A 51,222-nucleotide genomic window follows, 5' to 3' on the forward strand; every position below is an offset into this window, starting at 1 on the left:
GATACGGAATTTCCCCACGACGCACAAAATCCCTGGCGACACCGGAATTCCGGTGTCGCCAGGGATTTTGCGTGTCGCTCGGCTAAATGCGCGTCAGTTGGGGATCGGGACCGGCACCACGCCTAGCGGCTCGAGCTTTGCGGCGCCGCCGTCGGGAGCTGAGAGGACCCAGATGCCCTTCTCGTGGACCGCCACGGAGTGCTCCCACTGGCATGAGCGCTTGCCGTCGGTGGTGACCACGGTCCAGTCGTCCTCGAGGACCGCCGTTTCGATGCCGCCGCGCACCAGCATCGGTTCGATTGCCAGGCACAGCCCGGGACGGATCTTCGGGCCGCGGTGGCTGGTGCGGTAGTTCAGCACGTCGGGGGCCATGTGCATCTCGGAGCCGATGCCGTGGCCCACATAGTCCTCGAGGATGCCCAGCGGCTTGCCCGGCACCGAGGAAACGTAGTCGTCGATGGCCGCGCCGATGTCGCCGACGAACTTGCCTTTGGCCAGGCCCGCGATGCCGTGCCACATCGCGGCCTCGGTGACGTCCGAGAGCCGCTGGTCCTCGGGATCAGCGGTTCCCACGATGACAGTCCGGGCCGAGTCGGAGTGCCAGCCGTTGACGATCGCACCGCCGTCGATGGAAATGATGTCCCCATCCTGCAGGACCTTCTCCCCCGGGATGCCGTGAACCACTTCCTCGTTGACGGACGTGCAGATGCTGGCAGGGAACCCGTGGTAGCCCAGGAAGTTGGACTTGGCGCCGGCCTCCAGCAGCACTGCCGCGAAGACCTCGTCGAGCTGCCGGGTGGTGACGCCCGGGGCTGCGGCGGCCACGGCGGCATCGAGCGCACGGCTCAGGACGAGCCCGGCCTCATGCATGGTGCGCATCTGGGCGTTGGTCTTGTATTCAATCCGTGGCTGGCCGAATGCCATCAGCGGTGTTTCCTCTCAGTGTGCCCCTGCCCGGCTGGCCGCTTTCCTGCGGTCCAGGGTGCGGGGATAAAAGCCGGAGGCCCCTCCCCATGGTCCGGGAGGAGCCTCGCAGCGTTGGAACTAATGTCAGGCGGCCTGAGCTGACTTGATGGCCTGCATGACGCGGTCGGTAACCTCGTCGATCTGGCCGATGCCGTCCACCTGGGTCAGGATGCCGCGTTCGGCATACTTGGCCACAACAGCCTCGGTCTGCTCGTGGTACAGGTCAAGGCGGTGGCGGATGACGGCTTCGTTGTCGTCACTGCGGCCGGTTTCCTTCGCACGGCCCAGCAGGCGGTGCACGAGTTCCTCGTCATCGGCCGTGAGCTGCAGGACAACGTCCAGCTTCTGGTCGCCGTCGGCCAGGATCTGGTCCAGGTAGTCAACCTGGGCGGTGGTGCGCGGGTACCCGTCCAGGAGGAAGCCGTCTTCGACGTCACCCTCGCTGAGCCGGTCGCGCACCATCTTGTTGGTCACGCTGTCCGGAACGAAATCCCCGTTGTCCATGTACTTCTTGGCCTCGACGCCGAGCGGCGTCTCGCCCTTAACGTTGGCACGGAAGATGTCGCCGGTGGAGATCGCAACGACGCCGAGACGGTCGGAGATGCGTTCCGCCTGCGTTCCCTTGCCCGAACCCGGGGGTCCGATAATCAACATTCTGGTCATCGCAATAGCCCTTCGTAGTGACGCTGCTGTAGCTGCGCGTCAATTTGCTTGACGGTTTCCAGGCCAACGCCCACCATGATCAGGATCGAGGTGCCACCGAACGGGAAGTTCTGGTTTGCGTTGATCAGCACGAGCGCCACCAGCGGGATCAGTGCCACGAAGCCAAGGTAGATGGCGCCGGGCAGCGTGATGCGCGACAGGACGTACTGCAGGTAATCCGCGGTCGGCTTGCCGGCACGGATACCCGGAATGAAGCCGCCGTATTTCTTCATGTTGTCGCTGACCTCTTCAGGGTTGAAGGTGATCGCGACATAGAAGTAGGTAAAGAACACAATCATGGCGAAGTACAGCGCCATGTAGATGGGGTGGTCCCCGCGGGTCAGGTTGTTGTTGATCCATTCAACCCACGGCTGGATCGACTCCCCCGCCTTCGGCTGGTTGAACTGGGAGATCAGCGCCGGCAGGTAGAGCATCGAGGAAGCGAAGATGACGGGAATGACGCCGGCCATGTTCACCTTGATGGGAATGTACGTGCTGGTGCCGCCCACGGTCCGGCGCCCGATCATGCGCTTGGCGTACTGCACCGGGATGCGGCGCTGGGACTGCTCCACGAAGACAACCAGGGCAACCGTCAGCAGGCCGATCGCGAGCACGATGAAGAACGTCCCCGGGCCCTGCGCGGACCAGATGGCGCCAAGCGAGGTGGGGAAGCCGGCAGCGATGGCCGTGAAGATCAGCAGGGACATGCCGTTGCCGACGCCCTTCTCGGTCACGAGTTCACCCATCCACATGATGAGGCCGGTGCCGGCCGTCAGCGTGATGATGATGAGGATGGTGGTGATGACGCTCTGGTCCGGGATGATCGGCAGGTTGCAGCCGGGCAGCAGCTGGCCGGAGCGCGCCAGCGACACCAGCGTCGTGGCGTTCAGCAGGCCCAGTGCGATGGTCAGGTAGCGCGTGTACTGCGTGAGCTTGGACTGCCCGGAGGCACCCTCCTCATACAGCTGCTGGAAACGCGGGATGACCACGCGCAGCAGCTGCACGATGATGCTCGCCGTGATGTACGGCATGATTCCCAGGGCGAAGATGGAGACCTGCAGCAATGCACCGCCGCTGAAAAGATTGACGAGCTGGTAGATCCCGCCCTGGGTCTGCCCGTTCGACAAGCATTGCTGGACATTCTGGTAGCTCACACCGGGCGAGGGGATAAAAGCTCCCAAGCGGAAGATTGTGATGATTCCCAGCGTGAACAACAACTTGCGTCGCAGATCAGGCGTTCGAAACGCCCGGCCGAATGCGCTTAGCAAGCGTCCTCCTCAGTAGTTAATAAGTCTGGTGATGCAGGTCGATAAACCCAACAACCGAGTCTAACCGGTGTTTGCGGCATGCGAACAATCCTGAAGACCCAATAGGTATGAAAAAACTCCCGGCACAGGGGCCTCGGCCCCCGTGCCGGGAGTTTGCGCAGCAGGCTATCGCCCACCGGCTCCGGGAGTAAATCCCTTAGAGCGCGGTGGTGGAGCCGCCGGCTGCAGCGATCTTCTCAGAAGCGCTGGCTGAGAAAGCGTGGGCGGTGACGTCAACCTTGACGGTGATGTCGCCGGTGCCAAGCACCTTCACGGGCTGGTTCTTGCGAACGGCACCCTTTGCAACCAGGTCCTCCACGGTGACAGTGCCACCTTCCGGGAACAGCTCGTTGAGCTTTTCCAGGTTCACAACCTGGAACTCAACCCGGAACGGGTTCTTGAAGCCGCGCAGCTTCGGCAGGCGCATGTGCAGCGGCAGCTGGCCGCCGGCAAAGCCAGCCTTCACCTGGTAGCGGGCCTTCGTACCCTTGGTACCGCGACCGGCGGTCTTACCCTTGGAAGCCTCACCACGACCAACACGGGTCTTGGCGGTCTTGGCACCGGCGGCGGGACGCAGGTGGTGAACCTTCAGAGCGCTCTGCTTCTCAGCAGCGGTCTCGGCGGTGTTCTTCTCTGCCATTACTTCGCCTCCTCAACATTCACGAGGTGCGGAACCGTGTTGAGCATTCCTACGGTCACGGCGTCGGCGGTGCGGACAACGGTGTGTCCGATCCGCTTCAGGCCGAGGGACCGCAGGGTGTCGCGCTGGTTCTGCTTGGCGCCAATGACGCCCTTGATCTGGGTGATCTCCAACTTGGCGTCGGAGGGAGTCAGGTTCTTCGCCATGACTTAGACACCTGCCTTCTGGTTCATCAGCGAACGCACCAGGGCGGCCGGAGCAACCTCGTCCAGCGGCAGGTTGCGGCGTGCTGCCACAGCTGCGGGCTCTTCGAGGCGCTTCAGTGCATCAACGGTCGCGTGAACGATGTTGATGGCGTTGGAGGAACCGAGCGACTTGGAGAGGATGTCGTGGATGCCCACGCACTCCAGTACTGCACGGACCGGACCACCGGCGATAACACCGGTACCGGCGGAAGCCGGACGCAGCATTACGACACCAGCGGCCGCTTCACCCTGAACGCGGTGCGGGATGGTGTTGCCAACGCGGGGAACGCGGAAGAAGGACTTCTTGGCCTCTTCAACGCCCTTGGCGATAGCAGCGGGAACTTCCTTGGCCTTGCCGTAGCCGACGCCGACCAGACCGTTGCCGTCACCAACGACGACGAGTGCGGTGAAGCTGAAGCGACGACCACCCTTGACGACCTTGGAAACGCGGTTGATGGTAACAACGCGCTCTACGAACTGGTTCTTCTCGGCTTCACGTCCGCCGTCGCGGCCGCCACGGCCACCGCGGTCGCCGCGGCCCTGGCCACGGTCGCCACGCTCGCCGCGACGGGCGCCACCACGGCGGTCCTCGGTGGCGGGGGCAGTGGTCTCAGCAGCTGCGGCTTCGGTCGCCTTCTCTTCTGCAGACACAGTGTCCTTTTCCTTGTTTGCTTCGGTCACAGTGACAGCCCACCTTCGCGTGCACCGTCAGCGACGGCGGCGATCCGGCCGTGGTACTTGTTACCACCACGGTCGAAGACAACAGCTTCGACGCCGGCAGCCTTGGCACGCTCGGCAACGAGCTCGCCAACGCGCTTGGCCTTGGCAGTCTTGTCACCGTCGAATGCACGAAGGTCAGCTTCCAGAGTGGACGCGCTTGCTACGGTCTGGCCAATGGTGTCGTCGACAACCTGGACAAATACGTGGCGTGCGGAACGGTTGACGACCAGGCGAGGACGTACAGCCGTACCGGAGATGCGCTTGCGGATACGAAGCTGGCGGCGGCTGCGCGAAGCAGACTTGCTCTTGTTCGTACGCTTCTTGTTAATGGCGATGGCCATGGTTACTTACCAGCCTTTCCGACCTTGCGGCGGATGACTTCGCCGGCGTAGCGGATGCCCTTGCCCTTGTACGGGTCAGGCTTGCGCAGCTTGCGAATGTTGGCAGCAACCTCGCCGACCTGCTGCTTGTTGATGCCTGAGACAGAGAGCTTGGTCGGTCCCTCTACTGCAAAGGTGATGCCGGCCGGAGCCGAAACGCTGACCGGGTGGCTGTAGCCGAGAGCGAACTCAAGGTCAGATCCCTTGGCCTGAACGCGGTAACCGGTACCGACGATTTCAAGCTTCTTCTCGTAGCCTGCGGTGACGCCCTGGATCATGTTGGCGATCAGGGTGCGGGTCAGGCCGTGGAGCGAACGGGAGGCGCGCTCGTCGTTCGGGCGGGTAACGGTCAGGGTGTTGTCTTCCAGGGCAACCTCGATCGGGCTGGCCACAGTGTGGCTCAGTTCGCCCTTGGAACCCTTGACGCTGACGACAGAGCCGTCAACCTTGACCTCAACGCCGGCAGGAACGGTGATGGGGAGACGTCCAATACGTGACATTATTCTCTTCCTTTCCCGTTACCAGACGTATGCGAGGACTTCGCCGCCCACGCCCTTCTTGCCGGCCTGCTTGTCAGTCAGGAGGCCGGAAGAGGTGGACAGGATTGCGATACCCAGGCCACCCAGCACGTGAGGCAGGTTGGTGGACTTCGCGTAAACGCGGAGACCCGGCTTGGAAATGCGACGGACACCCGCGATTGAACGCTCGCGGTTCGGACCGAACTTGAGCTCGAGGGTCAGCTTCTTGCCGACTTCAGCGTCCTCTTCCTTCCAGCCGGCGATGAAACCTTCGGCCTTGAGGATGTCAGCAACGCGAGCCTTCAGCTTGCTGTAAGGCATAGACACGGAGTCGTGGTATGCCGAGTTTGCGTTACGCAGGCGCGTAAGCATATCTGCGACAGGATCTGTCATAGTCATTTGGGCACTTGCCCTTCCTCGTAACGGTTTCCGCCGTTCTGCTCCCGGGGGAACACAGCGGCCGGACCTTTTACGTAGTTAATTAAGCTTCGGTCTTGAACGGGAAACCAAGCGCCTTGAGCAGCGCGCGGCCTTCGTCGTCGGTCTTGGCGGTGGTCACAACCGTGATGTCCATACCGCGGGTGCGGTCGATGGAGTCCTGGTCGATCTCGTGGAACATAACCTGCTCGGTCAGACCGAAGGTGTAGTTGCCGTTGCCATCGAACTGCTTGCCGCTGAGGCCGCGGAAGTCGCGGATACGGGGCAGAGCCAGCGTGACCAGACGGTCCACGAATTCCCACATGCGGTCGCCACGCAGGGTTGCGTGTGCACCAATCGGCATGCCTTCGCGCAGCTTGAACTGGGCGATGGACTTGCGGGCCTTGGTGACCTGCGGCTTCTGGCCGGTGATCAGGGTGAGGTCGCGGACAGCGCCGTCGATCAGCTTGGAGTCCTTGGCGGCATCTCCAACACCCATGTTCACAACAACCTTGACCAGACGGGGAACCTGGTTCACGTTCTCGTACTTGAATTCATCCTGCAGGGCAGACTTGATGGATTCGGCGTACTTGGTCTTCAGACGAGGAACGATCTTCGTTGCCGGAGTCTCGAGAGTCTCAGTCATTAGATGTCCTTCCCGGAGCTCTTGGCCACGCGGATGCGGACGGTCTTCTTAACGCCGTCCTTCTCTACGGTCTCGAGGCGGAAACCAACGCGGGTCGGCTTCTTGGTGGACGGGTCAACCAGAGCCACGTTGGAAACGTGGATCGGGGCCTCGACAACCTCGATGCCGCCGGTCTTGGTGCCGCGCTGCGACTGACCGACCTTGGTGTGCTTGGTAACGCGGTTGATACCCTCAACCAGCACGCGGTTGGTGTCCGGGAACACGCGCAGGACCTTGCCCTGCTTGCCACGGTCGCCGCCGCGCTCAGCCTTGGCGCCAGTGATGACCTGTACCAGGTCACCCTTCTTGATCTTAGCCATGGACTAGAGCACCTCCGGAGCCAGAGAAACGATCTTCATGAACTTCTTGTCACGGAGTTCACGACCAACCGGTCCGAAGATACGGGTACCGCGGGGGTCACCGTCGTTCTTCAGGATGACGGCTGCGTTCTCGTCAAACTTGATGTAGGAACCATCCGCACGGCGGCGTTCCTTCTTGGTACGGACGATGACAGCCTTGACGACGTCGCCCTTCTTTACGTTGCCGCCCGGGATTGCATCCTTGACGGTGGCGACGATGACGTCGCCGATGCCTGCGTAGCGACGGCCGGATCCACCGAGAACGCGAATGGTAAGGATTTCCTTAGCACCCGTGTTGTCGGCGACCTTCAGTCGCGACTCCTGCTGAATCACTATTTACTCCTTGCGTCGCGCCGGTTCTCAGACCGAAAATCCTGCTACGGAATGAGCCTTGCGGAACGGTTGATCGGGGTGTCTCTGGACCTGACTGGATTTTGCCAGACCAGGCCTAAACGCCCGTGCCACAAACAGTTGCTTCCCAAGCCCGTGAAGGCGCAAGGGGGCACTATGCCGTGGCACGATTGTTTACGAGGTTTGCTGTCGGCACACAAAAGGCGCCATACAAACTCAAAATCTTAGCACAGTTTGGGCCAGGCTCCATATCACCAGTCAGCCCTCGCCCGCAACGTACGACGGCGACCGGTACTGCCGGCGCGCGTCCCGCCGTCGGCCTCTTCCCGCTTAGTAGGCCGCTCCCCCACGTAACGCGGAAACCCCCGCTCCCAAAGGGAGCGGGGGTTTCCATTGCAGCCAGGCTGCGGGGTGTTACTTGGCCTTTTCGAGGATTTCCACGAGCCGCCAGTTCTTGGTGGCGGACAGCGGCCGGGTCTCGGCGATGACAACCAGGTCGCCGATGCCGGCGGTGTTCTGCTCGTCGTGTGCCTTGACCTTGGAGGTGCGGCGGATGACCTTGCCGTACAGGGCGTGCTTCACGCGGTCTTCAACCTGGACAACGATGGTCTTGTCCATCTTGTCAGAGACCACGTAGCCGCGACGCGTCTTACGGTAACCGCGCTGCTCAGCCGTAGCTGCCGTAGCAGTTTCCGTCACGTTCTCGTCCTTTTCACTCACTTGGCGTCCTCCTCGGTCTCAGCCTCGGCAGGCTTTTCAGCCTTCTTCGCTGCAGACTTCTTGGACTTCTTTTCTTCCTTGGCTTCCACAACCGGTGCGGCAACCTCGGCACGAATGCCCAGCTCGCGCTCACGGAGAACGGTGTAGATGCGTGCGATGTCCTTCTTTACCGCGCGCAGACGACCGTGGTTCTCCAGCTGTCCGGTGGCGGACTGGAAACGCAGGTTGAACAGCTCTTCCTTGGACTTGCGGAGTTCTTCAACGAGACGCTCGTTGTCGAAACCGTCCAGCTGTGCGGGTGCGAGATCCTTCGACCCTACTGCCATTTCTATTCACCACCTTCGCGACGCACAATGCGTGCCTTCAACGGCAGCTTGTGGATTGCCAGGCGCAGGGCCTCGCGAGCTACCTCTTCATTGACACCGGAGAGTTCGAAGAGAACCCGGCCCGGCTTGACGTTGGCGACCCACCATTCCGGCGAACCCTTACCGGAACCCATGCGGGTTTCGGCAGGCTTCTTGGTCAGCGGACGGTCCGGGTAGATGTTGATCCAGACCTTACCGCCACGCTTGATGTGGCGGGTCATCGCGATACGGGCAGATTCGATCTGGCGGTTCGTGACGTATGCCGGGCTCAGGGCCTGGATACCGAACTCGCCGAACGAAACCTTGGTGCCGCCCGTAGCAGCGCCGGAACGACCCGGGTGGTGCTGCTTACGGTGCTTGACTCGACGTGGGATAAGCATTTAAGCCTGTCCTCCTTCTGCTGCCTGTGCCGGTGCGGCTTCAGCTGCAGGAGCTTCGGCTGCCGGACGTTCGGTGCGACGGCGGCGGTCACCGCGGTCAGCGCCACCCGGGCGGCCCGGACGGTCGCCGGAGCGGCCGCGGGACGGGGCAGCAGCTGCCTGCTGAGCCAGTTCCTTGGACGTGACGTCGCCCTTGTAGATCCAGACCTTCACGCCGATGCGGCCGAAGGTGGTCTTGGCTTCGTAGAAGCCGTAGTCGATGTTCGCGCGGAGGGTGTGCAGGGGCACACGGCCTTCGCGGTAGAACTCCGAGCGGGACATTTCAGCGCCACCGAGACGGCCGGAGCACGCGATACGGATGCCCTTGGCACCGGCACGCTGTGCGGACTGCATGGCCTTCTTCATTGCGCGGCGGAAAGCCACGCGGGAGGTCAGCTGCTCGGCAACACCCTGGGCAACAAGCTGGGCTTCCATCTCGGGGTTCTTGACCTCGAGGATGTTCAGCTGGACCTGCTTGCCGGTGAGCTTTTCGAGCTCGCCGCGGATGCGGTCGGCCTCGGCGCCGCGGCGGCCGATGACGATGCCCGGACGTGCCGTGTGGATGTCCACGCGGACGCGGTCGCGGGTGCGCTCGATCTCGACCTTGGCGATGCCGGCGCGCTCCATGCCCGTGGACATGAGCTGGCGGATGCGGATGTCTTCGCGAACGAAGTCCTTGTACCGCTGGCCGGACTTGGTGCTGTCAGCGAACCAGTGCGATACGTGATCGGTGGTGACGCCGAGTCGGAACCCGTGCGGGTTTACTTTCTGTCCCACTTAGCGAGCCTCCTCTTTCTCCGGGGTAGCGACTACCACGGTGATGTGGCTGGTGCGCTTCTTGATCTGAAATGCACGACCCTGGGCACGCGGCTGGAACCGCTTCATGGTCGGGCCTTCATCAACAAACGCTTCGCTGATGATGAGGTCACCTTCGTCAAACGCAACACCGTCGCGGTCCGCGAGGACCCGGGCGTTGGAGATTGCCGACTGAACTACCTTGAATACCGGCTCCGAAGCTGCCTGCGGGGCAAACTTCAGAATTGCCAGAGCCTCGTTCGCTTGCTTCCCACGAACAAGGTTGACGACGCGCCGGGCCTTCATAGGCGTTACGCGGATGTGGCGCGCAATTGCCTTGGCTTCCATTGCTTTCCTTCTCTCGTCTTTGACGTAAGTGCAGGCGCCTAGCGGCGCTTGCCCTTACGGTCGTCCTTGACATGGCCGCGGAATGTCCGCGTGGGAGCGAATTCGCCGAGCTTGTGCCCGACCATCGACTCGGTGACAAACACCGGGATGTGCTTGCGTCCGTCGTGCACGGCGATCGTGTGCCCGAGCATGTCGGGGATGATCATCGAGCGGCGGGACCAGGTCTTGATGACGTTCTTGGTGCCCTTTTCGTTTTCCCTTGCGACCTTCACAAAGAGGTGCTGGTCAACGAAAGGACCTTTTTTCAGGCTGCGTGGCATGTGTCCAGGCTCCTATCGCTTGTTCTTGCCAGTACGACGGCGACGAACAATAAGCTTGTCGCTCTCTTTGTTGGGGCGGCGGGTGCGGCCTTCAGGCTTACCGTTCGGGTTGACCGGGTGGCGACCACCGGAGGTCTTACCTTCACCACCACCGTGCGGGTGGTCAACCGGGTTCATGGCAACACCACGGACGGTCGGGCGAACGCCCTTCCACCGCATACGGCCGGCCTTACCCCAGTTGATGTTCGACTGCTCGGCGTTGCCGACCTCGCCGATCGTTGCGCGGCAGCGCACGTCAACGTTGCGGATTTCACCGGAGGGCAGACGCAGCTGGGCGAAACGGCCTTCCTTGGCGACGAGCTGAACAGAAGCACCGGCGGAGCGGGCCATCTTGGCACCGCCGCCCGGGCGCAGCTCAACCGCGTGGATAACAGTACCCACGGGGATGTTGCGCAGGGGCAGGTTGTTGCCAGGCTTGATGTCAGCGTTGGCGCCGGCTTCCACGAAGTCGCCCTGGGAGAGCTTGTTCGGGGCGATGATGTAGCGCTTGGTGCCATCAACGTAGTGCAGGAGGGCGATGCGAGCCGTGCGGTTCGGATCGTACTCGATTTCGGCAACGCGGGCGTTGACGCCGTCCTTGTCGTGGCGACGGAAGTCGATCAGACGGTACTGGCGCTTGTGTCCGCCACCCTTGTGACGGGTGGTGATCTTACCGGTGTTGTTACGGCCGCCCTTCTTGGGCAGCGGACGTACCAACGACTTTTCCGGCGTCGACCGCGTGATTTCGGTGAAGTCAGCTACGCTCGAGCCGCGACGGCCCGGCGTAGTCGGCTTGTACTTACGGATTCCCATAATTTATTTCCTCGTTAAAGTGGTCTCCGCTACGCGAGCGGACCGCCGAAGATGTCGATAGTGCCTTCTTTGAGGGTCACAATGGCACGCTTGGTGTTCTTGCGGGTGCCCCATCCGAATTTGGTGCGCTTGCGCTTACCGGCACGGTTGATGGTGTTGATCGATTCGACCTTGACGGAGAAGATCTTCTCCACGGCCAGCTTGATCTCGGTCTTGTTCGACCGGGGGTCCACCAGGAAGGTGTACTTGCCCTCGTCGATCAGGCCGTAGCTCTTTTCCGAAACGACGGGTGCAAGCACGACGTCGCGCGGGTCCTTGATGGTGGCTGCGCTCACTTGGCATCCTCCTGGTTCTTTGCAGCCTTGTCAGCAACGAATGCTTCGTAGGCAGCCTGAGTGAAGACTACGTCGTCGGAAATGAGGACGTCGTAGGTGTTCAGCTGGTCCACGTACAGGACGTGAACTTCCGCGAGGTTGCGCACGGACAGTGCAGCAACGTCGTTGGCGCGCTCGATGACGACCAGCAGGTTCTTGCGCTCGGAAACTCCGCGCAGGGTTGCCAGTGCTGCCTTGGAGGACGGCTTGTCGCCGGCAACCAGTTCAGACACGACGTGGACGCGGCCGTTGCGGGCGCGGTCAGAGAGAGCGCCGCGCAGTGCAGCAGCAATCATCTTCTTGGGGGTCCGCTGGGCGTAGTCACGCGGGGTGGGCCCGTGGACGATGCCACCGCCGGTCATGTGCGGAGCACGGATGGAACCCTGACGGGCGCGGCCGGTGCCCTTCTGCTTGAACGGCTTGCGGCCTGCACCGGAAACCTCGGCGCGGGTCTTGGTCTTGTGGGTACCCTGGCGAGCAGCAGCGAGCTGGGCAACGACGACCTGGTGCAGCAGCGGCACGTTGGTCTGAACGTCGAAGATCTCTGCAGGCAGGTCAACCTTGACAGTGTTAGCCATTGAACTAGGCTCCCTTCACGGCGGTGCGTACGAATACGACCTGGCCGCGGGCACCCGGAACGGCGCCCTTGATCAGGAGCAGCGACTTCTCGACGTCAACCGCGTGAACGGTGAGGTTCAGCGTGGTGTGACGAACGGCGCCCATGCGGCCGGCCATTCTCATGCCCTTGAAGACGCGGCTCGGGGTGGATGCGCCACCGATTGAACCGGGCTTACGGTGGTTCTTGTGGGCACCGTGGGAGGCGCCAACACCGGAGAAGCCGTGACGCTTCATAACACCGGCGAAGCCCTTACCCTTGGTGGTGCCGATGACGTCGATCTTCTGGCCGGCTTCGAAGAGCTCAACAGAAAGCTCCTGGCCCAGCTCGTAAGAGTCAGCATCTGCGGTGCGCAGTTCGACGACGTGGCGGCGAGGCGTGACGCCTGCCTTTTCAAAGTGACCAGCCAGCGGCTTGGTGACCTTGCGGGGATCGATCTGGCCGTAGCCGATCTGAACGGCGACGTAGCCATCGGTCTCTGCGTTGCGCAGCTGGGTGATGACGTTGGAGTCAGCCTGGACAACAGTGACGGGGATGAGCTTGTTGTTCTCGTCCCAGACCTGGGTCATGCCGAGCTTCGTGCCCAGCAGGCCCTTTACGTTACGGGTTGCGGTCATAGTCTCTCAGCACCTCCCTACAGCTTGATTTCGATGTTCACGTCGGCCGGCAGGTCGAGACGCATGAGCGAGTCAACAGCCTTGGGCGTGGGGTCGATGATGTCGATCAGACGCTTGTGCGTGCGCATTTCAAAGTGCTCGCGGCTGTCCTTGTACTTGTGCGGAGAGCGGATAACGCAGTACACGTTCTTCTCCGTGGGCAGCGGCACCGGGCCGACTACCGTTGCGCCTGCGCGCGTGACCGTCTCAACGATCTTCCGGGCTGAAACGTCAATGACCTCGTGGTCGTATGACTTCAGCCGGATGCGGATTTTTTGTCCCGCCATGTCGCCTGACTCTCTTTCAGTAAGTGCTGCTCTGTTTACTTGCGTGTTGTATGGCTGCCGAAGCATTTGAGGTCGTAACCACCACCCGCCGCACAAGCTGAATCCGGATGAATCCGGGTTCCTCAACCTGCCGGCGCACCCGACCCCCGCGGTCGGGCGTGTCGCGCTGTGCAGAACGCACAAGCCCGCAGTTCCTCAAGGGGGATTGGGTTATGTTTGGGCTTCAGCCTGGACCCTGGCACCCGGCATTATCCGGATCGGGACGCGAAGAAGCGCTTGAACAACTCATCTAGTATGCCGGAAATTGTGCGAGGATGCGAATCGGGCCCTCGCGGCCCTCCTGCCCCGCCCTCCCAGCGGTCCACCGCGCCCATTGCCGCCCGCCTTTGGCGGTTGGATGATGGGTGAATGGCCGTGCAGAATGCCGCCACCGGAAACGAGGCCGGCGGCCCCGCAGTCAACGACGACGCAGTCCGGGAGCTTGCCGGGCGCCTGCGGCCGGACTTCACCCTGGGCGTTGCCGCGGCCGCCTTCCAGATCGAGGGCGCGCTCGCGGCGGACGGCCGCGGCCCGTCGGGGTGGGATGCCTTTGCGGCCAAGCCGGGCAGCATCCGTGACGGGAATTCGCCGGCGGTGGCCTGTGACCACTATAACCGTGTGCCGGAGGACGTTGCCCTCATGCGCGAGCTCGGCATCGACTCATACCGGTTCTCGATCGCGTGGCCGCGGGTCCAGCCGGAGGGCCGCGGCTCAGCCAACCCACGCGGCCTGGACTTCTACGACCGGCTGGTGGACCTGCTGCTGGCGGCCGGCATCTCCCCCATGGCCACGCTCTACCACTGGGACACTCCCCTGCCTTTGGAGCATGCCGGCGGCTGGATGAACCGGGCCACCGCGGAACGTTTCGCGGAGTACGCGGCGGCCGCCGGACACCGGCTCGGCGATAGGGTGGCGCAGTGGGTCACGCTCAACGAGCCCGTCTCCGTCACCCTGAACGGCTACGCCCTCGGTGTCCATGCACCCGGCCGCGACCTGCTGTTCAACGCACTGCCCTCGGTCCATCACCAGCTGCTCGGCCACGGGCTCGCGGTCCAGGCCCTCCGGGCCGCCGGGGTCACCGGGTCCATTGGCGTCACCAACCTGCACTCCCCCGTCCGCCCCGCCACGCGGCGGCTGGCCGACAGGCTGCTGGCCAGGGTCTTCGACCTTGTCCTCAACCGGATTTATGCAGACCCCATCCTGTTGGGCCGTTACCCGGATCCCCCGCTTGCTGCGCGCCCGTGGTTCAGGTTTTTGTCCCGGACGTCCGACGACGACCTCCGCCTGATCAGCCAGCCCATCGACTTCTACGGGGTGAACTACTACTACCCTGTCCGGGTGGCCGCGGGACAGGGGCCGCCAAGTACGCCAACCGGCAACGCGGAAGCCATGTCCCGGCTACCATTCCACCTGGCCGCTTTCCCGGAATATTCCACCACCGGGTTCGGCTGGCCGGTGGCGCCGGAACATCTGGGCATTCTGCTGCGCGAACTCAAGGACAGGTACGGGCCAGCCCTGCCGCCGGTGTACATCACCGAGAGCGGCGCAAGCTTTCCTGAGCCCGAACACGTGGCCGGACCCCTCGCGGACTCGCGGCGGATCGCGTACCTGGCAGACCATCTAGGCCAGGCGGTCAGCTCAACGGCGCCCGGCGGCATCGCGCACGACGTGGATCTGCTGGGCTACTTCGTCTGGACGTTCATGGACAACTTCGAGTGGGCCGCCGGGTATTCACAGCGCTTCGGCCTGGTGCATGTGGACTTCGAAACGCTCAAGCGGACGCCGAAGAAGTCGTTCTACTGGCTGCAGGCAATCTGCCGGGCGCGAACCGGCGCAGCCTAAATAGCAGGAGGCGCGTTTACTGGTTCTTGTTGGCGCGGTTGATGCGCTTGGCGCGCTCAATCTCGTGGCGGAAGTTCTTCTTCACCCAAAAAACGCCCACCACAACGGCGACAACCACCAGCAGGAAAATAAGCCAACCCATGATGCTCCCTCTTAGCCACGAACCGTTCGTGAGCCCTCACCTTATCAGGGGCGGCCCGCTGCCCGCAGTGCGGATGCACTGATACAAAAACAGCCCCGCTGCCAGAAGCAGCGGGGCTGTTTTCGAAGATCAGGCTGTTAGGCCTGCGATCAGCAAGAGTTACTTGATGATCTTGGTGACACGTCCCGAACCAACGGTGCGGCCGCCTTCACGGATAGCGAAGCCGAGGCCCTCTTCCATAGCGATCGGCTGGATCAGCGCAACGGTCATCTCGGTGTTGTCACCGGGCATAACCATTTCGGTGCCTTCCGGCAGGGTGATAACGCCGGTCACGTCCGTGGTACGGAAGTAGAACTGCGGGCGGTAGTTCGAGTAGAACGGATTGTGACGTCCGCCTTCGTCCTTGGACAGGATGTAGACGTTGGCCTCGAAGTCGGTGTGCGGGGTGATGGAACCCGGCTTGACGACAACCTGGCCACGCTCGACGTCGTCGCGCTTCAGACCGCGGAGCAGCAGGCCACAGTTCTCGCCGGCCCATGCTTCGTCGAGCTGCTTGTGGAACATCTCGATACCGGTAACGGTGGTCTTCTGGACCGGGCGGATACCGACGATCTCGACCTCGGAGTTGATGGCGAGGGTACCGCGCTCGGCGCGGCCCGTCACAACGGTGCCACGGCCGGTGATGGTGAAGACGTCTTCGATCGGCATCAGGAACGGCTTGTCGCGGTCACGTACGGGGTCCGGAACGGACTCGTCGACAGCAGCCATCAGGTCCTCAACGGACTTGACCCACTCCGGGTCGCCTTCCAGGGCCTTCAGGCCGGAAACGCGGATAACCGGGGCGTCGTCGCCGTCGAAGCCCTGCGAGCTCAGGAGCTCACGAACTTCCATTTCGACGAGGTCGAGGAGTTCCTCGTCCTCAACCATGTCTGCCTTGTTCAGCGCGACCAGCAGGTAGGGAACACCAACCTGGCGGGCGAGCAGAACGTGCTCGCGGGTCTGAGCCATCGGGCCGTCAGTAGCGGCAACCACGAGGATTGCGCCGTCCATCTGGGCAGCACCGGTGATCATGTTCTTGATGTAGTCAGCGTGACCCGGAGCGTCTACGTGTGCGTAGTGGCGCTTCTCGGTCTGGTACTCAACGTGGGAGATGTTGATGGTAATGCCGCGCTGACGCTCTTCCGGAGCAGAGTCGATCGACGCGAAGTCACGCTTCTCGTTGAGAGTCGGGTACTTGTCGTACAGCACCTTGGAAATGGCGGCCGTCAACGTCGTCTTACCGTGGTCAACGTGACCGATGGTACCGATGTTAACGTGCGGCTTAGTCCGCTCGAACTTTGCCTTTGCCACAGGTTCCTCCTAGAACGTTTTTCAAATGGCTTACCTTCGACCGCGCTTATCGCGGCAGAAACTCCAGTAAGTCTATCTGGGGGCTTTGGATTGATGAAATTGCAGATTCAGGAACTAATACTAGTGCCTAGAGCCTGTTCGTGCTGATGGCCGGAACCCGGCCGGAACCAATGTCCCGGCCATCCGCACTGGGTGTGTTCCGCAGGGGAAACCCACCCGGTTTTTCGCAGCTTGTCGCGTGGACAGTCCTGGGGACTACTCGCCGCGGGACTTCTGGATGATCTCGTCGGCAACTGCCTTCGGGACCTCGGCGTAGCTGTTGAACGTCATGGAGTAAACAGCGCGGCCCTGGGTCTTGGAGCGCAGGTCACCGATGTAGCCGAACATGCCGGACAGCGGGACGTGCGCGCGGACAACCTTGACACCTGCTGCGTCTTCCATGGACTGCATCTGGCCACGGCGGGAGTTGAGGTCACCGATAACGTCACCCATGTATTCCTCAGGGGTGCGGACCTCGACATCCATCAGCGGTTCGAGCAGAACAGGGTTCGCCTTGCGTGCGGCTTCCTTGAAAGCCATCCGGCCGGCGATCTTGAAGGCCATTTCCGAGGAGTCAACATCGTGGTACGCGCCGTCAATCAGCGTTGCCTTGATGCCGACAACCGGGTAACCAGCCAGGACGCCGTCGTTCAGCGCATCCTGGATACCGGCGTCAACCGACGGGATGTACTCGCGCGGAACGCGGCCACCGGTGACCTTGTTCTCGAACTCGTACAGCTCGCCTTCCGCGGTGTCCAGCGGTTCGATGGCGATCTGGACCTTTGCGAACTGGCCAGAACCACCGGTCTGCTTCTTGTGCGTGTAGTCGTGGCGCTCCACGGCACGCTTGATGGTTTCGCGGTAGGCAACCTGCGGCTTGCCAACGTTGGCCTCGACCTTGAATTCGCGGCGCATGCGGTCCACCAGGATGTCCAGGTGGAGCTCGCCCATGCCGGCGATGATGGTCTGGCCGGTGTCTTCGTTGAGGGAGACCTGGAAGGTCGGGTCCTCAGCGGAGAGCTTCTGGATGGCCGTGGAGAGCTTCTCCTGGTCACCCTTGGTGTTCGGCTCGATGGCAACAGAGATCACGGGCTCCGGGAAGCTCATGGACTCGAGCACGATCTGGTTGCTGGCGTCACACAGGGTGTCGCCGGTGGTGGTGTCCTTCAGACCGATGGCTGCGTAGATGTGGCCGGCGGTGGCTGCCTCGACGGGCATTTCCTTGTTGGCGTGCATCTGGAACAGCTTGCCGATGCGCTCCTTCTTGCCCTTGGTGGAGTTGACCACCTGGGCGCCGGATTCCACGTGACCGGAGTACACGCGGACGAAGGTGAGCTGGCCGAAGAACGGGTGGGCCGCAATCTTGAACGCGAGAGCGGAGAAGGGCTCTTCGGCGGACGGCTTGCGGGTCAGTTCCTTCTCTTCGTCCTTCGGGTCGTGACCGATCATCGGAGGAACGTCGAGCGGGTTCGGCAGGTAGTCGACGACGGCGTCAAGCATCGGCTGGACACCGCGGTTCTTGAAGGCGGAGCCACAGAAGACCGGGTACAGCTCGGAGTTGATGGTCATCTTGCGGATGCCGGCCTTGAGCTCGTCGATGCTGAGCTCTTCGCCTTCGAGGTACTTCTCCATGAGTTCCTCGGAGGACTCGGCAACGGTCTCCACGAGGGCGGCACGGTATTCCTCGGCCTTGGCCTGGAGGTCAGCCGGGATCTCCTGGATCTCGTACTTGGCACCCATGGTCACGTCACCCTTGGCATCGCCGGGCCACACCAGAGCGCGCATGTAGAGCAGGTCCACGACGCCGATGAAGTCGTTCTCGGCACCGATGGGCAGCTGCATGACCAGCGGCTTGGCACCCAGGCGGCTGATGATGGTGTCTACGGTGAAGTAGAAGTCAGCGCCGAGCTTGTCCATCTTGTTGACGAAGCAGATACGCGGAACGTTGTACTTGTCAGCCTGGCGCCAAACGGTCTCAGACTGCGGCTCAACGCCTTCCTTGCCATCGAAGACGGCAACGGCACCGTCGAGGACGCGCAGGGAGCGCTCAACCTCAACCGTGAAGTCCACGTGGCCGGGGGTGTCGATGATGTTGATCTGGTTGTTTTCCCAGAAGCAGGTCACGGCGGCAGACGTGATGGTGATGCCGCGTTCCTTTTCCTGTTCCATCCAGTCAGTGGTCGAAGCGCCGTCGTGCGTTTCGCCAATCTTGTGGTTCACACCTGTGTAGAACAGGATGCGCTCGGTGGTGGTGGTCTTGCCGGCATCAATGTGGGCCATGATGCCGATGTTGCGGACCTTACTAAGGTCTGTAAGCACGTCCTGTGCCACGGTGTCTCCCTTTCGGATGGACTACGCGTTCGCCGCCGGCTCGGTTGAGCCGGCGGCGTACGGGAAGTTTTACCAGCGGTAGTGGGCGAAGGCCTTGTTGGACTCGGCCATCTTGTGGGTGTCTTCGCGACGCTTCACAGCGGCACCGAGACCGTTCGAGGCATCCAGGATTTCGTTCTGGAGGCGCTCGGTCATCGTCTTTTCGCGGCGGGCCTTGGAGTAGCCGACCAGCCAACGCAGGGCGAGGGCGGTGGAGCGACCCGGCTTAACCTCAACCGGAACCTGGTAGGTGGCGCCACCGACACGGCGGGAGCGGACCTCGAGGGAAGGCTTGACGTTGTCCATGGCCTTCTTGAGGGCTGCAACGGGGTCGCCGCCGGACTTGGCGCGAGCACCTTCGAGGGCACCGTAAACAATGCGCTCGGCGGTGGACTTCTTGCCGTCAACCAGCACCTTGTTGATCAGCTGGGTAACCAGCGGGGAGCCGTAGACGGGATCTGATACGAGCGGCCGCTTGGGGGCCGGACCCTTGCGAGGCATATTACTTCTTCTCCATCTTTGCGCCGTAGCGGCTGCGTGCCTGCTTACGGTTCTTGACACCCTGGGTATCGAGGGCACCGCGGACGATCTTGTAGCGGACACCGGGGAGGTCCTTCACACGACCACCACGAACGAGCACAATGGAGTGCTCCTGGAGGTTGTGGCCAACACCGGGGATGTAGGCGGTAACTTCAATGCCACCGTTGAGGCGCACACGTGCAACCTTACGCAGAGCCGAGTTCGGCTTCTTCGGGGTGGTGGTGTAAACGCGGGTGCAAACACCGCGGCGCATCGGGCTGCCCTTAAGCGCGGGAGCCTTGGTCTTGGAGACCTTCGGCGTGCGGCCCTTGCGGACCAGCTGGTTAATCGTAGGCACTTTCGTGTTCTCCGTTGGTTTGATCTCTGCCCCCGCGCCAGGCATAGGCCTGTGTGTGCGTGAAAGCTTTGGCGTTGTCCTTGCGGCCTAGGCGGGAAACCAGATGGGCGTGCAAAAGTGCGGCATTCGTTGCGCACGTTGCCCGCAACCCGGAAACAGGCTCCACCCAGCACCATGAGAACAAAACCAAAATGATGCTGCGGCGGCCTTCATCCACTGCCACACAGAACAATTACACAAAGTCTAGCATGGCTTGATCTAGAGCCTTAATCGGGTGTAGGGCGCAAGGGTCCGGGATGCAACGGGGAAGGACCCCGCACTGAGTAAGTGCGGGGTCCTTCATTTGTCTGGCGACTACTGGTCAGCGGAAGTCGTTGCCCAGGTCGTAGTCATCCAGCGGGATAGCGTGGAACTCAGGAGCCCCGTCGCCGCCCAGCGTGTCGTAGGAGAAGTCGCTGAACGCGCTCGGGCCGGTGAACAGGTTGGCCTTTGCTTCTTCAGTCGGCTCCACCGTGATCTCCGTGTAGCGCGGGAGGCCCGTGCCGGCGGGGATCAGCTTACCGATGATGACGTTCTCCTTGAGGCCGAGCAGCGGGTCGCTCTTGCCTTCCATGGCCGCCTGCGTGAGGACGCGGGTGGTCTCCTGGAAGGAAGCGGCCGACAGCCAGGACTCGGTGGCCAGCGACGCCTTGGTGATACCCATGAGCTCGGGACGTCCGGAAGCCGGAGTCTTGCCCTCGGATACAACACGGCGGTTGGCGTCCTCGAACCGGGCGCGCTCTGCCAGCTCACCGGGGAGCAGGTCGGAGTCGCCGGATTCGATGACCGTGACGCGGCGCAGCATCTGGCGGACGATGACTTCCACGTGCTTGTCGTGGATGCCAATGCCCTGGCTGCGGTACACGCCCTGCACTTCGTCCACGAGGAACTTCTGAGCGGCACGCGGACCCATGATGCGCAGGACCTGCTTAGGGTCGACCGGACCGTTGATGAGCTTCTGGCCCACCGACACGTGCTGGCCGTCCTCGATCAGCAGGCGCGACCGGCGCAAGACGGGGTAGGCGATCTCTTCGGAACCGTCGTCCGGAGTGATCACCAGGCGCATCTGGCGCTCGGATTCCTCGATGGTGACGCGGCCGGCTGCTTCCGCAATCGGCGCCACACCCTTCGGGGTACGGGCTTCGAAGAGCTCCTGGATACGGGGCAGACCCTGGGTGATGTCGTCGCCACCGCTGGCGGAAACAGCACCACCGGTGTGGAACGTACGCATGGTCAGCTGCGTACCGGGTTCACCGATGGACTGTGCAGCGATGATGCCCACAGCTTCACCGATGTCCACGGTCTTGCCGGTGGCCAGCGAACGGCCGTAGCACAGGGCACAGGTTCCGACGCTGGACTCACAGGTGAGCACGGAGCGGACCTTGACCTCGGTGATGCCGGCTGCGAACAGCTCAGCGATCACGACGTCACCGCAGTCGGTGCCGGCCGGAGCCAGGACATTGCCCTTGGAGTCGACGACGTCCACGGCCAGCGTACGGGCGTAGGCGCTGTTCTCGACGTTCTCGTCCAGGGTCAGCTCGCCGTTGGCGTCAACCACGGCGATCGGCGTGACAAGGCCGCGCTCGGTGCCGCAGTCCTCTTCACGGACGATGACGTCCTGCGAAACGTCCACCAGACGACGGGTCAGGTAACCCGAGTTGGCGGTACGCAGGGCGGTATCGGCCAGACCCTTACGTGCACCGTGCGTCGCGATGAAGTATTCCAGCACCGACAGGCCCTCACGGTAGGAGGACTTGATCGGACGCGGGATGATTTCACCCTTCGGGTTGGCCACCAGGCCACGGATACCCGCGATCTGGCGGACCTGCATCCAGTTACCACGTGCACCGGAGGACACCATGCGGTTGATGGTGTTCATCGGGGACAGGCTGTCGCGCATGACCTGGGCGATTTCGTTGGTCGCCTTGTTCCAGATCTCGATCAGTTCCTGGCGGCGCTCGTCGTCGTCGATCAGGCCCTTGTCGTACTGGCCCTGGATCTTGGCGGCGCGCTCCTCGTAACCGGCAAGGATGGCCGGCTTGGCGTCCGGAACCTCGATGTCGGAGATGGCGACGGTGACGCCCGAGCGGGTGGCCCAGTAGAAACCGGCGTCCTTCAGGTTGTCCAGCGTTGCGGCGGTGACAACCTTCGGGTAGCGCTCCGCGAGGTCGTTGACGATGCGGGACAGCTCGCCCTTGTCGGCAACAGCCTCAACCCACGGGTAGTCCTCGGGCAGGGTCTCGTTGAAGAGGACCTGGCCCAGGGAGGTGTCCACCAGTGCGGGCTGACCCGGCTCCCAGCCTTCCGGAGCTTCCCAGCCGGCGTAAGGAACGAAGCCCTCGAGACGGATCTTGACCTGGGAGTTCAGGTGCAGTTCGTGTGCGTCGAACGCCATGATGGCCTCGGACACCGAGCCGAAGACGCGTCCTTCACCAGCTGATCCGACACGCTTGGTGGTCAGGTGGTAGAGGCCGATGATCATATCCTGCGAAGGCAGGGTGACCGGGCGGCCGTCGGACGGCTTCAGGATGTTGTTGGAGGACAGCATCAGGATGCGGGCCTCAGCCTGGGCTTCGGGGCTCAGCGGCAGGTGGACTGCCATCTGGTCGCCGTCGAAGTCAGCGTTGAACGCGCCACAAACCAGCGGGTGGAGCTGGATGGCCTTGCCTTCAACAAGCTGCGGCTCGAATGCCTGGATACCGAGGCGGTGCAGGGTAGGTGCACGGTTGAGCAGCACCGGGTGTTCGGTGATGATCTCTTCGAGCACGTCCCAGACCTGCGGACGGTAACGCTCCACCATGCGCTTGGCCGACTTGATGTTCTGGGCGTGGTTGAGGTCAACCAGGCGCTTCATCACGAACGGCTTGAAGAGCTCCAGGGCCATCTGCTTGGGCAGGCCGCACTGGTGCAGCTTCAGCTGCGGGCCGACGACGATGACCGAACGGCCCGAGTAGTCGACGCGCTTGCCGAGCAGGTTCTGGCGGAAACGGCCCTGCTTGCCCTTGAGCATGTCGCTCAGGGACTTCAGCGGACGGTTGCCCGGACCCGTGACCGGACGGCCGCGGCGGCCGTTGTCGAAGAGGCTGTCAACAGCTTCCTGAAGCATGCGCTTCTCGTTGTTGACGATGATCTCCGGAGCACCCAGGTCAAGCAGTCGCTTGAGCCGGTTGTTGCGGTTGATCACGCGGCGGTAGAGGTCGTTGAGGTCGGAGGTCGCGAAGCGGCCACCGTCGAGCTGGACCATCGGGCGCAGTTCCGGCGGGATCACCGGGACGGCGTCCAGCACCATGCCGAGCGGGCTGTTGTTGGTGGTCAGGAACGCGTTGACCACCTTCAGGCGCTTCAGGGCGCGGGTCTTGCGCTGGCCCTTGCCGTTGGCGATGACGTCGCGCAGGTTGTCGGACTCGGCCTGCATGTCGAAGTTCTCAAGGCGCTTCTTGATGGCTTCGGCACCCATGGAGCCTTCGAAGTACATGCCGTAGCGGTCACGCAGTTCGCGGTACAGGCCCTCGTCACCTTCGAGGTCGGCGACCTTGAGGTTCTTGAAGCGGTCCCAGACCTGCTCGAGGCGCTCGATCTCGGCGTCGGCGCGCTTGCGGACGTTCGCCATCTGGCGGTCAGCGGAGTCGCGTGCCTTCTTCTTGTCGGCAGCCTTGGCACCCTCACCCTCAAGACGGGCAAGCTCGTTCTCGAGGTCGCGGGCGATCGCGGCGATGTCGGAGTCGCGGTTGTCGATCAGCTGCTTCTTCTCGACGTCGTGCTCAACCTGCAGGTTGGGCAGTTCCGCGTGGCGGTTCTCTTCGTCAACGCTGGTGATCATGTAGGCAGCGAAGTAGATGACCTTTTCGAGGTCCTTCGGAGCCAGGTCAAGGAGGTAGCCCAGGCGGGACGGAACACCCTTGAAGTACCAGATGTGGGTTACGGGAGCAGCCAGTTCGATGTGGCCCATGCGCTCACGGCGTACCTTGGCGCGGGTGACTTCAACGCCACACCGCTCACAGATGATGCCCTTGAAGCGCACGCGCTTGTACTTGCCGCAGTAGCATTCCCAGTCACGGGACGGGCCGAAGATCTTCTCGCAGAAGAGGCCGTCCTTCTCGGGCTTGAGCGTGCGGTAGTTGATGGTTTCCGGCTTCTTAACCTCGCCGTATGACCAGCCGCGGATGTCTTCCGCGGTGGCGAGGCCGATCTGCATGAGGCCGAAGGAGGATTCGCTGGACATATGGTCCCTGTTCTCTCTTGTTCTCTAAATTCTGAAGTCTTGGTTGCGGGGTGAGAAGAAGGTGAGGCCCAGGGAAAGGACAGTGCGGCGGGGCCGTGTCCTTTCCCTGGTCGTAATCCTTAGACCTCTTCTACGGAGCTGGGCTCTGCACGAGACAGATCGATGCCCAGTTCTTCCGCAGCCGTGAAGACTGCGTCATCAGAGTCACGCATTTCAATCGTGGTTCCGTCGGTGGAAAGAACTTCCACGTTCAGGCACAGCGACTGCATTTCCTTGATCAACACCTTGAAGGATTCGGGAACGCCCGGCTCGGGGATGTTCTCGCCCTTGACGATCGCCTCGTAGACCTTCACGCGGCCGTGGATGTCATCGGACTTGATCGTGAGCAGTTCCTGGAGCGTGTAGGCGGCGCCGTAGGCTTCGAGCGCCCACACTTCCATTTCACCGAAGCGCTGGCCACCGAACTGTGCCTTACCACCCAGCGGCTGCTGCGTGATCATGGAGTACGGGCCGGTGGAGCGGGCGTGGATCTTGTCGTCCACCAGGTGGTGGAGCTTCAGGATGTACATGTAGCCGACCGAGATCGGGTCCGGGAACGGCTCGCCGGAGCGGCCGTCGAACAGGCGCGTCTTGCCCGAGGAGTCGATCAGGCGGTCACCGTCGCGGGTCACGTTGGTGGAGTCCAGCAGCCCGGTGATTTCCTCTTCGCGGGCGCCGTCGAACACCGGCGTTGCAACAGTGGTCTGGCCACTCTCGCGCGGCAGGTTCGGCAGCTGCTTGGCCCACTCCGGCTCGCCTTCGATCTTCCAGCCCGTCTTGGCAACCCAGCCGAGGTGCGTTTCCAGCACCTGGCCGACGTTCATACGGCCCGGAACACCCAGCGGGTTCAGGACGATGTCCACCGGGGTACCGTCGGCAAGGAAGGGCATGTCCTCGACCGGGAGGATCTTGGAGATAACACCCTTGTTGCCGTGGCGGCCTGCGAGCTTGTCGCCGTCGGTGATCTTGCGCTTGGCAGCCACGTAGACGCGGACCAGCTGGTTGACGCCGGGGGGCAGCTCGTCGTCGTTGTCGCGGTCGAAGACGCGCACGCCGATGACCGTGCCGGACTCGCCGTGCGGAACCTTCAGGGAGGTGTCACGGACTTCGCGGGACTTCTCACCGAAGATGGCGCGGAGCAGGCGCTCTTCCGGGGTCAGTTCGGTTTCACCCTTCGGGGTGACCTTTCCGACCAGGATGTCGCCGGCTTCAACCTCGGCACCGATGTGGATGATGCCACGCTCGTCCAGGCCGGCCAGGACTTCCTCGGACACGTTGGGGATGTCACGGGTGATTTCCTCGGCACCGAGCTTGGTGTCGCGGGCATCGATCTCGTGCTCCTCGATGTGGATGGAGGAAAGGACGTCCTCTGCCACGATGCGCTGGGACAGGATGATGGCATCCTCGAAGTTGTGGCCTTCCCATGACATGAATGCCACGAGGAGGTTCTTACCGAGGGCGAGCTCGCCCTGGTCCGTTGCCGGGCCGTCGGCGATGATGCCGCCAACTTCCAGGCGCTGGCCTTCGTTCACCAGAACGCGGTGGTTGTAGCAGTTGCCCTGGTTGGAGCGGGCGAACTTGTTGATGCGGTAGTTGGTCTCCGTGCCGTCGTCGTTGAGCATGACAACGAGTTCGGCGGAAACCTCGGTGACCACACCGGGCTTCTTCGCGATGACAACGTCACCGGCGTCGACGGCGGCGGCACGTTCCATGCCGGTACCCACGAACGGGGCCTCGGAACGGACCAGCGGCACAGCCTGGCGCTGCATGTTGGCACCCATGAGTGCGCGGTTGGCGTCGTCGTGCTCGAGGAACGGAATCAGGGCGGTTGCCACGGACACCATCTGGCGCGGGGAAACGTCCATGAACTGGACATCCTCAGCGGGAACGAGCACGGGCTCGCCTCCACCACCACGGGCACGGACCAGGACGGTCTCTTCAGCGAAGCGCTTGTTCTCGTCGAGCGGGGCGTTGGCCTGGGCGATCAGGACCTCTGCCTCGTCGTCGGCCGTCAGGTACTGGACGTCGTCGGAAACGACGCCGTCCTTGACCAGGCGGTACGGCGTCTCGATGAAGCCGAACGGGTTGATGCGGCCGTAGGACGCCAGCGAACCGATCAGACCAATGTTCGGGCCTTCAGGGGTTTCGATGGGGCACATACGTCCGTAGTGGGACGGGTGGACGTCCCGGACTTCCATGCCGGCGCGGTCACGGGACAGACCGCCCGGGCCCAGCGCGGACAGGCGGCGCTTGTGGGTCAGACCCGAGAGCGGGTTGTTCTGGTCCATGAACTGGGACAGCTGGGAGGTTCCGAAGAACTCCTTGATGGCTGCCACCACGGGACGGATGTTGATCAGGGTCTGCGGCGTGATGGCCTCGACGTCCTGCGTGGTCATGCGTTCGCGGACGACGCGCTCCATGCGGGACAGGCCGGTGCGGACCTGGTTCTCGATGAGCTCGCCGACGGCGCGGATGCGGCGGTTGCCGAAGTGGTCGATGTCGTCGATCTCGACGCGCAGCTCGTGGTCTTCGCCGTCGCGCTTGCCCATGATGGTCTTCTCGCCGGCGTGCAGCGCGACGAGGAACTTGATCATGGCGACGATGTCTTCAACGTGCAGGACCGAAGCTTCCTTGTCGCCAAGGGAGCGGTCGATGCCAAGCTTGCGGTTGATCTTGTAGCGGCCAACCTTGGCCAGATCGTAGCGCTTGGAGTTGAAGTACAGGTTGTCCAGCAGGGACTGGGCAGCCTCGACTGTGGGCGGCTCGCCCGGACGCAGCTTGCGGTAGATGTCCAGCAGGGCGTCTTCGCGGGTTTCGGTGGCGTCCTTCTCCAGCGTGGCACGCATGGAGTCGTACTGGCCGAACTCCTCAAGGATCTGGCCTTCGGTCCAGCCGAGGGCCTTCAGCAGCACCGTGACCGACTGCTTGCGCTTGCGGTCGAGGCGTACGCCGACCTGGTCGCGCTTGTCGATCTCGAGCTCGAACCAGGCGCCGCGGGACGGAATGATCTTTGCGGTAAAGATGTCCTTGTCGCTGGTCTTGTCGGCGGCACGCTCGAAGTAAGCGCCCGGGGAACGGACCAGCTGGGAAACGACGACACGCTCGGTGCCGTTGACGACGAAGGTGCCCTTCTCGGTCATCAGCGGGAAGTCACCCATGAACACGGTCTGCTGCTTGATTTCGCCCGTGTTGTTGTTCATGAATTCGGCCTTGACGTACAGCGGTGCCGAGTACGTGGCGTCCCGGTCCTTGCACTCAGCCATGGTGTACTTGGGGTCAGCGAACTCCGGATCGGAGAAGCTCAGGGACATGGTGCCCTGGAAGTCCTCAATCGGGGAGATCTCTTCGAAGATGTCGGAAAGACCGGAGGTGGTGGCGACGCTCAGGTCGCCTTCTTCGACAGCCTTCGCAACGCGGGCCTGCCAGCGTTCATTTCCGACCAGCCAGTCGAAGCTGTCCGTCTGCAGGGCAAGCAGATTCGGAACGTCAAGAGGTTCGTGAATCTTTGCGAATGAGAGCCGGCGAGTCGCACCGTCGGTGCTTTCGGCATTGATAGCGGTAGCGTTGTTTTCATTAGAGGTGCTCGAGGCGACCAAGAGGGATCCTTCCACAGACCTTCAGGCGTTTTCAGATCTCCCCCGCTTTTCACCCTGCGAAGTGACTCCGCAGTGCGACCATCCGGTTCCGCTATATGACCCGGAACCTGGTTCCGCCCATGCTGGTGACGTTGTTCACGGCACATTGATGGAACGGCTAACAGGCTAAGCCCACCGCTATATGAAGGCTGAAGGTAAACAGGGAAGACGCAAATATCTACGATACGGCAAAACCATACGCGTGTCTACCCCACTTGTCAGCAGAATGCAAGCACTGTTGCTGCGGGCACCTATCCGGAATGCCTTCCGCCTTCCCAGCGTTGAATGGATAGGTGACCGGGCTCACGATACCCTTAGGCCAACCATCGACCAAAGAACGGAAGAAAATTACCATGACTAATTCCGCGGACAACGGCGATGTTGTCATCCTGTCCGGCGCGCGCACCCCGCAGGGCCGGCTGAACGGGCAACTGGCGAGCTTCACCGCCGTCGAACTCGGGGCGCACGCCATCAAGGCGGCCATCGCGGCAAGTGGACTGGAAGCTGACCAGGTGGACGCCGTCATCATGGGGCAGGTCCTGCAGGCGGGAGCGGGCCAGAACCCTGCGCGCCAGAGCGCCATCGGCGCCGGCATCGGCTGGAACGTCCCCACGGTGACCATCAACAAGGTCTGCCTTTCCGGGCTGACCGCAGTCATCGACGCGGCGCGGCTTATCCGCGCCGGCGACGCTACCGTCGTCGTCGCCGGTGGCCAGGAATCCATGACGCGGGCACCCCACGTCCTCCCCGGCTCGCGCCAGGGCTGGAACTACGGCACCGTCCAGGCCCTGGATGTGGCGGCCCACGACGGCCTCACCGACGCCTTCGACGGCCAGTCCATGGGCCTGTCCACCGAGTCCAAGAACCTGACGCTCGGCATCGACCGGACCGCCCAGGACAACGTGGCCGCGCACTCCCACCAGCGTGCGGCGATCGCCTCGAAGAACGGCGTTTTCGACGACGAGATCTCACCGATCAGCGTCAAGCAGCGCAAGGGCGATCCGCTGGTGGTTTCCACCGATGAGGGCGTCCGGCCCGATGCCACTGTCGAGTCCCTCGCCGGCCTGCGCGCCGCCTTCGTCACCGACGGCACCATCACGGCAGGCAACTCCTCTCCCCTGTCCGACGGCGCCTCCGCACTGGTGCTGACCTCCCGCAAGTTCGCGGAGGAGAACGGCCTGGAGTACCTGGCGGTCGTGGGCAAGCCGGGGCAGGTGGCCGGACCGGACAATTCCCTGCACTCCCAGCCCTCCAACGCCATCCTGAAAGCCCTGGAGCGGGCCGGCTGGAGCACCGCTGACCTGGACTTCATCGAGATCAACGAGGCTTTCGGTTCGGTGGCGGTGCAGTCCCTGAAGGATCTGGACTACCCGCTGGAACAGACCAACATCCACGGCGGCGCCATCGCGCTGGGCCACCCGATCGGCGCCTCCGGTGCGCGGCTGGCCCTCCACGCGGCACATGAGCTGAAGCGGCGCGGAAAGGGCAAGGCGGCCGTTTCCCTCTGCGGAGGCGGCGGCCAGGGCGAGGCCCTGCTGCTGTACCGCGACTGATGGCGGGCGACGGCGGCAGCGGCAGGGAGCGTTTCCTTGCCGATGCCGCCGCGCGCGGGCTGGACGTCCAGCTCGTGGAGCGGCTGGCTGCCCACAGCCTCGAGGAGGCCGCCGCGATCCTTGGCATCAGCCCGGCGGACATCGTGAAGTCCCTCGTGGTGAAGCACAAGGACGGCAGCTTCCTCTTCGCCCTCATCCCCGGCGACCGGCAGATCTCCTGGCCCAAGCTGCGCAGCCTGGTGGGGGTCAACAAGCTCTCACTCCCGGCTGCGGACGTGGCCCTGGAAGCCACCGGCTATGAGCGCGGCACCATCACGCCGCTGGGCAGCACCACCGCCTGGCCGGTTTACGCGGACCGGACCATTGCCGGCAAGCGGATCTCCATGGGCGCGGGCCAGCACGGCTACAGCGCCTTCGTGGACGCCGACGCCCTGGTCTCGGCCCTCGGCGCGGTGCTGGCAGACATCAGCGAACCCAACTGACCCGCACCCTGTGGGCGTGGGCCCCGCCCTGCTGTTAAAAGCAGGAATCCCCGCCCACCGGAGTGGACGGGGATTCCCGGACAAGCAGTGTTACTTGAGGGTAACGGTGGCGCCAGCTTCTTCCAGCTGAGCCTTTGCCTTCTCGGCGGCTTCCTTGTTGGCGCCTTCGAGAACAGCCTTGGGGGCGCTGTCAACCAGGTCCTTGGCTTCCTTGAGGCCGAGGGAGGTGATGGCGCGAACTTCCTTGATCACTGCGATCTTCTTGTCGCCAGCAGATTCGAGGATGACGTCGAAGTCGGTCTTCTCTTCAGCTTCTTCTGCAGCGCCACCGGCAGCGGGGCCAGCAACAGCAACAGCAGCAGCGGTAACTTCGAAGGTCTCTTCGAAGAGCTTGACGAACTCGGAGAGCTCGATGATGGTCAGTTCCTTGAAAGCTTCAATGAGCTCTTCGTTGGTGAGCTTCGCCATGGTTGGCGTCCTTCCTATAAAGGCGGCCGGGGGCTGAATGCCCTCCGTTCCACCGGAGTCTTTTGGGGAGAGAGATTAGTTCTCTTCGGCAGCGGCTTCGGCCGGAGCCTCAGCTGCTTCAGCTTCTGCAGCGGGAGCTTCTTCAGCGGCGGGAGCAGCGGCTTCAGCCGGAGCACCGTTCTCTTCTTCAAGCTTGAGGCGCAGTGCGTCGATGATGCGTGCAGCAGCGGCGGCAGGTGCCTTGAGGACGCCTGCAACCTTGGCGAGCTGCAGCTCGCGGGACTCGAGTGCTGCCAGGGCAGCAACTTCGCTGGCGTTCAGTGCCTTGCCCTCGAAGTAACCGGTCTTGATGACCAGCTGCTTGTTGGCCTTGGCAAAATCCGTCAGGCTCTTGGCAGCTGCAACTGCGTCACCCTTGATGAACGCGATTGCAGTGGGGCCGGCGAGCTGGCCGTCGAATGCTTCGACACCAGCTTCCTTGGCTGCAATGGCGGTCAGGGTGTTCTTGACGACCGCGAACTTGGTGTCCTGGCCGAGAGAAACACGCAGCTGCTTGAGCTGTGCAACGGTGAGCCCACGGTATTCGGTCAGGACAGCGGCGTTCGATTCCTTGAAATCGTTAGTGATCTCAGCTACTGCTGAAACCTTGGTAGGCGTTGCCATAACCCTCCTTCCGGGGATAGTGCCGGTATTCCGGGTCCCCGCTCAGGTGAGCTAAAACTAAAAACGCCCCGCGCAGATGCACGGGGCTTGGCTCAACGCAGTCCAGGACGGCGGAGCTTTGCTTCGTTCACCTGCGCCGGCCGCCCTATGTTCAGGGTCCTTCGTCCGGAAACCCACTGGCTCTTCCGCACACAACTGCAGAGTTGAGCTGAGCTCGAAAGAGTGGGAATCCAACAACCGACGGTCTTTGGTAGTTCAAGCTTACGGGAGGGCGATCCGGATAACCAAATCGGCCCCGCTCCGGCCCGGTCCCCTAGCTCCGGCTGGGTCCCCGGTCCGGGAGTTCCTTCTGCCAGATCCCGGTGACTCCCGCCGTCGTGAAGCCGAGCTGGCGGTTGACCGTGAGCAGATACCGGTTTTCCGGGGCGTTCCACGTATAGATCACCCGCGCCGTGGGGAACTGCTCGGTGAGGCGCTCCATGTTGGCCACCTTGATGAGCAGGCCCAGCTTATTGCCGCGGTGTGCCTGCAGCACCACGGTGTCGTCCTGGAAGACGACGTCCTGCCGCTGCGCCAGGACGCTGATGGTGGTCAGCCCCACCAGCGTTTCGGAGGCGATGTGTTCGACGGCGGTCACCACCGTGCGCCGCCCCTGCGAGATGGTGACTTCCTCGGCTTCCCGGAGGATCCGGGCGTCGAAGATCATGTCGCCGTCGTCCGCGGGCCCGGCGTCGCCGCCCGCCTGGTTTTCGAGGGCCGCCACTGATTCCAGCCACCGTTCCGGGCAACGGTCCGTCCAGTGGTGCAGGCGGTAGCGGCCGTTGTTGGCTTCCTGGGCCTCTGCCTCAAGTTCCGCCACGAGTTTGCTGTCCAGCGGCAGTGTGCACGAGCTGAACTGCTCGATGTGCTGCAGTGTGTAGCCGGTGCGCTGGGCGAAGTCCACCTCACGGCTGCCCAGCGGCACATAGCCCTGACCGGATCCGGGCACCAGCTGCTCCGGTGCGAATTCGTGCAGGGAGGCACCGGGGTGGTTGGTGTCCACCAGGATCATGGTGCGGCCTTCCTCCCGGGCGAAGTGCTCGGCGGCCTCCAGCAGTTGCCGGCCGACGCCCTGGCGCTGGTATTCGGGAAGGATGTCCAGGGTGAACTCGGCAAGGTCAAGATTGTCGGCGAGGGGAAGCGCGATGTCCACGGCACCGACGATGTCGCCGTCGACCTTTGCCACGAGGATGACCTGGCGCTCATACGGGTCGTCCAGTTCGAGCAGCTTCTCCAGCGGCGTGTAGGCGAGGTCGTCGCTGCCCCAGGTGTCCATCCGGACCTTGCGCCCGACCTCCACCGCGGCGAGGAAGTCCGCCGCATCGGGCGAGTCCACGGAGTCCGGAATCAGCAGCCGCTCGATCCGCACCTTTATTGCCATCTTCCCCAGCCGTTTCCGCCGCTTGCCATGAAGGCTGCGGGCTTGAGTCCACGCGGTGTATCCGCCGCCAGCATATGCCGGTTAGCGCCGGCGCTGCCACTCACCGTCGTACCCTGCAGGACGGAATCCCAGGGCCACGTTGATCGCGAGCATATGGTCGTTCTCCGCCGCGTTAAAGGTCAGGACGCGTTCCACTTCCGGATGGTCCTCCTGCAGGCGGCGGAGGTTGAGCACCTTGACCAGCATGCCCAGCCGGTTCCCGCGGTGCGACTTGGCCACCAGGGTGTCGTCCTGTTCCGCCAGCCACGGTTTTTCGCCCGAGTGCTGAAGCACCGAGTAGGCTGCCAGCTCGCCGCTCAGCCTGTGCCGGGCCACGGCCACCAGCGACTCCAGGCCGGTCCGCTTCCACTCGTGCTCGACATGCCGGACGCGCGCGGCGTCCCACACCTCGGCGTCGTAGTGCAGCGCCCCGGCAGGGGTGTCCGTGCTCATCCTGGACATGAGCACCGCCATCTGCTCCACGTATTCATCGGGGCAGCGGTCGGTCCAGCCAAGGATCTCGTACTGGTCGCCGGCAATACCGGCCGCCTCCCCTTCCAGGGCGTCCAGGAGACCTTCCGACGGCGGCATGTCCAGTGCGCTGAAACGCGTCACCTGCTCCAGTGTGTAACCGGCCGCAACGGCAAACCGGACTCCGCGGTCGGCGGCCGGCACAGCGCCGGTGCCCGTCCCGGGCTTCAGGATCCCGGGGCCGTCAAGGTCGAACACCGGCGCGTGCTCGGTGAAGGACTGCAGGGTGTTTCGCCCGTCGTCCGCCGCGAGCTCCTCGGCATGGCGCAGGAGGGTGCGGCCGATGCCGCGACCGCCGAATTCCTTGAGGACGTCCACCCGCAGGAACGCGTCCTGCAGGTTCTCTTTCTGCGGAAGCCTGATCCATGACCTCGCCACCATGCGCCCGTCCAGCCGAACGAAGAAGAGCCGGAGCTTCTCATAGTCGTCATCGCGCCACGATTCGAGCCGGGCTTTGCGGGGCGCGGCGCGGTCCAGGTTGCCCCACAGCTCCAGCGCCAAGGCATCGCTGAGGTCGCTGAACTCGAGGAAATCGGCGGCATCGCGAGCATCGAGTGACGCAGGCAGGACCAGCGGCTCGATCCGGTAGGCGGGCGTCGTCACCGGATCAGCCTAGCCGCACCGTCCGGGGTACAACAGAGCCCGCGCCTCCGGTCGGAAGCAGGGCGCCTGGCTGGAGTTCCGGCGTCGCACTTCCCCCACCCCCCGCAGGGGCCGCCGCAAACGCCAAAAGGACCGGCCGGCAGATGCCGGACGGTCCTTTGGTGCTGGCCGGAGATCCGACCATGAGTTCGTGAGACTTACGCCTCGGTCAGAACCCGGGTGACGTTGGGGTCAACGGAGATGCCGGGACCGAAGGTGGTGGCAACCGTTGCCTTCTGGATGTAGCGGCCCTTGGAAGCGGACGGCTTCAGGCGGAGCACCTCTTCGAGGGCGGCGGCGTAGTTCTCGGCCAGCTTGACGGCGTCGAAGGAAACCTTGCCAATGATGAAGTGCAGGTTGGAGTGCTTGTCGACGCGGAAGTCGATCTTGCCGCCCTTGATGTCGTTGACAGCCTTGGTGACATCGGGGGTGACGGTGCCGGTCTTCGGGTTCGGCATCAGGTTACGCGGACCCAGGACCTTACCGAGGCGGCCAACCTTGCCCATGAGGTCAGGGGTGGCAACGGCTGCGTCGAAGTCGGTCCAGCCGCCGGCGATCTTCTCGATCAGGTCGTCGGAACCAACGAAGTCGGCGCCGGCAGCGATTGCTGCTTCGGCCTTCTCGCCCGTCGCGAACACGAGGACGCGGGCGGTCTTGCCGGTGCCGTGGGGCAGGTTGACCGTGCCGCGGACCATCTGGTCAGCCTTGCGGGGGTCAACGCCCAGCCGGAAGGCAACCTCAACGGTGGCGTCGAACTTGGACGGGTTGATGTCCTTGGCGAGCGTCACTGCCTCGAACGGCGCGTAGAGCTTCTCCGCGTCGATCTTGGCTGCGGCTGCCTCGTATGCTTTGCTGCGCTTTGCCATGCTGCTTATTTCTCCTTGTGCAGTTGTGGTCTGCGGACCGCGCTGGGCCCTGCCACAGCCAGCGTTCCGGCTGCTTGAGCCTTGCCGGATTGCTGACATTACGGTTTGTGCCGATTGTTCGGCAAATGGTGCCGGTATCCCGGCCGTGCTGTCCGGCGTCGTGCCCGGTTGCCCGGGACCGCCGCCGCATCAGCGGGGGAATTAACCCTCGACGGTGATGCCCATGGAGCGGGCGGTGCCGGCGATGATCTTCGCTGCGCCTTCGAGGCTGGTGGCGTTGAGGTCTTCCATCTTGGTGGAGGCGATCTCGTTGACCTGGGCCTGGGTCAGCTTGGCAACCTTGACGGTGTGCGGGGTCGAGGAACCCTTGGCAACGCCTGCAGCCTTCTTGATGAGCTCTGCAGCCGGCGGGGTCTTGGTGATGAACGTGAACGAACGGTCTTCGTAAACGGTGATTTCAACAGGAATAACGTTGCCGCGCTGGGCTTCCGTCGCAGCGTTGTACGCCTTGCAGAATTCCATGATGTTGACACCGTGCTGGCCAAGCGCAGGACCGATCGGCGGGGCCGGGTTAGCGGCACCTGCCTGGATCTGCAGCTTGATGAGGCCGGTGACCTTCTTCTTGGGAGCCAATGTAGGGTCCTTCTCTCAAATGCGTCCTGGGACACAGGAGCGTGCCTCAGGTGGTTGACCGCCATGGCGAGGCGGTCGGCCGTTCCGGACCAGCTAAAGCGGGCCGCTCCGGAACGAAATCTGTGGTGATCAGTTAGATCTTGGTGACCTGGTTGAAGGCCAGCGTGACCGGGGTCTCGCGTTCGAAGATGGACACCAGCACCACGAGGGTCTGGGAGTCCACCTTGATCTCGGAGATCGTTGCCGGAAGGGTCTCGAACGGGCCTTCCTTGACGATGACCGACTCGCCGACCTCGAAGTCGACGTTCACCGGGGCAGAAGGCTGCTTGGCCGGCTTGCCCTTCTCCGCCTGCTCCTCTTCGAAGACCGGGGCGAGCATGGAGAAGACCTCGTCGAGGCGCAGCGGCACGGGGTTGTGGGCGTTGCCCACAAAGCCGGTGACACCCGGGGTGTGGCGGACGGCACCCCAGGAGGCGTCGGTCAGGTCCATGCGGACCAGGACGTAGCCGGGGATGCGGACACGGTTGATGATCTTGCGCTGAGCGTTCTTGATCTCAACGACTTCCTCCATCGGAACCTGGATCTCGAAGATGTAATCTTCCATGTCCAGGGTCTGGATGCGGGTCTCCAGGTTGGCCTTGACGCGGTTTTCGTAACCGGCGTAGGAGTGGATGACGTACCAGTCACCCTCCTGGCGGCGCAGCTTGGACTTGAACTCTTCCGCGGGGTCGGTGGCCTTGGCGGCAGCAGCGGCCAGGACGTCAGTCCCTTCGGCGCCTTCCTCGGCGTCCTCCCCGGTCACGTCGTCGGCGTCAGCGTCGGTCTCGGCGTCTGCCTCATCCTCGTAATCGGCGTCAGCCTCGTCGTCGGCGTCGAAATCGGCGTCGCCTTCGGAATCGGGCGCAGCAGACTCAACCTCGGAGCCCTCGGCGGCTTCAGCCGCAGGGTTCTGGGTTTCATCCAGCTCAGTCTCAGTTACCTCGAGCTCCTGCTCAGACACTTGGTCTCCTGCTTCCTCATTGCTAATTGCCTACTTAAATGGCTCAATTCCGCACACCCCGCAGCTCCTTGCCGATTCCGGCCGGGAGCCCACGCAGTCTGCGGACCGATCGCCTTAGCGGTCTGCGGCGCCTGTACCGCCGAAGACCCAGCTCACCGCCGTGCCGAACGCCAGGTCCAGCAGAGTGACGACCACCATCATGATGACTACGAAGACGAGCACCACGAGCGTGTAATTGATCAGTTCCTTGCGGGTGGGGGCGACGACCTTCTTCAGTTCGCCGATGACCTGGCGGATGAAGAGTGCGATGCGAGCGAAGAAGCCGGCCTTGGCGGCCTTCTTGGCAGGGCGGCCCTTGGAGCTGCTTGCAGCTGTTTCGGTCACCTGTTCCTCACTCATCCTCGCAAGTCGGATTACCCGGCTCTGAACTGAACCTTTGTTGCTGCGCTTGCTCCGGCTTTTCGCCGGAACAGCCTGCGCAGGGCAGACAGGACTCGAACCTGCAACCTGCGGTTTTGGAGACCGCTGCGCTACCAATTGCGCCACTACCCTATGGATCGAAAACCGATGCAGGCCGCACTTCCCCAAGGCCATCTGGGGCGCACGTCATCATCCGTGTTTTCAACACCGGAGAACCAGTCTACGCAACAACTGCGCTTACGTCGAACCGGACTCATTTCGGATCTTTTTCGGCTTCCGGATCCGTGCTCCACCGCAGTCACAAATCCGTGTTCCACCTCGAACGATCCGGTGAACAGCATAGAGTAGATTCCGTCGAATTCCACCATTCAGCTCTCCAGCTGCAAGCGAAGAACGGACCTGCCATGTCTGCCGCCCGCGTTTCCCAACGCATTTCCGCCATTGCCGAATCCGCCACCCTGGCTGTCGATGCCAAGGCCAAGGCGCTGAAGGCGGCCGGCCGGCCGGTGATTGGCTTCGGCGCAGGCGAGCCGGACTTTCCCACCCCGGACTACATCGTCCAGGCCGCCATCGAGGCCGCCAGCCAGCCGAAGTACCACCGCTACTCCCCCGCCGGCGGCCTGCCCGAGCTGAAGAAGGCCATCGCCGAGAAGACGTTCCGGGACTCCGGGTACAGGGTTGACGCTTCCCAGGTGCTGGTCACCAACGGCGGCAAGCAGGCGGTCTACAACACGTTCGCCACCCTCGTGGATCCGGGCGACGAAGTGATCGTCCCCACGCCGTTCTGGACCACCTACCCGGAGGCCATCCGCCTGGCCGGCGGCGTCCCCGTGGAGGTCTTCGCGGGCCCGGAGCAGGACTACCTGGTCACGGTGGAGCAGCTCGAAGCAGCCGTCACGGACCGCACCAAGATCCTGCTGTTCGTCTCGCCGTCGAACCCCACCGGCTCGGTCTACTCCCCCGAGCAGGTTGCTGAAATCGGAAAGTGGGCCGCGGCCAAGGGCCTGTGGGTGGTCACCGACGAGATCTACGAGCACCTGACCTACGACGGCGTGCCCTTCACTTCCATCGCCACCGCCGCCCCCGAACTGGGCGACAAGGTTGTGATCCTCAACGGTGTCGCCAAGACCTACGCGATGACCGGCTGGCGGGTGGGCTGGATGATCGGCCCCGCCGACGTCATCAAGGCCGCCACCAACCTCCAGTCGCACGCCACGTCCAACGTGTCCAACATCCCGCAGATTGCCGCGCTGGCCGCCGTCTCCGGGCCGCTGACCGCGGTAGACGAGATGAAGGTCGCTTTTGACCGCCGCCGGAAGGCCATCGTGGACGGGCTCAACGCGATTGAGGGCGTTGAATGCCCGACGCCGAAGGGCGCCTTCTACGTGTACGCGGACGTCCGCGGGCTGCTGGGTAAGGAATTCCCGACGGCAAACGGTCCGGTCCGGCCCGAAACTTCCGCTGCGCTGGCCGCGCTGATCCTCGACGAGGTGGAGGTCGCAGTGGTTCCCGGTGAGGCCTTTGGCCCGTCCGGCTACCTGCGACTCTCGTACGCCCTGGGTGACGAGGACCTCGCCACCGGCGTCGGCCGCCTGCAGGACTTCCTCGGCAAGGCCCAGTAGCCGGCACACACCGATCCTTCCTCAGCTTTTGCAGGAAACGCCCGGATCCTTCCTCACATCCTGCAGGAAATTCCCAAACGCTTCCGCACCAAAAAAATTATGGTGCGGGAGCGTTTGCGTTTGCGCGGCAGGATGTGAGGACGCGTTGCGGGAAAGACGGCAGAACGTGAGGACGCGTTGCGGGAAAGGCGGCAGGATGTGAGGACGCGTCGGGGCTATGCGGGTGGGGTTGGCGTTAGAGGAGGCGGCGTTCGGCGGCCCACTTGGTCAGTTCGTGCCGGCTTGAGAGCTGCAGCTTCCGAAGCACCGCCGAGACATGGGTTTCCACGGTTTTGATCGAGATGAAGAGCTCCTTGGCCACCTCCTTGTAGCTGTAGCCGCGGGCGATCAGCCGCATCACCTCGAGTTCACGGGCCGAGAGCTTGTCCAGTTCGTCGTCGGCGATGTCCGCCGGAGCGGTGCCAAACGCATCCAGGACAAATCCTGCCAGGCGCGGCGAGAACACGGCGTCCCCGCCGGCCACCCGGAACACGGCATCGGTGATTTCCGCACCCGAGATGGTCTTGGTGACATAGCCGCGTGCCCCGGCACGGATCACGGCCACCACGTCTTCGGCGGCATCGGACACGCTCAGTGCGAGGAAGCGGGTGGTTCCCAGGAGCGCCGCGGAACCCGCAATGACTTCCCGCCCTCCCCCGCCGCGGCCGCCGGGCAGGTGCACGTCCAGCAGCACGACGTCGGGCCGTTCTGACGCGATGACATCGATGGCCTGTTCGACGGTGCCGGCCTCACCGACCACCACCACGCTGGGGTCGAGGTCGGCTTTGAGGCCGGACCTGAAGATCGCGTGGTCGTCCACGATCACCACGCGTACCGTTCGTCCCGCCGTGCCTGCCGCCGTGCCTGTTCCGGCCGGTGTACTCATGACTTCCCTTCCCCGTTCTCCGCGGCATCGGCAGGCAGCCTGAGCCGCACCTCCGTGCCGTCCGGTCCGCTGTTGATTGTGGCGTTGCCGCCGTGCCGTTTCATCCGGCCAATGATCGATTCGCGCACGCCCAGCCTGTCGTGCGGAACGTTGTGCAGCTCGAAGCCCGGTCCCCGGTCCTTGACGAAGACTTCCGCGCCGCCGCCGGACACCTCCAGGTAGACGGAGACGGGACCGCCGCCGTGGCGGGCGGCGTTCAGCATGGCTTCGCGGCTGGCCTGGACCAGCGCCTCGTGGCGTTCGGTCATTTCCGTGTCGCCCACCGTCACGACGTCAACGGCGTGGCCGAGGCCGTCCTCGACCTCCGCGGCGGCGGCCTTGATCCGGTCCGAGAGCTGGCCGGCGTCGCGGGCGGAGTCCTTGAAGAGCCAGCCCCGCAACTCGCGCTCCTGCGCCCGGGCCAGCCGGACGACGTCGTGCTCGTTCCCGGCCCGGCGCTGGATCAGGGCCAGAGTCTGGAGCACGGAGTCGTGCAGGTGCGCGGCGATTTCGGCCCGCTCGGTCTCGCGCACGCGCCCGGCCCGCTCGGTTTCCAGGTCGCGCCAGAACTTCAGGCCCCACGGCAGCAGCACCAGCGCCACGCCGCCCAGCACGGCCACGGAGGCGAGCAGCGCGAGCCAGGTCTGCTGCCATGACCCCGATCCGGACACCATCACCAGGACACCGGCCACCACGAGCGCGAGGCCCGCAGCCAGGCGCGCCCAGCCGCCGGCCTGGTCCGCCTTGGTCTTGTCCACGAGTCCGGCCCGCCGGGTTTCATCCAGCTGCATCCAGGCGATCGCGGCACCGCCAAGGATCGCCGCTGCCGGGATCAGCGTGCCGAGCGGCACCTCCACGCCCAGCAGCCTGGCAATCAGGATCGCGGCGACCAGCAGGAGCCCGGCGCCCAGCAGGATCTCCTTGCCGTAGCGCATGCTCCGGATCCGGAACCATGCACCTGACCCGGCACCAGCGGCCGGTTCCGCGGGCTGGGAGGCGGTGCCGGCGTCGTACTCCCCCACGTTCGGAGGAGGGACGGCCGGTGCGGGAAGACTGAGCGGTGAAGGCGCGGGGGCCTGCCCCGGCTGCAGGGATGCAGGCGGCAGGCTTACGGCGGGGGCAATGGGCGACGCCGGGCGGCGGGCATTGCGCTTGGCGTTCTCGTCCGCGGTGGGAACCATGATCCACAGCCAGGCGTAGAACGCGAGCCCCGCGCCGCCGGCGAAGGCTGCCACCACCATTCCGATCCGGACCATGCGCACCGGCCACCCGAGATGAACCGCCAGGCCGGAGCAGACACCGGCGATCACGCGGTCGCTGCTGCGGACCAGGGGAGGGCGGACAGGGGCAGTGCTCATGCATCAATCCAAACACGTTTCAGGGTTCCCGCCGCCCCGTCTGAGGGTGAACCCGGGGTAAGTCAGGGGCGGCTCAGGGTGTTCCCCAATAGAGGACTGACCAGCGCAAACGGCAGTATCGAGGGATGAACTCGCAGAACCCCAACCCCAATGAAGGACAACAGCCCGCCAGGCCGTCCGAGGCCAGCGCCGGCCAGGAACCGGAGCACGCACCTCATGCCTCCGGGGAGCCGGAGAACCCCACAGCCGAGGACAACTCCACCCCGCCGGAGAACCCCACGGAGCCGCTGTTTGCGCCGCCCGCCGGAACCCACGTTGGGCCCGCCTACGGTGCCCCCTCCTCCGGTGCCCCTTCCTCCGGTGGCGGCGACTCCGGGACCGCCCAGCCGCTGAACTTCTTCGACTGGATCCGCAGCCACGGCGTGCACCGGGGACGGGACCGCTGGATCGGCGGCGTCTCAAGCGGCATTGCGGAACGGATGGGCATCGATCCGCTGATCGTGCGCGGCATCTTCATCGTGCTGACGCTGTTCGCAGGCATCGGCGTCCTCCTGTACGGCCTCGGCTGGGCCCTGCTGCCCGAGCCCGACGGCCGGATCCACACCCAGGAGGCGGGGGCCGGGCGCTGGAGCACCGGAATGACGGGCGCCCTCATCACCTCGATCGTCGGCCTCACCGGCATGGGCGGCGGCTTCTGGGGGTGGGGCCACGACGGCTTTGGCTTCTTCTGGGCTCTGTTCTGGATCGGCGGGGTGATCTACCTCGTCTACTACCTGACCCAGCGCAACAAGAACCGCAGCGGTGCACCAATGGACAGCGCCGGCACGGGTCGGGCAGCCTATGGCTACGCAGGCTCCGGGTACACAGGCTCGGGGTACACAGGCTCCGGCAGCCCGGCGGCGACTGCGGCCGCACCCTCCTTTGCTGCCGGCAGCCACCCGCCAACCCAGCCCTACACGGTACCGCCGACGCCGGACGCCATCCCCTCCTACGGCCCCAGTGAACCCTACGGTTCCAAAGCAAGTTCCAGCGCACGCTACGGCGCCACCACCCCCACGGGCGTTCATGGCGGCGGCCTCCCGCCGCGCCGGCCCGCTCCCGTTCCTGCTCCGGTTCCGGCATCCAAGCCGAGGCCTGGCGGCCCGGGCGCACCGGCCGTAGCCGTCACCGCCGGACTGGCGCTGCTGGCCGGCGGTGCACTGAAAGCGCTCGACGCCGGCAACCTGATTGAGCTGGGCAGTTCGGCGAACGCTGTGGTCTGGGCAGCCGGTGCCGCGGTCCTGGGCCTCGGTATCCTGCTCGCCGGCCTGCGCGGCAGGACGTCGGGTGCCCTCGGGTTCTTCGCAGTGGTGGCACTGATTGTCGGCGGCATCTTCAGCGCGGTGCCCAACGGCGACCGCTTCCGCTTCCAGGACGCGGACTGGAACCCCGTCACCATCGAACAGGCCCGCCAAGGTTTCCAGATCACCGGAGGCCGCGGAACTGTGGACCTGACCGGCCTGAACCTGAACCCGCCCCTGGGCACCGACGTCGTGATTCCCCTCGACGCCACCGCAAGCAATGTGACCGTTGTCATTCCGAGCACCGTGCCGGTGGATGTCCGGGCCGACATGACCCTGGGCAACCTGAACGAGGGCACGGGCAGCCGCGGCGGCATCACCTCGCGGCAAAGCAGCTACAACTCGGACAAGCCGGGCGCCCGGCTGATCCTGCAGATCGACGGCACGGTCAGCAACGTCACTATCCAGGAAGGAAACTGACATGAGCAGTTTTGAACCGTCCCCGGAACGCAACCCTGCATCCACAAGCCCCGCATCCACCCCGTCCGCCGCGTCCGTCCCGTCCGCACCGTCCGCCGCGGACAACGACAATCCGGCCGAATCCCCGGCCCGGGTAGGCACCATCGTCTGGGGCCTGGTGGTCCTCGCCCTCGCCGTCCTGATTGTCATCTCCCAGCTCGGCATCGTGGTCCTGAACGGGACGTATGTGCTGATCGGCCTGATGATCGGGGCGGGCGCAGCACTGGTGATCGGCGGGCTTCTGTCGGCACGAAAACGTGACAACAGCACAACAAACGGGAAGTCTTGAACCATGGATAAGTTCTTCAGCATTGTCAGGGGCCTCGGCCTGAAGCGCGGACCGCAGCGCTGGCTGGGCGGCGTGTGCGGCGGAATCGCCGAGAAGCTGAACGTGGACGTGGCTTTCGTCCGGATCGGTTTCCTCATCTTTTGCCTGCTGCCCGGCCCGGCTGTCGTGTTCTACCTGGCCGCATGGGTGATCCTGCCGGACCAGAACAACTCGATCCCGCTTGAATCCTTCCTCGGAAGGCGCGGCATCGGCCGCTAGCAGGCAGCCCCGGCGGGCAACCGCCGTCGCCCACTCAGAAGGTGCCCCCGTTCCCGCCGGAACGGGGGCACAGCGCTGTCCGGGCTACTGCCGGACCCGGCGCACGGACCTCACCCCGGGTGTAACCGTTTGTGTCCTACCCCACACTCCCCACTAGAATCTCTAATTGAGCTCAGCGTGGCGCTCTGCCCGTAAACCCCTTCGAACCAGGATTTGAGCCAAGAAAATGAAAATAGGAATCCTCACCAGCGGCGGCGACTGCCCCGGACTGAATGCCGTTATCCGCGGCGCCGTCCTCAAAGGCATCGCCATCCACGGCCACGAATTCGTGGGGTTCCTCGACGGTTGGCGCGGAGTGGTTGAGGGTGACATCATCCCCATTCCGCGTACGCTTGTCCGCGGTATCGCCAAGCAGGGCGGCACCATCCTGGGCACCTCACGCACCAACCCGTTTGAGAACGGCGGCGGCCCGGACGTCATCAAAGCCCATATGGACCGGCTGGGCATCGACGCCATCATCGCCATCGGCGGCGAAGGAACCCTCGCGGCCGCCAAGCGCCTCACCGACGCCGGCCTGAAGATCGTCGGTGTCCCCAAGACCGTGGACAACGACCTCGACGCCACCGACTACACCTTCGGCTTCGACACCGCGGTGCAGATCGCCACCGAGGCCATCGACCGGCTCCGCACCACCGGCGAGTCCCACCACCGCTGCATGATCGCCGAGGTCATGGGCCGCCACGTCGGCTGGATCGCCCTGCACGCCGGCATGGCCGCAGGCGCCCACGCCATCCTCATCCCGGAGCAGAAAGTCAGCATCGAGCAGATCACCAAATGGGTGACGGAGGCCCACGACCGCGGCCGCGCACCGCTGGTGGTGGTGGCCGAGGGCTTCGTCCCGGAGCACATGGAGAGCCCGCACTCCGAGCGCGGCCTGGACACCTTCGGACGTCCCCGGCTCGGCGGCATCGCCGACCAGCTCGCCCCCGAAATCGAGGCCCGGACCGGCATCGAAACCCGCGCCACCATCCTGGGCCACATCCAGCGCGGCGGCGTCCCGTCCGCCTTCGACCGCGTCCTGGCCACCCGCCTCGGCATGGCCGCCATCGACTCCGTGACCGAGGGCCGGTGGGGCACCATGGTGTCGCTGAACGGCACCGACATTGACCACGTTGGCTTCGAAGCCGCCCTCGGCAAGCTCAAGACGGTCCCGCAGCACCGCTACGACGAGGCCGCGGTCCTCTTCGGCTGAGCCCTGAAACTCTGCCCCGCACCCGCGCGAACTGACAGATAATGCCCTGTTTTTGCTTTTTTGAGGGCATTATCTGCCAGTTCGCGCTGTCGGTAGGCTGGGATTATGAGTCTTGACCCCGGATCCGCCGCCATCATCCAGCTTGCCTGGGCGCGCCGCCTGGGGCTCGACGACGGCGCCTTCGCCCGCGCGCTGGAAACCGGCGAGCGGATCACGCGGGTTGACGAGTCCGCGCGCTCGGTGGAGTTCGTGCGCCTGTTCGGCAGCTCGGCCCTGGTGGGCCCGCAGTGGGCGCTGGACGCCGCGGCCGGCATTACCGATGAGGAGATGGCCCAGCACGTCACCCTGCTGACGATCACCCGCCGGCACGGCGGGCACGGGCAGGGCTCGGCCGCGCTCTTCTTCGCCGACGACCTGCCGCTGCTGCAGCCGGCAGAGGAGCTGACGGTGTCGCACGGCAACCCGGAGGCCATTGAACTGGAGGGACTGTGCCCGCCCGATGATGTGAACGAGGTGGGCCTGTCCGACCTCGAGAACCGCTACACCATCATTCACGACGACGAGGGGCAGCGCGTGCCGGTGGCCTGCGGCGCCTACTCAGAATGGGAAGGCATCCTCGCCCACATGGGCGTTCTCGTGGCCCCGGAATGGCGGCGCCGTGGGCTGGGATCACTCGCCGCCTCGGTGGCCGCCCACGAGGCACTGGCTGCCGGGCTGACGCTGCAGTGGCGGACCGACGTCAGCAACAAGGGCTCGCTGGCCACGGCACGCAGCCTGGGCTTTTCCACCGGCGGCATCCAGACCAGCGTGCTGCTCGGCTAGCCCCGTCAGCGGGTGGTCGCCTCCGCGTCCTGGCCGGCAGCCGGCTGCTGACCGTCCCAGCCCTGGACCGGCTTGGGCTTGGCAAAGAACACTGCCACCGCAGCGCCGAGCACAATCACCGCCGCAGGCAGCAGGATCGACTGGCCCATCGCCGTCGAGAAGCCGTCATGGAGGGCGGCTGGCAGCTGGCCGCCGAAGCCGCCCGCCTCACCCGAGCCGCCGGGAGTCCCGGCGGGCGCCGCCGGAAGTTCAGCTGTGAGCCGTGCCTGCATGAGGACCGCGATGGCGGCGCTGCCAAGGACCGCGCCGATCTGCCGCGTGGTGTTGTAGACGCCGGCGCCGGCCCCCGCCTGCCGCATCGGCAGGTTGCGCGTGGCGGTGGAGCTCAGGGGTGCCCAGATGCCTGCATTTGCGAAGCCGAGCACTGCGCTGGGAAGGAGGAACAGCCACACCGGGGTGTCCGGATGCATGAGCGCCGAATCCCAGAACAGCGCCAGGGCCATGAGCAGCAGACCGGCGGACGTGATGTATTTGGGGTTCACCCGGTCGATGATCCTGCCCACCAGAGGCGCCAGCCCGCCGGAAATCAGCGCCATCGGAGCCATCATCAGCGCGGACTGAGTAGGCGTCATGTCCCGCACGATCTGGTAGTAGAAAATGAGCGGCAGCCCGAAGGCGGTGACCGTGAATCCCACGGTGGTGATCCCGATGTTCGCCAGTGAAAAGTTGCGGTCCCTGAAAAGGGCCAGCGGGAGCAGGGGTTCGCCCTTGTTGGCCGCCTGCCAGCCAACGAAGAGGGCCAGCACCACGATGCCGCTGATGATCAGGCCCCACACGGTCACGGGCCCGGTGATGGTGCCCCAGTCGTACGTCTCGCCTTCCTGGATGCCGAACACCAGCAGGAAAAGCCCGACGGCGCTGAGCACCACGCCGGGGATGTCGAACCGGTGCGGGTGGGTGGTCAGGGACGGAACGAAGCGCCAGGCGAGGATGAAGCCCACGATTCCGATGGGCACGTTGATGAAGAAGATCCATTCCCAGCCCAGGCCGTCCACGAGGACGCCGCCCAGGATGGGACCCACGAGCGTGGCCACCCCGGCGGTGGCGCCCCACAGGCCCATCGCGGCGCCGCGCCCGTCCGGCGGGAAGATCCTGGTGATCACGGCCATGGTCTGCGGAGCCATCAGCGCCGCCCCAAGGCCCTGCAGGACGCGGGCGGCGATGAGCATTCCCACAGTGCCGGACAGGCCACAGCCCAGGGATGCCAGGGTGAACACCACCAGGCCGGCGAGGTACAGCCGCTTCGGGCCGAACCTGTCGCCGAGCCTGCCGGTGATCAGCAACGGCACCGCGTAGGCCAGCAGATAGGCGCTGGTGACCCAGATGACGGCGTTGATGTCCGTGTCCAGCCCCTCCATGATCCGCGGGTTGGCGACCGAAACGATCGTGGTGTCGATCAGGATCATGAAGAACCCGATGACGAGGGACCAGAGTGCGGGCCACGGCCTGCTGACGCTCTCCAAAGACTTAGCCCAGCAATTCCAGGATGTCGTCGCGGGCGAACATCCGGGCGGCATCACGTGCCGAGGGGGAACCGGCGTCGGGATCTGCCCCCGCGTCAACCAGTGCCCGGACGACGTCCGGGTAGCCCTTGAACACGGCACCTGCCAGTGGAGTCTGCCCACGGTCGTTGGCCGCATTGGCATCGCCGCCGTGGTGCAGGATGAGCTGCACCGTCTCCGCGTGCCCGTGGTACGCCGCGAGCATGACCAGCGAGTCACCGGCATGGTTGGTCAGCGTGGCCGGGGCGCCTGCGTTGAGGTAGCTGCGCAGCATCTCGGTGTCACCCTTGCGGGCGGCGTCCAGGAGGGTTCGCGCCAATTCAAGGGTTTCCTCATCGGGCTGCTGGGTTGCTGGCTGCTGCGTTGCAGGCTGCCCTGCAGCCCCGGCTGCGGACGCGGTGGAATCTGTCATCTGTGGGTCCCCCTCAGGAATCCTGTCTGCCTTCCGACGACCTGGCCGGCGTCGGGCGCCACGATCACTTCCTGCGCGGCTGTGTACGGTTCATCACCGTCCATAACGGTCAGTATTTCATCCGGCGCGACCGAACGCTTGATGACTGCCAGCGCGATGGGTCCCATCTCGTAGTGCTGCGCCACGGACGTCACGGTGCCCACCTTGCGCTCCCCCGCCCGGACTTCGCTGCCGGGTGCCGGCATGGTGTGCTGCGATCCGTCGAGCTGCAGGAACACGAGCCGCCGCGGCGGGTGCCCCAGGTTGTGCACGCGGGCGATGGTTTCCTGGCCCTTGTAGCAGCCCTTGGCCAGGTGCACGGCGGTGCGGAGCAGGTCCAGTTCGTGCGGAATCGTCTTGTCGTCCGTTTCGGCCCCGAGCCGCGGACGCCAGGCGGCAACGCGGAGAGCCTCGGCGGAGAGGACGCCGGCGAGCTTGCGGCCCCCCACCGTCTGCTCAAGCTCTGCCGCCGGCACGAGGTACTCGAACCAGGGCCGCTCGGCGCCTGGGTGGGTCTCCTCCGGGACCACGGCGTAGGAGTAGCCGCCGGCGCCGACGTGCGGCCAAGGGTCCTCCCACACGAGCAGTCCGGACCATTCGGGCACGGCCCTGGTGGACCCCACCACCGCCCATTCGGCGGACACGTCCGCAACCTCAACGCGGAGCATGAACTTCATCTTGGTCAGCCACTCGGCCAGGGGCGCCGCTTCGGCGGCCTCCACGATCAGCCAGGTGGTCCCGCCGTCGTCCACTACGCGCGCATCAAACTCAATCCGGCCCTGCACGCTCAGGAGCAGCAGCTCGCTGGATTCACGGGGCTGGAGGTTGGTGACCTGCTGGGAGGACAGCGTGTTGAGCCAGCTCAGGCGGTCCGGTCCGGTGACCGTCACCACGCCGCGGTGGGAAAGATCGACGACGGCGGTTCCGGCCGCCAGGGCGCGCTGCTCCCGCAGCGGTTCGCCGTAGTGGGATGCGACGCCGGCGTCGGCGCCGCCCGCTTCAACGGCGCCAGGGCGCGACAACAGAGGGCTCTTGGTAGTCATATGAAGAGGAACGTCCTTGGCTGGGAGGGTATTCCGGCCACCTAGCGGTATTCCGGGTTTTCGAAACCGAACGTGGTTCCGGCCTTCCATTCTTCCGGAAGGTTGCCGTACGCGGGAATCCCGCCGGCGTCCTTGAGGGTCCGGGCCAGATGCAGCAGGTTCCACGTCATGAAGGTGGTGTTCCGGTTGGTAAAGTCGCTCTCCGGACCGCCCGAGCCCTCATCCAGGTAGCTGGGCCCCGGCCCGACGGGGCCGATCCAGCCGGCATCGGCCTGCGGCGGGATGGTGAACCCGATGTGCTGCAGGCTGTAGAGGACGTTCATGGAACAGTGCTTGATCCCGTCCTCGTTGCCGGTGATCAGGCAGCCGCCCACCTTGGGGTAATACGCCCACTGCCCCTTCTCGTTGAGCTGGCCCGAGTGGGCGTAAAGCCGCTCGATGAGCTTCTTGGTCTGCGAGGAGTTGTCACCCAGCCAGATGGGCCCGGCCACAATTACGATGTCCGCTTCCCTGACGGCAGGGTAAAGCTCCGGCCATTCATCGGTTGCCCAGCCGTGCTCGCGCATGTCCGGATACACGCCGCTGGCGATGTCGTGGTCGACGGTCCGGATAACCCGCGTGGCCACCCCCTGCTTCTCCATGATCAGCCGGCTCACCGTGATCAGGCCCTCGGTGTTGCTCTTCTCCGGCGACCGCTTGAGCGTGCCGTTGAAGTACAGGGCTTTGAGGTCGCTGTAGTCAGCCGGGGGCTGGGAATCATCCATCGGACACTCCATCGGGTTGCTGCGGACTCAGGCTGGGAGACCTGAGGCCAAGGTAGCCGAAGAGAGCGCCGGCGAACAGAGTGTTTGGAGAGAGGGGCTGCGGTCAGGAGACCTTTTTAAGGAACGCCGACGCGTGGGCCTCGAGGCCGTTGCCTGCCTCAGTTTTCGGTTCGCCGGCCGCGCCGGTTGCCGACGGGCTGCCGGTGGCCACGTCCCACCGCCACAGCAGGTTGCCCTCGACCAGACCGAAGATCCGGGTGGCGGCGCTGTAGTCCTTGGAGTGGCTTCCGCGCATCACCATATCGGTGCTGAGCTGGATCTGGGGGCCTTTGATCTGCCCGTAGTACAGCTCCGAAATGCCGCCCGGATGGCTGATTGACACGGAGATGTCGAAGCCGCCGTCCTTGTTGCGCAGGGCTTCGACCTCGTCGGCGCTTTTCAGTACCGGAACGATGTCGCCAGGCACCAGGCCGGGGCCGCTGTCGGCCTCCAGCTGCTTGCGCTCCAGGGCCCAAAATCCGGTCTCAACAGTGAGTGGCCGGAGCTTGGTGCCGTCTTCGTCCGTCAACCAGCTTTCCGCACGGTACTGCAGGTACGGCAGACCGTTATGGGTGAAGGAGACATGCTGCAAAAAGTGCTCTGAACCTTCATCGCCGGCCCCGAGCCGGCCACGGCCCTCCCACTCGCCGATGAGCCAGGAGAGGGGAACCAGTTCGGGGGTCAGGTCTGTAGGAATTTCAATAGGCACAGCCGCTACCTCTCGAAACCGTTAAGCAGGGTTCTACTTCTGTCCCTTGAACAGGCGGTAGACAACAAAGCCGGCAAACCAGGCCATGGACAGGCTCGCGACGCCGAGCAGGACAAGGAAGAAGATTTCAAATGCAATTACGGACATGATGCCATCCTAACCCGTCAGGAGATGAGTAGTTTGTCTATGAAGTAGGCGAGCGAACCGACCGCCGCAACCGGCGCCAGGCCCATGCCAAGGGCAGCGGGGAAGTTCAGCGGAGCGCCCCGGAGCGTCACCAGCCGGCGGAAGCTGACCAGTACCGCTCCAACCACCACTCCGAAGATGGCGGCGGGCAAAACGGCGATGTCGGAGAAGACCAGTCCGGCCAGCGGGCCGGCCAGTCCAGCGAGCGTGATGCCAATGGGCGCAATAATGCGGTCCGGCCAGCGGATCAGGCTCGCGAGCAGTGCGACGGCGGCACTGATGCCGGCCACCAGCACCATCTCCTTGACACCATTGAACCTGGCCCCGGCGATCCATCCCGAGCCCAGGCAGGAAAGCAGGACGCCCACGCAGCAGCCGAGCGTGGACTCAAGCCGCTGTGCCTGGCCGGTGCCGCGGACCACCTGGACCAGGAATACGGCGGTGACGCCCAGGGCGATGAAGCCGGGCGTCCAGTTCAGGTAGCCGGGAGCGGCTGCGAAGGTGGCGGCCACAGCCGAGCCGGCCCCTGTGAGTCCGATCACCGCAGCAAGGGTCTTCTTGGCCGGGATTCCCAGGTAGTGAGGCCAGCCAATGCCGATCCCCAGGGAAAAAATCACGGCCACCGCAAGGAGGACATCCGGAGTCCGGAAGACGCTGGCCACCAGCGTCGTGAGGCCCGCCAGGCCGACGACTTCAATGCTCCAGGACTGGAGCGTCCGGCCGGCAGAGGCCGGAGCACCCACTTCCGGGGCAGGCCGTGGCGTACTCATCTCGGACTCTGCACTCAAATCGCTGCGACCTCATCCTGGCTGTGCCGTTGACGGGCAGGGCTCGGCCCCCTGACGGATTCAATCCTGCCCTATATGACCGGCATATGTCGTAAACAAGGCGCGCGGGCGGAGCCAGCCAGTGTCCGTCCGGGGCCCGTTGGGTATACTCAAACATCAGCTCAGTCGCCCGACGATGCGCGGACAGCCCCTTGGAGGAATAATGTCGCACATCCTGTTACTGACCAACAGCACCGGGTCATCGGTGGACATTCTGCCTGCCCTGGAACTTTTGAACCACCGGGTGCACATCCTCCCGGCCGAACCCACGGCACTGCTCGAGACAGACCCCTGCGACATCGTCCTCCTGGACGCGCGCAAGGATCTCGTGGGCGCCCGGTCCCTCACCCAGCTCCTGAAGGCCACCGGCCTCAGCGCCCCCCTGGTGCTGATTCTCACGGAGGGCGGCATGGCGGCGGTTTCCTCCGCCTGGTCCGTCGATGACATCGTGCTCGATTCCGCCGGCCCCGCCGAAGTGGAGGCACGGATCCGGCTCTCGGTTGCGCGTGCCGTGCCGGAGCAGGAGGAGGCCCCCTCCGAAATCCGGGCGGCCGGCGTCATTATCGACGAAGCGAGCTACACGGCACGCGTCAACGGCGCGGCACTGAACCTGACCTTCAAGGAGTTCGAACTCCTGAAGTACCTGGCACAGCATCCCGGCCGGGTATTCACCCGCCAGCAGCTCCTCACCGAAGTCTGGGGCTACGACTACTACGGCGGCACCCGAACCGTTGACGTCCACGTGCGGCGGCTTCGCGCCAAGCTGGGCGCCGACCACGAAAACCTCATCAGCACCGTGCGCAACGTGGGCTACCGCCTCACGCTCATGCGCCAGCAGGAGGACGAACTCACCGAGGCATAGGCCTCCCGGCGGGAAGAAATACCGCCTGAAATGCAGAACGGCCCGGCTCACCAGAGCCGGGC

Annotated in this window: 56 protein-coding genes and 1 tRNA gene; 10 read left to right on the forward strand and 47 right to left on the reverse strand. The window is 64.3% G+C overall.

Annotated elements, in window-relative coordinates; translation table 11 throughout:
• Nucleotides 1-93: 93 nt before the first annotated feature.
• From map to rpsJ, 23 genes are all read right to left on the reverse strand, one after another.
• Complete coding sequence (gene map / locus ACFUTU_RS15375; RefSeq protein ID WP_377965750.1) at nt 94-924, reverse strand: type I methionyl aminopeptidase; 831 nt, start codon at nt 922-924, stop codon at nt 94-96.
• Between the two features lie 126 nt (nt 925-1,050).
• The gene (locus tag ACFUTU_RS15380; protein ID WP_377965816.1) at nt 1,051-1,620 is read right to left on the reverse strand and encodes an adenylate kinase; all 570 of its coding nucleotides are present in this window, start codon (nt 1,618-1,620) and stop codon (nt 1,051-1,053) included.
• Between the two features lie 5 nt (nt 1,621-1,625).
• Nucleotides 1,626-2,936: a preprotein translocase subunit SecY gene (gene secY, locus ACFUTU_RS15385; protein WP_377965752.1), complete on the reverse strand. Its 1,311-nt coding sequence runs from the start codon at nt 2,934-2,936 to the stop codon at nt 1,626-1,628.
• Between the two features lie 196 nt (nt 2,937-3,132).
• Nucleotides 3,133-3,615 carry a 50S ribosomal protein L15 gene (rplO, locus tag ACFUTU_RS15390; RefSeq protein ID WP_377965754.1) on the reverse strand — a complete coding sequence of 161 codons (483 nt, stop codon included), beginning with the start codon at nt 3,613-3,615 and terminating at the stop codon, nt 3,133-3,135.
• The gene (gene rpmD, locus ACFUTU_RS15395) at nt 3,615-3,821 is read right to left on the reverse strand and encodes a 50S ribosomal protein L30 (protein ID WP_003803757.1); all 207 of its coding nucleotides are present in this window, start codon (nt 3,819-3,821) and stop codon (nt 3,615-3,617) included. The genes rplO and rpmD overlap by 1 nt, the downstream gene beginning before the upstream one ends.
• A 3-nt stretch (nt 3,822-3,824) precedes the next feature.
• Complete coding sequence (gene rpsE / locus ACFUTU_RS15400) at nt 3,825-4,541, reverse strand: 30S ribosomal protein S5 (RefSeq protein WP_377965756.1); 717 nt, start codon at nt 4,539-4,541, stop codon at nt 3,825-3,827.
• Nucleotides 4,538-4,921, reverse strand: a complete 384-nt coding sequence (gene rplR, locus ACFUTU_RS15405; RefSeq protein ID WP_003803763.1) for a 50S ribosomal protein L18 — start codon at nt 4,919-4,921, stop codon at nt 4,538-4,540. Before rplR ends, rpsE begins: the two co-directional genes overlap by 4 nt.
• 2 nt (nt 4,922-4,923) lie before the next feature.
• A complete protein-coding gene (rplF, locus tag ACFUTU_RS15410) occupies nt 4,924-5,460 on the reverse strand; it encodes a 50S ribosomal protein L6 (RefSeq protein ID WP_377965758.1) in 537 nt (178 codons plus the stop codon).
• Nucleotides 5,461-5,478: 18 nt separating this feature from the next.
• Complete coding sequence (gene rpsH, locus ACFUTU_RS15415) at nt 5,479-5,877, reverse strand: 30S ribosomal protein S8 (protein WP_018769139.1); 399 nt, start codon at nt 5,875-5,877, stop codon at nt 5,479-5,481.
• 82 nt (nt 5,878-5,959) lie between these two features.
• The gene (gene rplE, locus ACFUTU_RS15420) at nt 5,960-6,541 is read right to left on the reverse strand and encodes a 50S ribosomal protein L5 (RefSeq protein ID WP_377965760.1); all 582 of its coding nucleotides are present in this window, start codon (nt 6,539-6,541) and stop codon (nt 5,960-5,962) included.
• Nucleotides 6,541-6,900, reverse strand: coding sequence for a 50S ribosomal protein L24 (gene rplX, locus ACFUTU_RS15425; protein WP_377965762.1), 360 nt, complete (start codon nt 6,898-6,900; stop codon nt 6,541-6,543). The genes rplE and rplX overlap by 1 nt, the downstream gene beginning before the upstream one ends.
• A gap of 3 nt (nt 6,901-6,903) precedes the next feature.
• Complete coding sequence (gene rplN / locus ACFUTU_RS15430) at nt 6,904-7,272, reverse strand: 50S ribosomal protein L14 (protein ID WP_003803789.1); 369 nt, start codon at nt 7,270-7,272, stop codon at nt 6,904-6,906.
• 432 nt (nt 7,273-7,704) lie between these two features.
• Nucleotides 7,705-8,010, reverse strand: coding sequence for a 30S ribosomal protein S17 (rpsQ, locus tag ACFUTU_RS15435; protein WP_076801234.1), 306 nt, complete (start codon nt 8,008-8,010; stop codon nt 7,705-7,707).
• Nucleotides 8,007-8,336 (reverse strand): 50S ribosomal protein L29, encoded by a 330-nt coding sequence (gene rpmC / locus ACFUTU_RS15440; RefSeq protein WP_003803792.1) that lies wholly within the window; start codon nt 8,334-8,336, stop codon nt 8,007-8,009. Before rpmC ends, rpsQ begins: the two co-directional genes overlap by 4 nt.
• A gap of 2 nt (nt 8,337-8,338) precedes the next feature.
• Nucleotides 8,339-8,755: a 50S ribosomal protein L16 gene (gene rplP / locus ACFUTU_RS15445; RefSeq protein WP_076801229.1), complete on the reverse strand. Its 417-nt coding sequence runs from the start codon at nt 8,753-8,755 to the stop codon at nt 8,339-8,341.
• Complete coding sequence (gene rpsC, locus ACFUTU_RS15450; RefSeq protein WP_076801226.1) at nt 8,756-9,571, reverse strand: 30S ribosomal protein S3; 816 nt, start codon at nt 9,569-9,571, stop codon at nt 8,756-8,758. It abuts the gene before it with no gap.
• Nucleotides 9,572-9,937 (reverse strand): 50S ribosomal protein L22, encoded by a 366-nt coding sequence (rplV, locus tag ACFUTU_RS15455; protein ID WP_003803798.1) that lies wholly within the window; start codon nt 9,935-9,937, stop codon nt 9,572-9,574.
• A gap of 38 nt (nt 9,938-9,975) precedes the next feature.
• Nucleotides 9,976-10,257: a 30S ribosomal protein S19 gene (gene rpsS / locus ACFUTU_RS15460; RefSeq protein ID WP_003803803.1), complete on the reverse strand. Its 282-nt coding sequence runs from the start codon at nt 10,255-10,257 to the stop codon at nt 9,976-9,978.
• 12 nt (nt 10,258-10,269) lie between these two features.
• On the reverse strand, nt 10,270-11,109 hold the full coding sequence (rplB, locus tag ACFUTU_RS15465; RefSeq protein ID WP_003803804.1) for a 50S ribosomal protein L2: 840 nt from the start codon (nt 11,107-11,109) through the stop codon (nt 10,270-10,272).
• Nucleotides 11,110-11,138: 29 nt separating this feature from the next.
• Nucleotides 11,139-11,444 (reverse strand): 50S ribosomal protein L23, encoded by a 306-nt coding sequence (rplW, locus tag ACFUTU_RS15470; RefSeq protein WP_011692807.1) that lies wholly within the window; start codon nt 11,442-11,444, stop codon nt 11,139-11,141.
• Nucleotides 11,441-12,061 carry a 50S ribosomal protein L4 gene (gene rplD / locus ACFUTU_RS15475; protein WP_377965764.1) on the reverse strand — a complete coding sequence of 207 codons (621 nt, stop codon included), beginning with the start codon at nt 12,059-12,061 and terminating at the stop codon, nt 11,441-11,443. Before rplD ends, rplW begins: the two co-directional genes overlap by 4 nt.
• 4 nt (nt 12,062-12,065) lie before the next feature.
• Nucleotides 12,066-12,716: a 50S ribosomal protein L3 gene (gene rplC / locus ACFUTU_RS15480; protein WP_076801220.1), complete on the reverse strand. Its 651-nt coding sequence runs from the start codon at nt 12,714-12,716 to the stop codon at nt 12,066-12,068.
• 17 nt (nt 12,717-12,733) lie between these two features.
• A complete protein-coding gene (rpsJ, locus tag ACFUTU_RS15485) occupies nt 12,734-13,042 on the reverse strand; it encodes a 30S ribosomal protein S10 (protein ID WP_003803825.1) in 309 nt (102 codons plus the stop codon).
• A 408-nt stretch (nt 13,043-13,450) separates the two neighbouring features.
• On the opposite strand from rpsJ, the gene ACFUTU_RS15490 reads away from it, so the two are divergent.
• A complete protein-coding gene (locus tag ACFUTU_RS15490; protein ID WP_377965766.1) occupies nt 13,451-14,923 on the forward strand; it encodes a GH1 family beta-glucosidase in 1,473 nt (490 codons plus the stop codon).
• A 16-nt stretch (nt 14,924-14,939) separates the two neighbouring features.
• Here the strand turns inward: ACFUTU_RS15490 and ACFUTU_RS15495 are convergent, their stop codons facing one another.
• From ACFUTU_RS15495 to rpoB, 7 genes are all read right to left on the reverse strand, one after another.
• Entirely contained in the window at nt 14,940-15,065 is a 126-nt protein-coding gene (locus ACFUTU_RS15495; protein WP_257787652.1) for a hypothetical protein, read from the reverse strand.
• 159 nt (nt 15,066-15,224) lie between these two features.
• Nucleotides 15,225-16,415 carry an elongation factor Tu gene (gene tuf / locus ACFUTU_RS15500; RefSeq protein ID WP_076801216.1) on the reverse strand — a complete coding sequence of 397 codons (1,191 nt, stop codon included), beginning with the start codon at nt 16,413-16,415 and terminating at the stop codon, nt 15,225-15,227.
• A 255-nt stretch (nt 16,416-16,670) separates the two neighbouring features.
• Nucleotides 16,671-18,785, reverse strand: coding sequence for an elongation factor G (gene fusA / locus ACFUTU_RS15505; RefSeq protein WP_377965768.1), 2,115 nt, complete (start codon nt 18,783-18,785; stop codon nt 16,671-16,673).
• Nucleotides 18,786-18,854: 69 nt separating this feature from the next.
• Nucleotides 18,855-19,325 (reverse strand): 30S ribosomal protein S7, encoded by a 471-nt coding sequence (gene rpsG / locus ACFUTU_RS15510; RefSeq protein WP_003803829.1) that lies wholly within the window; start codon nt 19,323-19,325, stop codon nt 18,855-18,857.
• A gap of 1 nt (nt 19,326) precedes the next feature.
• Nucleotides 19,327-19,701, reverse strand: a complete 375-nt coding sequence (gene rpsL, locus ACFUTU_RS15515) for a 30S ribosomal protein S12 (protein WP_003803830.1) — start codon at nt 19,699-19,701, stop codon at nt 19,327-19,329.
• A 361-nt stretch (nt 19,702-20,062) separates the two neighbouring features.
• Nucleotides 20,063-23,962 (reverse strand): DNA-directed RNA polymerase subunit beta', encoded by a 3,900-nt coding sequence (locus ACFUTU_RS15520; RefSeq protein ID WP_377965770.1) that lies wholly within the window; start codon nt 23,960-23,962, stop codon nt 20,063-20,065.
• A gap of 119 nt (nt 23,963-24,081) precedes the next feature.
• Nucleotides 24,082-27,597: a DNA-directed RNA polymerase subunit beta gene (gene rpoB / locus ACFUTU_RS15525; RefSeq protein ID WP_076801210.1), complete on the reverse strand. Its 3,516-nt coding sequence runs from the start codon at nt 27,595-27,597 to the stop codon at nt 24,082-24,084.
• Between the two features lie 392 nt (nt 27,598-27,989).
• Between rpoB and ACFUTU_RS15530 the strand changes: the two genes are divergently transcribed.
• Together ACFUTU_RS15530 and ACFUTU_RS15535 are read left to right on the forward strand one after the other, a co-directional pair.
• Entirely contained in the window at nt 27,990-29,189 is a 1,200-nt protein-coding gene (locus ACFUTU_RS15530; protein WP_377965772.1) for an acetyl-CoA C-acetyltransferase, read from the forward strand.
• Nucleotides 29,189-29,671 carry an aminoacyl-tRNA deacylase gene (locus ACFUTU_RS15535; RefSeq protein ID WP_377965774.1) on the forward strand — a complete coding sequence of 161 codons (483 nt, stop codon included), beginning with the start codon at nt 29,189-29,191 and terminating at the stop codon, nt 29,669-29,671. Before ACFUTU_RS15530 ends, ACFUTU_RS15535 begins: the two co-directional genes overlap by 1 nt.
• A 90-nt stretch (nt 29,672-29,761) precedes the next feature.
• Here ACFUTU_RS15535 and rplL read toward each other — a convergent pair whose 3' ends face one another.
• The 9 genes from rplL to ACFUTU_RS15580 form a co-directional block, all read right to left on the reverse strand.
• Nucleotides 29,762-30,139: a 50S ribosomal protein L7/L12 gene (gene rplL, locus ACFUTU_RS15540; protein ID WP_076801204.1), complete on the reverse strand. Its 378-nt coding sequence runs from the start codon at nt 30,137-30,139 to the stop codon at nt 29,762-29,764.
• Nucleotides 30,140-30,214: 75 nt separating this feature from the next.
• Complete coding sequence (gene rplJ / locus ACFUTU_RS15545; protein ID WP_377965776.1) at nt 30,215-30,802, reverse strand: 50S ribosomal protein L10; 588 nt, start codon at nt 30,800-30,802, stop codon at nt 30,215-30,217.
• Nucleotides 30,803-31,115: 313 nt separating this feature from the next.
• Nucleotides 31,116-32,222 (reverse strand): GNAT family N-acetyltransferase, encoded by a 1,107-nt coding sequence (locus ACFUTU_RS15550; RefSeq protein ID WP_377965778.1) that lies wholly within the window; start codon nt 32,220-32,222, stop codon nt 31,116-31,118.
• A gap of 81 nt (nt 32,223-32,303) precedes the next feature.
• The gene (locus ACFUTU_RS15555) at nt 32,304-33,395 is read right to left on the reverse strand and encodes a GNAT family N-acetyltransferase (RefSeq protein WP_377965780.1); all 1,092 of its coding nucleotides are present in this window, start codon (nt 33,393-33,395) and stop codon (nt 32,304-32,306) included.
• Between the two features lie 197 nt (nt 33,396-33,592).
• The gene (gene rplA / locus ACFUTU_RS15560; RefSeq protein ID WP_377965782.1) at nt 33,593-34,300 is read right to left on the reverse strand and encodes a 50S ribosomal protein L1; all 708 of its coding nucleotides are present in this window, start codon (nt 34,298-34,300) and stop codon (nt 33,593-33,595) included.
• A gap of 201 nt (nt 34,301-34,501) precedes the next feature.
• Nucleotides 34,502-34,933, reverse strand: coding sequence for a 50S ribosomal protein L11 (rplK, locus tag ACFUTU_RS15565; RefSeq protein ID WP_018760472.1), 432 nt, complete (start codon nt 34,931-34,933; stop codon nt 34,502-34,504).
• 133 nt (nt 34,934-35,066) lie between these two features.
• Entirely contained in the window at nt 35,067-35,933 is an 867-nt protein-coding gene (gene nusG / locus ACFUTU_RS15570) for a transcription termination/antitermination protein NusG (protein WP_377965784.1), read from the reverse strand.
• A gap of 114 nt (nt 35,934-36,047) precedes the next feature.
• Nucleotides 36,048-36,317, reverse strand: coding sequence for a preprotein translocase subunit SecE (secE, locus tag ACFUTU_RS15575; RefSeq protein WP_377965786.1), 270 nt, complete (start codon nt 36,315-36,317; stop codon nt 36,048-36,050).
• Nucleotides 36,318-36,412: 95 nt separating this feature from the next.
• Nucleotides 36,413-36,485, reverse strand: a tRNA-Trp gene (locus ACFUTU_RS15580).
• A gap of 272 nt (nt 36,486-36,757) precedes the next feature.
• On the opposite strand from ACFUTU_RS15580, the gene ACFUTU_RS15585 reads away from it, so the two are divergent.
• Nucleotides 36,758-37,975 carry a pyridoxal phosphate-dependent aminotransferase gene (locus tag ACFUTU_RS15585; RefSeq protein WP_377965788.1) on the forward strand — a complete coding sequence of 406 codons (1,218 nt, stop codon included), beginning with the start codon at nt 36,758-36,760 and terminating at the stop codon, nt 37,973-37,975.
• 235 nt (nt 37,976-38,210) lie between these two features.
• Here ACFUTU_RS15585 and ACFUTU_RS15590 read toward each other — a convergent pair whose 3' ends face one another.
• Together ACFUTU_RS15590 and ACFUTU_RS15595 are read right to left on the reverse strand one after the other, a co-directional pair.
• Entirely contained in the window at nt 38,211-38,900 is a 690-nt protein-coding gene (locus ACFUTU_RS15590) for a LuxR C-terminal-related transcriptional regulator (protein ID WP_377965790.1), read from the reverse strand.
• A complete protein-coding gene (locus tag ACFUTU_RS15595) occupies nt 38,897-40,297 on the reverse strand; it encodes a PspC domain-containing protein (RefSeq protein WP_377965792.1) in 1,401 nt (466 codons plus the stop codon). Before ACFUTU_RS15595 ends, ACFUTU_RS15590 begins: the two co-directional genes overlap by 4 nt.
• A 125-nt stretch (nt 40,298-40,422) precedes the next feature.
• Between ACFUTU_RS15595 and ACFUTU_RS15600 the strand changes: the two genes are divergently transcribed.
• From ACFUTU_RS15600 to ACFUTU_RS15620, 5 genes are all read left to right on the forward strand, one after another.
• Entirely contained in the window at nt 40,423-42,057 is a 1,635-nt protein-coding gene (locus ACFUTU_RS15600; RefSeq protein ID WP_377965794.1) for a PspC domain-containing protein, read from the forward strand.
• Nucleotide 42,058: 1 nt separating this feature from the next.
• Nucleotides 42,059-42,385: a hypothetical protein gene (locus ACFUTU_RS15605; RefSeq protein WP_377965796.1), complete on the forward strand. Its 327-nt coding sequence runs from the start codon at nt 42,059-42,061 to the stop codon at nt 42,383-42,385.
• Nucleotides 42,386-42,388: 3 nt separating this feature from the next.
• Nucleotides 42,389-42,643 (forward strand): PspC domain-containing protein, encoded by a 255-nt coding sequence (locus ACFUTU_RS15610; RefSeq protein ID WP_377965798.1) that lies wholly within the window; start codon nt 42,389-42,391, stop codon nt 42,641-42,643.
• A 226-nt stretch (nt 42,644-42,869) separates the two neighbouring features.
• The gene (locus tag ACFUTU_RS15615) at nt 42,870-43,895 is read left to right on the forward strand and encodes an ATP-dependent 6-phosphofructokinase (protein ID WP_377965800.1); all 1,026 of its coding nucleotides are present in this window, start codon (nt 42,870-42,872) and stop codon (nt 43,893-43,895) included.
• Between the two features lie 105 nt (nt 43,896-44,000).
• Nucleotides 44,001-44,717, forward strand: a complete 717-nt coding sequence (locus tag ACFUTU_RS15620) for a GNAT family N-acetyltransferase (RefSeq protein WP_377965802.1) — start codon at nt 44,001-44,003, stop codon at nt 44,715-44,717.
• A 5-nt stretch (nt 44,718-44,722) separates the two neighbouring features.
• Here ACFUTU_RS15620 and ACFUTU_RS15625 read toward each other — a convergent pair whose 3' ends face one another.
• The 6 genes from ACFUTU_RS15625 to ACFUTU_RS15650 form a co-directional block, all read right to left on the reverse strand.
• Nucleotides 44,723-46,240, reverse strand: a complete 1,518-nt coding sequence (locus ACFUTU_RS15625; protein WP_377965804.1) for a DHA2 family efflux MFS transporter permease subunit — start codon at nt 46,238-46,240, stop codon at nt 44,723-44,725.
• Between the two features lie 4 nt (nt 46,241-46,244).
• On the reverse strand, nt 46,245-46,691 hold the full coding sequence (locus ACFUTU_RS15630) for an ankyrin repeat domain-containing protein (RefSeq protein ID WP_377965806.1): 447 nt from the start codon (nt 46,689-46,691) through the stop codon (nt 46,245-46,247).
• On the reverse strand, nt 46,688-47,773 hold the full coding sequence (locus ACFUTU_RS15635; RefSeq protein WP_377965808.1) for a YgfZ/GcvT domain-containing protein: 1,086 nt from the start codon (nt 47,771-47,773) through the stop codon (nt 46,688-46,690). The genes ACFUTU_RS15630 and ACFUTU_RS15635 overlap by 4 nt, the downstream gene beginning before the upstream one ends.
• Before the next feature lie 41 nt (nt 47,774-47,814).
• Nucleotides 47,815-48,537, reverse strand: a complete 723-nt coding sequence (locus tag ACFUTU_RS15640) for a flavodoxin family protein (protein WP_377965810.1) — start codon at nt 48,535-48,537, stop codon at nt 47,815-47,817.
• 103 nt (nt 48,538-48,640) lie between these two features.
• On the reverse strand, nt 48,641-49,285 hold the full coding sequence (locus ACFUTU_RS15645; RefSeq protein ID WP_377965812.1) for an FABP family protein: 645 nt from the start codon (nt 49,283-49,285) through the stop codon (nt 48,641-48,643).
• Between the two features lie 164 nt (nt 49,286-49,449).
• Nucleotides 49,450-50,241, reverse strand: coding sequence for a permease (locus tag ACFUTU_RS15650; protein ID WP_377965814.1), 792 nt, complete (start codon nt 50,239-50,241; stop codon nt 49,450-49,452).
• A gap of 220 nt (nt 50,242-50,461) precedes the next feature.
• Between ACFUTU_RS15650 and ACFUTU_RS15655 the strand changes: the two genes are divergently transcribed.
• Nucleotides 50,462-51,160: a response regulator transcription factor gene (locus tag ACFUTU_RS15655; protein ID WP_076801165.1), complete on the forward strand. Its 699-nt coding sequence runs from the start codon at nt 50,462-50,464 to the stop codon at nt 51,158-51,160.
• Nucleotides 51,161-51,222: the final 62 nt, after the last annotated feature.

Source organism: Arthrobacter sp. NPDC057388 (assembly GCF_042668165.1).
In the GTDB taxonomy this organism is placed as follows: Bacteria; Actinomycetota; Actinomycetes; order Actinomycetales; family Micrococcaceae; genus Arthrobacter.

What these genes read in the sequence shown, in the direction of transcription:
- rplP (WP_076801229.1), bottom strand. Translation starts at nt 8,755, where the DNA reads ATGCTTATCCCACGTCGAGTCAAGCACCGTAAGCAGCACCACCCGGGT.
- ACFUTU_RS15530 (WP_377965772.1), top strand. Translation starts at nt 27,990, where the DNA reads ATGACTAATTCCGCGGACAACGGCGATGTTGTCATCCTGTCCGGCGCG.
- rpmC (WP_003803792.1), bottom strand. Translation starts at nt 8,336, where the DNA reads ATGGCAGTAGGGTCGAAGGATCTCGCACCCGCACAGCTGGACGGTTTC.
- rplL (WP_076801204.1), bottom strand. Translation starts at nt 30,139, where the DNA reads ATGGCGAAGCTCACCAACGAAGAGCTCATTGAAGCTTTCAAGGAACTG.
- rpsJ (WP_003803825.1), bottom strand. Translation starts at nt 13,042, where the DNA reads ATGGCGGGACAAAAAATCCGCATCCGGCTGAAGTCATACGACCACGAG.
- ACFUTU_RS15380 (WP_377965816.1), bottom strand. Translation starts at nt 1,620, where the DNA reads ATGTTGATTATCGGACCCCCGGGTTCGGGCAAGGGAACGCAGGCGGAA.
- rplC (WP_076801220.1), bottom strand. Translation starts at nt 12,716, where the DNA reads ATGACCGCAACCCGTAACGTAAAGGGCCTGCTGGGCACGAAGCTCGGC.
- ACFUTU_RS15490 (WP_377965766.1), top strand. Translation starts at nt 13,451, where the DNA reads ATGGCCGTGCAGAATGCCGCCACCGGAAACGAGGCCGGCGGCCCCGCA.
- rplV (WP_003803798.1), bottom strand. Translation starts at nt 9,937, where the DNA reads ATGGAAGCCAAGGCAATTGCGCGCCACATCCGCGTAACGCCTATGAAG.
- ACFUTU_RS15655 (WP_076801165.1), top strand. Translation starts at nt 50,462, where the DNA reads ATGTCGCACATCCTGTTACTGACCAACAGCACCGGGTCATCGGTGGAC.
- ACFUTU_RS15610 (WP_377965798.1), top strand. Translation starts at nt 42,389, where the DNA reads ATGGATAAGTTCTTCAGCATTGTCAGGGGCCTCGGCCTGAAGCGCGGA.
- rpmD (WP_003803757.1), bottom strand. Translation starts at nt 3,821, where the DNA reads ATGGCGAAGAACCTGACTCCCTCCGACGCCAAGTTGGAGATCACCCAG.
- ACFUTU_RS15520 (WP_377965770.1), bottom strand. Translation starts at nt 23,962, where the DNA reads ATGTCCAGCGAATCCTCCTTCGGCCTCATGCAGATCGGCCTCGCCACC.
- rplD (WP_377965764.1), bottom strand. Translation starts at nt 12,061, where the DNA reads ATGGCTAACACTGTCAAGGTTGACCTGCCTGCAGAGATCTTCGACGTT.
- ACFUTU_RS15600 (WP_377965794.1), top strand. Translation starts at nt 40,423, where the DNA reads ATGAACTCGCAGAACCCCAACCCCAATGAAGGACAACAGCCCGCCAGG.
- ACFUTU_RS15605 (WP_377965796.1), top strand. Translation starts at nt 42,059, where the DNA reads ATGAGCAGTTTTGAACCGTCCCCGGAACGCAACCCTGCATCCACAAGC.
- ACFUTU_RS15550 (WP_377965778.1), bottom strand. Translation starts at nt 32,222, where the DNA reads ATGGCAATAAAGGTGCGGATCGAGCGGCTGCTGATTCCGGACTCCGTG.
- ACFUTU_RS15535 (WP_377965774.1), top strand. Translation starts at nt 29,189, where the DNA reads ATGGCGGGCGACGGCGGCAGCGGCAGGGAGCGTTTCCTTGCCGATGCC.
- ACFUTU_RS15630 (WP_377965806.1), bottom strand. Translation starts at nt 46,691, where the DNA reads ATGACAGATTCCACCGCGTCCGCAGCCGGGGCTGCAGGGCAGCCTGCA.
- rpsS (WP_003803803.1), bottom strand. Translation starts at nt 10,257, where the DNA reads ATGCCACGCAGCCTGAAAAAAGGTCCTTTCGTTGACCAGCACCTCTTT.
- rplX (WP_377965762.1), bottom strand. Translation starts at nt 6,900, where the DNA reads ATGGCTAAGATCAAGAAGGGTGACCTGGTACAGGTCATCACTGGCGCC.
- rplB (WP_003803804.1), bottom strand. Translation starts at nt 11,109, where the DNA reads ATGGGAATCCGTAAGTACAAGCCGACTACGCCGGGCCGTCGCGGCTCG.
- rplF (WP_377965758.1), bottom strand. Translation starts at nt 5,460, where the DNA reads ATGTCACGTATTGGACGTCTCCCCATCACCGTTCCTGCCGGCGTTGAG.
- rplE (WP_377965760.1), bottom strand. Translation starts at nt 6,541, where the DNA reads ATGACTGAGACTCTCGAGACTCCGGCAACGAAGATCGTTCCTCGTCTG.
- rpsG (WP_003803829.1), bottom strand. Translation starts at nt 19,325, where the DNA reads ATGCCTCGCAAGGGTCCGGCCCCCAAGCGGCCGCTCGTATCAGATCCC.
- ACFUTU_RS15640 (WP_377965810.1), bottom strand. Translation starts at nt 48,537, where the DNA reads ATGGATGATTCCCAGCCCCCGGCTGACTACAGCGACCTCAAAGCCCTG.
- ACFUTU_RS15620 (WP_377965802.1), top strand. Translation starts at nt 44,001, where the DNA reads ATGAGTCTTGACCCCGGATCCGCCGCCATCATCCAGCTTGCCTGGGCG.
- map (WP_377965750.1), bottom strand. Translation starts at nt 924, where the DNA reads ATGGCATTCGGCCAGCCACGGATTGAATACAAGACCAACGCCCAGATG.
- ACFUTU_RS15585 (WP_377965788.1), top strand. Translation starts at nt 36,758, where the DNA reads ATGTCTGCCGCCCGCGTTTCCCAACGCATTTCCGCCATTGCCGAATCC.
- ACFUTU_RS15590 (WP_377965790.1), bottom strand. Translation starts at nt 38,900, where the DNA reads ATGAGTACACCGGCCGGAACAGGCACGGCGGCAGGCACGGCGGGACGA.
- rplO (WP_377965754.1), bottom strand. Translation starts at nt 3,615, where the DNA reads ATGGCAGAGAAGAACACCGCCGAGACCGCTGCTGAGAAGCAGAGCGCT.
- ACFUTU_RS15615 (WP_377965800.1), top strand. Translation starts at nt 42,870, where the DNA reads ATGAAAATAGGAATCCTCACCAGCGGCGGCGACTGCCCCGGACTGAAT.
- rplA (WP_377965782.1), bottom strand. Translation starts at nt 34,300, where the DNA reads ATGGCAAAGCGCAGCAAAGCATACGAGGCAGCCGCAGCCAAGATCGAC.
- ACFUTU_RS15595 (WP_377965792.1), bottom strand. Translation starts at nt 40,297, where the DNA reads ATGAGCACTGCCCCTGTCCGCCCTCCCCTGGTCCGCAGCAGCGACCGC.
- rplR (WP_003803763.1), bottom strand. Translation starts at nt 4,921, where the DNA reads ATGGCCATCGCCATTAACAAGAAGCGTACGAACAAGAGCAAGTCTGCT.
- rpsH (WP_018769139.1), bottom strand. Translation starts at nt 5,877, where the DNA reads ATGACTATGACAGATCCTGTCGCAGATATGCTTACGCGCCTGCGTAAC.
- ACFUTU_RS15650 (WP_377965814.1), bottom strand. Translation starts at nt 50,241, where the DNA reads ATGAGTACGCCACGGCCTGCCCCGGAAGTGGGTGCTCCGGCCTCTGCC.
- ACFUTU_RS15495 (WP_257787652.1), bottom strand. Translation starts at nt 15,065, where the DNA reads ATGGGTTGGCTTATTTTCCTGCTGGTGGTTGTCGCCGTTGTGGTGGGC.
- rplJ (WP_377965776.1), bottom strand. Translation starts at nt 30,802, where the DNA reads ATGGCAACGCCTACCAAGGTTTCAGCAGTAGCTGAGATCACTAACGAT.
- ACFUTU_RS15635 (WP_377965808.1), bottom strand. Translation starts at nt 47,773, where the DNA reads ATGACTACCAAGAGCCCTCTGTTGTCGCGCCCTGGCGCCGTTGAAGCG.